The sequence below is a fragment of the Haloarcula sp. HT12 genome (assembly GCF_055271655.1).
This window is the reverse complement of sequence record NZ_JBUXKW010000003.1, coordinates 666141-709340: the sequence shown is the minus strand read 5'-3', so window position 1 is coordinate 709340 and position 43200 is coordinate 666141. Positions and strand designations below refer to the sequence as shown.

43 protein-coding genes (1 of these 43 cut by a window edge) are annotated in these 43200 nt (G+C 63.2%); 19 read left to right on the top strand and 24 right to left on the bottom strand.

Going from position 1 to position 43200, the window contains the following annotated elements; translation table 11 throughout:
- The coding region (locus tag ACY9XZ_RS13220; RefSeq protein ID WP_463457479.1) for an NAD(P)/FAD-dependent oxidoreductase at positions 1 to 513 on the top strand (513 nt) is incomplete at its 5' end.
- Positions 514 to 719: 206 nt separating this feature from the next.
- Here the strand turns inward: ACY9XZ_RS13220 and ACY9XZ_RS13215 are convergent.
- From ACY9XZ_RS13215 to ACY9XZ_RS13195, 5 genes are all read right to left on the bottom strand, one after another.
- Positions 720 to 1544, bottom strand: coding sequence for a nucleoside phosphorylase (locus ACY9XZ_RS13215; protein WP_463457478.1), 825 nt, complete (start codon positions 1542 to 1544; stop codon positions 720 to 722).
- The gene (gene cdd / locus ACY9XZ_RS13210) at positions 1541 to 1927 is read right to left on the bottom strand and encodes a cytidine deaminase (protein ID WP_463457477.1); all 387 of its coding nucleotides are present in this window, start codon (positions 1925 to 1927) and stop codon (positions 1541 to 1543) included. Before cdd ends, ACY9XZ_RS13215 begins: the two co-directional genes overlap by 4 nt.
- Positions 1928 to 1992: 65 nt before the next feature.
- Positions 1993 to 3360, bottom strand: coding sequence for a phosphopentomutase/phosphoglucosamine mutase (locus ACY9XZ_RS13205; RefSeq protein WP_463457476.1), 1368 nt, complete (start codon positions 3358 to 3360; stop codon positions 1993 to 1995).
- Between the two features lie 133 nt (positions 3361 to 3493).
- The gene (gene psmB, locus ACY9XZ_RS13200) at positions 3494 to 4207 is read right to left on the bottom strand and encodes an archaeal proteasome endopeptidase complex subunit beta (protein WP_463457489.1); all 714 of its coding nucleotides are present in this window, start codon (positions 4205 to 4207) and stop codon (positions 3494 to 3496) included.
- Between the two features lie 103 nt (positions 4208 to 4310).
- Complete coding sequence (locus ACY9XZ_RS13195) at positions 4311 to 4481, bottom strand: hypothetical protein (RefSeq protein ID WP_463457475.1); 171 nt, start codon at positions 4479 to 4481, stop codon at positions 4311 to 4313.
- A gap of 273 nt (positions 4482 to 4754) precedes the next feature.
- Between ACY9XZ_RS13195 and ACY9XZ_RS13190 the strand changes: the two genes are divergently transcribed.
- The 3 genes from ACY9XZ_RS13190 (at position 4755) to ACY9XZ_RS13180 (ending at position 6006) form a co-directional block, all read left to right on the top strand.
- Positions 4755 to 5126, top strand: coding sequence for a DUF555 domain-containing protein (locus tag ACY9XZ_RS13190; protein ID WP_137682236.1), 372 nt, complete (start codon positions 4755 to 4757; stop codon positions 5124 to 5126).
- Between the two features lie 71 nt (positions 5127 to 5197).
- Entirely contained in the window at positions 5198 to 5740 is a 543-nt protein-coding gene (locus ACY9XZ_RS13185; RefSeq protein WP_008309731.1) for a CBS domain-containing protein, read from the top strand.
- 119 nt (positions 5741 to 5859) lie between these two features.
- Positions 5860 to 6006, top strand: a complete 147-nt coding sequence (locus tag ACY9XZ_RS13180; RefSeq protein WP_463457474.1) for a hypothetical protein — start codon at positions 5860 to 5862, stop codon at positions 6004 to 6006.
- Positions 6007 to 6033: 27 nt separating this feature from the next.
- Here ACY9XZ_RS13180 and purM read toward each other — a convergent pair whose 3' ends face one another.
- From purM to ACY9XZ_RS13165, 3 genes are read right to left on the bottom strand one after another with little or no spacing between them, the layout of a single operon-like run.
- On the bottom strand, positions 6034 to 7050 hold the full coding sequence (purM, locus tag ACY9XZ_RS13175) for a phosphoribosylformylglycinamidine cyclo-ligase (RefSeq protein ID WP_463457473.1): 1017 nt from the start codon (positions 7048 to 7050) through the stop codon (positions 6034 to 6036).
- A 60-nt stretch (positions 7051 to 7110) separates the two neighbouring features.
- Entirely contained in the window at positions 7111 to 7785 is a 675-nt protein-coding gene (locus ACY9XZ_RS13170; RefSeq protein ID WP_463457472.1) for a zinc metalloprotease, read from the bottom strand.
- Positions 7785 to 9314: a TraB/GumN family protein gene (locus tag ACY9XZ_RS13165; protein WP_463457471.1), complete on the bottom strand. Its 1530-nt coding sequence runs from the start codon at positions 9312 to 9314 to the stop codon at positions 7785 to 7787. Before ACY9XZ_RS13165 ends, ACY9XZ_RS13170 begins: the two co-directional genes overlap by 1 nt.
- Before the next feature lie 246 nt (positions 9315 to 9560).
- Here ACY9XZ_RS13165 and ACY9XZ_RS13160 point away from each other — a divergent pair, with 246 nt between their 5' ends.
- The 4 genes from ACY9XZ_RS13160 (at position 9561) to ACY9XZ_RS13145 (ending at position 11127) form a co-directional block, all read left to right on the top strand.
- Positions 9561 to 9836, top strand: a complete 276-nt coding sequence (locus ACY9XZ_RS13160) for a PadR family transcriptional regulator (protein ID WP_004515723.1) — start codon at positions 9561 to 9563, stop codon at positions 9834 to 9836.
- A gap of 56 nt (positions 9837 to 9892) precedes the next feature.
- On the top strand, positions 9893 to 10336 hold the full coding sequence (locus ACY9XZ_RS13155) for an acyl-CoA thioesterase (RefSeq protein ID WP_463457470.1): 444 nt from the start codon (positions 9893 to 9895) through the stop codon (positions 10334 to 10336).
- Between the two features lie 66 nt (positions 10337 to 10402).
- Positions 10403 to 10858 carry a hypothetical protein gene (locus ACY9XZ_RS13150; protein ID WP_463457469.1) on the top strand — a complete coding sequence of 152 codons (456 nt, stop codon included), beginning with the start codon at positions 10403 to 10405 and terminating at the stop codon, positions 10856 to 10858.
- Between the two features lie 89 nt (positions 10859 to 10947).
- Positions 10948 to 11127, top strand: a complete 180-nt coding sequence (locus tag ACY9XZ_RS13145; RefSeq protein ID WP_424329508.1) for an HEWD family protein — start codon at positions 10948 to 10950, stop codon at positions 11125 to 11127.
- 136 nt (positions 11128 to 11263) lie between these two features.
- On the opposite strand, the gene ACY9XZ_RS13140 is transcribed toward ACY9XZ_RS13145, so the two are convergent.
- Positions 11264 to 14077 (bottom strand): oligosaccharyl transferase, archaeosortase A system-associated, encoded by a 2814-nt coding sequence (locus ACY9XZ_RS13140; RefSeq protein ID WP_463457468.1) that lies wholly within the window; start codon positions 14075 to 14077, stop codon positions 11264 to 11266.
- 96 nt (positions 14078 to 14173) lie between these two features.
- Here ACY9XZ_RS13140 and aglG point away from each other — a divergent pair, with 96 nt between their 5' ends.
- Positions 14174 to 15109 (top strand): glucosyl-dolichyl phosphate glucuronosyltransferase, encoded by a 936-nt coding sequence (gene aglG / locus ACY9XZ_RS13135; RefSeq protein ID WP_463457467.1) that lies wholly within the window; start codon positions 14174 to 14176, stop codon positions 15107 to 15109.
- Between the two features lie 40 nt (positions 15110 to 15149).
- On the opposite strand, the gene ACY9XZ_RS13130 is transcribed toward aglG, so the two are convergent.
- The 4 genes from ACY9XZ_RS13130 to ACY9XZ_RS13115 are packed head-to-tail and all read right to left on the bottom strand — an operon-like array spanning position 15150 to position 20046.
- Complete coding sequence (locus ACY9XZ_RS13130) at positions 15150 to 16601, bottom strand: lipopolysaccharide biosynthesis protein (protein WP_463457466.1); 1452 nt, start codon at positions 16599 to 16601, stop codon at positions 15150 to 15152.
- The gene (locus ACY9XZ_RS13125; protein WP_463457465.1) at positions 16601 to 17704 is read right to left on the bottom strand and encodes a sulfatase-like hydrolase/transferase; all 1104 of its coding nucleotides are present in this window, start codon (positions 17702 to 17704) and stop codon (positions 16601 to 16603) included. The genes ACY9XZ_RS13130 and ACY9XZ_RS13125 overlap by 1 nt, the downstream gene beginning before the upstream one ends.
- Before the next feature lie 39 nt (positions 17705 to 17743).
- Positions 17744 to 19039, bottom strand: coding sequence for a sulfatase (locus ACY9XZ_RS13120; protein ID WP_463457464.1), 1296 nt, complete (start codon positions 19037 to 19039; stop codon positions 17744 to 17746).
- 2 nt (positions 19040 to 19041) lie between these two features.
- On the bottom strand, positions 19042 to 20046 hold the full coding sequence (locus ACY9XZ_RS13115; RefSeq protein WP_463457463.1) for a glycosyltransferase family 2 protein: 1005 nt from the start codon (positions 20044 to 20046) through the stop codon (positions 19042 to 19044).
- Between the two features lie 285 nt (positions 20047 to 20331).
- On the opposite strand from ACY9XZ_RS13115, the gene ACY9XZ_RS13110 reads away from it, so the two are divergent.
- The 3 genes from ACY9XZ_RS13110 to ACY9XZ_RS13100 all read left to right on the top strand — a co-directional run bounded on the left by ACY9XZ_RS13110 (position 20332) and on the right by ACY9XZ_RS13100 (position 24838).
- Complete coding sequence (locus ACY9XZ_RS13110) at positions 20332 to 21975, top strand: ArnT family glycosyltransferase (protein WP_463457462.1); 1644 nt, start codon at positions 20332 to 20334, stop codon at positions 21973 to 21975.
- A gap of 100 nt (positions 21976 to 22075) precedes the next feature.
- A complete protein-coding gene (locus tag ACY9XZ_RS13105) occupies positions 22076 to 23215 on the top strand; it encodes a glycosyltransferase family 4 protein (RefSeq protein ID WP_463457461.1) in 1140 nt (379 codons plus the stop codon).
- A 186-nt stretch (positions 23216 to 23401) separates the two neighbouring features.
- Complete coding sequence (locus tag ACY9XZ_RS13100) at positions 23402 to 24838, top strand: flippase (protein WP_463457460.1); 1437 nt, start codon at positions 23402 to 23404, stop codon at positions 24836 to 24838.
- Between the two features lie 13 nt (positions 24839 to 24851).
- Here the strand turns inward: ACY9XZ_RS13100 and ACY9XZ_RS13095 are convergent, their stop codons facing one another.
- A complete protein-coding gene (locus ACY9XZ_RS13095; RefSeq protein ID WP_463457459.1) occupies positions 24852 to 26276 on the bottom strand; it encodes a sulfatase-like hydrolase/transferase in 1425 nt (474 codons plus the stop codon).
- A 125-nt stretch (positions 26277 to 26401) separates the two neighbouring features.
- Here ACY9XZ_RS13095 and ACY9XZ_RS13090 point away from each other — a divergent pair, with 125 nt between their 5' ends.
- The 3 genes from ACY9XZ_RS13090 (at position 26402) to ACY9XZ_RS13080 (ending at position 30089) form a co-directional block, all read left to right on the top strand.
- Positions 26402 to 27583, top strand: a complete 1182-nt coding sequence (locus tag ACY9XZ_RS13090; RefSeq protein WP_463457458.1) for a glycosyltransferase — start codon at positions 26402 to 26404, stop codon at positions 27581 to 27583.
- 68 nt (positions 27584 to 27651) lie between these two features.
- Positions 27652 to 28632, top strand: coding sequence for an alkaline phosphatase family protein (locus tag ACY9XZ_RS13085; protein ID WP_463457457.1), 981 nt, complete (start codon positions 27652 to 27654; stop codon positions 28630 to 28632).
- A gap of 2 nt (positions 28633 to 28634) precedes the next feature.
- A complete protein-coding gene (locus tag ACY9XZ_RS13080) occupies positions 28635 to 30089 on the top strand; it encodes a sulfatase (protein WP_463457456.1) in 1455 nt (484 codons plus the stop codon).
- Here ACY9XZ_RS13080 and ACY9XZ_RS13075 read toward each other — a convergent pair.
- Positions 30080 to 30928: a TrmB family transcriptional regulator gene (locus ACY9XZ_RS13075; RefSeq protein WP_463457455.1), complete on the bottom strand. Its 849-nt coding sequence runs from the start codon at positions 30926 to 30928 to the stop codon at positions 30080 to 30082. The two genes, ACY9XZ_RS13080 and ACY9XZ_RS13075, sit on opposite strands and share 10 nt — an antisense overlap.
- Before the next feature lie 86 nt (positions 30929 to 31014).
- On the opposite strand from ACY9XZ_RS13075, the gene ACY9XZ_RS13070 reads away from it, so the two are divergent.
- Positions 31015 to 31155 carry a hypothetical protein gene (locus ACY9XZ_RS13070; protein WP_463457490.1) on the top strand — a complete coding sequence of 47 codons (141 nt, stop codon included), beginning with the start codon at positions 31015 to 31017 and terminating at the stop codon, positions 31153 to 31155.
- 127 nt (positions 31156 to 31282) lie between these two features.
- Positions 31283 to 32353, top strand: a complete 1071-nt coding sequence (gene aglJ, locus ACY9XZ_RS13065) for an S-layer glycoprotein N-glycosyltransferase AglJ (RefSeq protein ID WP_463457454.1) — start codon at positions 31283 to 31285, stop codon at positions 32351 to 32353.
- 1 nt (position 32354) lies between these two features.
- On the opposite strand, the gene ACY9XZ_RS13060 is transcribed toward aglJ, so the two are convergent.
- Together ACY9XZ_RS13060 and ACY9XZ_RS13055 are read right to left on the bottom strand one after the other, a co-directional pair.
- The gene (locus tag ACY9XZ_RS13060; protein ID WP_463457453.1) at positions 32355 to 32681 is read right to left on the bottom strand and encodes a DUF5789 family protein; all 327 of its coding nucleotides are present in this window, start codon (positions 32679 to 32681) and stop codon (positions 32355 to 32357) included.
- A 46-nt stretch (positions 32682 to 32727) separates the two neighbouring features.
- Positions 32728 to 33078: a winged helix-turn-helix transcriptional regulator gene (locus ACY9XZ_RS13055; RefSeq protein WP_463457452.1), complete on the bottom strand. Its 351-nt coding sequence runs from the start codon at positions 33076 to 33078 to the stop codon at positions 32728 to 32730.
- Positions 33079 to 33214: 136 nt separating this feature from the next.
- On the opposite strand from ACY9XZ_RS13055, the gene ACY9XZ_RS13050 reads away from it, so the two are divergent.
- Both ACY9XZ_RS13050 and ACY9XZ_RS13045 read left to right on the top strand, forming a co-directional pair.
- Positions 33215 to 33634, top strand: coding sequence for a DoxX family membrane protein (locus ACY9XZ_RS13050; protein ID WP_463457451.1), 420 nt, complete (start codon positions 33215 to 33217; stop codon positions 33632 to 33634).
- 116 nt (positions 33635 to 33750) lie between these two features.
- Positions 33751 to 35409, top strand: a complete 1659-nt coding sequence (locus tag ACY9XZ_RS13045; protein ID WP_463457450.1) for a rhomboid family intramembrane serine protease — start codon at positions 33751 to 33753, stop codon at positions 35407 to 35409.
- Here ACY9XZ_RS13045 and ACY9XZ_RS13040 read toward each other — a convergent pair.
- The 7 genes from ACY9XZ_RS13040 to ACY9XZ_RS13010 all read right to left on the bottom strand — a co-directional run.
- Positions 35406 to 36032, bottom strand: a complete 627-nt coding sequence (locus ACY9XZ_RS13040; RefSeq protein ID WP_463457449.1) for an METTL5 family protein — start codon at positions 36030 to 36032, stop codon at positions 35406 to 35408. The genes ACY9XZ_RS13045 and ACY9XZ_RS13040 overlap by 4 nt on opposite strands.
- Before the next feature lie 50 nt (positions 36033 to 36082).
- Complete coding sequence (locus ACY9XZ_RS13035; protein WP_463457448.1) at positions 36083 to 37639, bottom strand: sensor histidine kinase; 1557 nt, start codon at positions 37637 to 37639, stop codon at positions 36083 to 36085.
- A 95-nt stretch (positions 37640 to 37734) separates the two neighbouring features.
- Entirely contained in the window at positions 37735 to 38808 is a 1074-nt protein-coding gene (locus ACY9XZ_RS13030) for a sensor histidine kinase (RefSeq protein WP_463457447.1), read from the bottom strand.
- Between the two features lie 2 nt (positions 38809 to 38810).
- A complete protein-coding gene (locus ACY9XZ_RS13025) occupies positions 38811 to 39257 on the bottom strand; it encodes a response regulator (RefSeq protein WP_463457446.1) in 447 nt (148 codons plus the stop codon).
- Positions 39250 to 41181, bottom strand: coding sequence for a PAS domain-containing sensor histidine kinase (locus tag ACY9XZ_RS13020; RefSeq protein WP_463457445.1), 1932 nt, complete (start codon positions 41179 to 41181; stop codon positions 39250 to 39252). Before ACY9XZ_RS13020 ends, ACY9XZ_RS13025 begins: the two co-directional genes overlap by 8 nt.
- A 64-nt stretch (positions 41182 to 41245) precedes the next feature.
- Positions 41246 to 42292 (bottom strand): diphthamide biosynthesis enzyme Dph2, encoded by a 1047-nt coding sequence (gene dph2 / locus ACY9XZ_RS13015; RefSeq protein ID WP_463457444.1) that lies wholly within the window; start codon positions 42290 to 42292, stop codon positions 41246 to 41248.
- Positions 42293 to 42346: 54 nt separating this feature from the next.
- Positions 42347 to 43200, bottom strand: partial view of a methyl-accepting chemotaxis protein gene (locus ACY9XZ_RS13010; RefSeq protein WP_463457443.1) — the 3' portion only. The gene runs 463 nt beyond the window's last position; only the last 854 of its 1317 coding nucleotides appear in the window; its start codon lies beyond the right edge, outside the window; its stop codon occupies positions 42347 to 42349.

The following is a 43200-nucleotide window of genomic DNA, read 5'->3' as shown; positions in this document are numbered from 1 at the left end:
TTCATCGGCGAAGTCGACGAGGAAACCGTCTACATCGGCGACGAGGACGAACTCGATTACGACGTATTGGTCTGGACGGGCGGTATCACCGGCCGCGATTGCATGCACGACGTGGATCTGGACAAGGACGAGCGCAACCACCGCGTCCACGCTGAAGGGAACTTCCAGACCGACGACGAGCGCGTGTTTGCTATCGGCGACTCTGCGCTGATCGACCAGCCGGGCGACCAGCCCGCGCCGCCGACGGCCCAGGCCGCCTGGCAAGCCGCCGAAGTCGCCGGCGAGAACCTCGCTCGCGCCGTTCGGGGCCAGCCACTCAAGACCTGGACCCACAAGGACAAGGGGACGGTCGTCTCGGTCGGCGAGAAGGCCGTTGCCCACGACGTGGTGAACGTCCCGATAGAGACGTTCGGCGGCGTGCCCGCGAAACTGCTGAAGAAAGCCATCGCCGCCCGCTGGATCAACGACGTGACCGGCGTCGGTCGGGCCGCCAAGGCCTGGCCCGACATGTAGTACCTTTTTACTTCGTCGGGTGTCCTCGCACGCTCTTCGAGCGTGCTGCGGGCACCACTCCTCGTAAAAATCTACGCTAAAAACGACCTCCGAATCGCGGCCGAGGCCGCGCTCGGAGTGAAACCGCGCCTTCGGCGCGGTATGCTACTTCTTCCACCACCGCACTGAACCGCCGCTGCTTCCACTAGCGCAAGACGAAAATCGGACTAGCGGTCGATAGACAGACCGGCGTGCCAGCCGTCGGCGTCGGATTCCTCGACAGCGGCGTCCATCTCGGCCAGATACGACACGGCGAGGCTGGCACACTTAGCCGCTTTGCGCTCGCCTTCGGTGCGAAACTCACCCGTGACGCGGTTGGCGTACACCGTACAGACAGCGCCGGCCCGCAGGCCGTACAGGTTCGCGAGCGTGAGGATCGTGGCGGCCTCCATCTCGAAGTTGAGCACGCCGGCCTCTTGCAGCGCCGCGATCCGTTCGTCGCTACCGCTGGCCTCGAACCCCTCGAACCCGGCGCGTGACTGGCCGGCGTAGAAACTGTCCGTCGAGCAGGTGACGCCGAGGTGGTAGTCATAGCCCAGTTCCTCCGCGGCGGCGACGAGCGCCGAGACGACGCGGTGGTCGGCGCTGGCGGGGTAGTCCTCGCGGACGTACTCCTTGCTGGTGCCCTCCTGTCGCACCGCGCCGGTCGTGATGACGAGGTCGCCGATGCTGGCTTCCTCCTGGATGGCCCCGCAGGAGCCGACCCGGATGAACGAATCAGCGCCGACGCGGGCCAGTTCCTCCAGCGCGATTGCAGCTGACGGGCCGCCGATACCGGTAGAGGTCACAGAGATTGGGGTCCCGTCGTGGGTGCCCGTCGCCGTGCGGTACTCCCGGTGTTCGGCGACGATGTCGTGGTCGTCCCAGTAGTCGACGACCTTCTCGACGCGCTCGGGGTTCCCCGGTAGCAGGACGCTGTCGGCCACGTCGTCCGCGCTCACTTCCAGATGGTACTGTACGTCGTCGTTCGGGTCTTCACTGTCGCCTGTCATTTGTCGAGGTGGTCGCTGGTGATGGTGTTGGGCAGGAGTTCGCCGAGTTCGTACACAGTCGGCTCGTCGCCGTCGGTGATGATCTCGAACGATTCGTCACAGAACTCGGCGAACGTCTGGCGGCACATCCCACAGGGGGTGACGCCGTCGCGCTTGCCCGAGGTGACGGCGACGCGCTCGAAGGACTGATGGCCGTCGCTGACGGCCGCGCCGATAGCCACTTCTTCGGCGTGTAAGCTGTTGCTGTAGTTCGCGTTCTCGATGTTACAGCCGGTGTAGACGCTGCCGTCGCTCGTTTCCAGCGCCGCGCCGACGGTGTACTCCGAGTATGGCGTGTAGGCCGCATCCATAGCGTCTCTCGCTGCGTCGAGGAGGTCTTCCATGCTCTGGGCGTCGGCGGGCCGCGTAGAAATTCTGTCGGTCTTGGTAGCGGTCGGGCGCTCGGGGATCAGGCGTCGGCGGCGCTGACCGCGGCGACGGCGTCGCGGACCGCCTGTGTGGTGTCCGCCACCAGCGCGTCGATGTCGTCGCTCTCAGCGTACACCCGGACGTACGGCTCGGTCCCGCTCGGGCGCACGAGCGTCCACGATCCGTCGTCGAAGGAGAGCCGGACGCCGTACTCCGTGGAGACGTCGGCCTCGGGGAACGTCTCGGGCAGACTGGATTCGAGCCGGGCCATCGTCTCCGCCTTGGCGTCGTCGGGGCACTCGACGCTCACCTTCTCGTAGGGCCGCTCGGAGATGACGGCCCGCCTGTCGGCGACGCCGTCCGCGGCGAACAGGCGCGTCAGCACGGCCGCGCTGGCGACGCCGTCGATCCAGCCGCCGAAGGCGGTGTGGATGTGCTTCCAGGGTTCGGCGGCGAAGACGACCTCGGTTTCGTCGGTCGCATTCGCACGAACGTCAGCGATACCCACGTGCAGCGAGCCCAGATGGATGCGCTCGACGCGGCCGCCGGCGGCTTCGACCCGCTCGTCGATGCGCCCGGAGGCGTTGGGTGTGGTCACGACTACCGGGTCCGAGACCGCCGCGGCGCGCGTGTAGTGCTCGGCGAGCATGGCGAGTATCGTGTCCTCGTGAATCACGTCGCCGTCGGCGTCGACGACGACGATGCGGTCGGCGTCGCCGTCGTGGCCGAACCCGAAGTCGGCGTCCGTCTCTGCGACGAACCGCCGGAAGTCCGCCAGCGTCTCCGGCGTCGGCTTGCTCTCGCGGCCGGGGAAGGTCCCGTCGACGTTGGCCTCCGTCGCCAGTACGTCGGCCCCGAGTTCCCGCAAGACCTGCGGCGTCGCCACGCTGGCCATCCCGTTGCCGCAGTCGACCGCAACTGTCAGTCCCGACGGGTCTGCGCCGAGCGATCCCGCGTAGTCGGCGACAGCGCCTCGGTACTGATCGAGGAAGTCGACCGATTCCGTATCGCCCCAGTCGCGCCAGGCCGTCGGCGTCGACCCCTCTTCGATCCGCTGCTCGATGCGGGTTTCGTCGTCGTCGCCGTACTCGGTGCCGTCGGCGAACACCTTGACACCGTTGTCCGTCGGCGGGTTGTGGCTCGCGGTGATCATCACGCCGTGCCGTCCCTGCGAGGCGTACGCCAGCGTCGGCGTCGGCACGCGGCCGATTCTGAAGACGCGCGCGCCGGCGCTTTGCAGCCCCGCGGCCATCGCATCGGCGAGGGCCGGCGAGGTCACGCGCCCGTCGTACCCCAGCACGAACGTCTCGCCGTCCCGGCCGGTGGCCTGCCCGACGCGCAACGCGAGGTCCGGCGTCACCTTCGATACGACATCACCGCGGATACCCGCGGTTCCGAACAGTTCCATACCGGCGATGCGGAAGCCGACCGTATAATTCTCTCGTTCGCACGTCAGTCTATAGTTGCCGTGTCCACGGCCCGCCGAGAACTGGAGTTGACGTCCGACACAAACGGCACAAAAGAGACCGCGAAGAGCCCGATTACAGCAGTTCGTCGAAGTCGTAGCCGTTGATGTCGACACCTTCGGCGGTGACGTCGGCGAGATAGATGCCGTTGCCGGAGCCGGTGTCGCGCTCGGCGGCGGCCTTGATCGAGGCGGCGGCGACCTCTTTGGCTTCTTCGTTGGTCATGTCGTCCTCGTAGCGGTCTTCGAGGGTCCCGTACGCGACGGTGAGCCCGGAACCGGTGACGGTGTAGTCGTCTTTCATGACGCCGCCGGCCGGGTCGATGGAGTAGACGTGATGGCCGTCGTCGTCGACCCCGCCGAGAATGGGGTTGATAGCGAAGAAGGGGCCGCCGCGGGCGAAGTTGCCGGCCAGCGTCGAGAGCCCCTTCATCGTGATGTCCTCGCCGCGTCGGGCTTCGTAGAGGTTGACCTCGGCGCGGAGTGTCCGGATGAACGACTGTGCGCCGCCGACGCTGCCGACGAGGGTTAGCGCCGCCGTCGGGTGGATCTGCTCGACCTTCTGGACGTTCTTGTTCGAGACGAAGCGGCCGCCCAGCGAGGCGCGCATGTCCGTCGCGATAACGACGCCCTCGGACGTGCTAATCCCGATGGTGGTCGTCCCGGTCTTGTTCACCTTCTCCGAATCCTGTGCGGACTGTTCGGGGAGTTCGCCGACCTCGGGCGCGTACGGGTCGCTCTGGAACTCCGCAGCAGCCTGGGGTCCAGAAAGCTCCGGCCCCGGAGTCATATCTCGCATTACTGTGCGATACTAGTCGGGCGCTGATAAAACCTCTTTTCCTGATGAACCTGACCGCCATCACTACGGTCAGACCCCAGTCGGCTGTCCCGTCTTACGCGCTCGCTTGCTCGTACGCCTCGTTGAGTCCCGACACGGCCCGGTCCATCGGCAGTCGGAGGCCGAACCGTTCCGTGATCATCGCTACCGGCAGCAGCATGATACCCAGCAGCAGGGTGAGTTGGTACAGTGCGAACAGCGTTGCGGTGTACAGTCGAGCTACCATCTTCCTCGGTCCATCCAGAGTGAGTGTAGTATATAAGCCTTGTTGCCGATTTCGAGTCCAGTATTATCGATAGTGAGGAAATAATGCGCCGCAGTCTTGCGGTTTGATTCTGACCATGAAATACCCAACCGTCGCCGGAACGAAGCCCCGAACTGACATAATGGGAGCGTGGGTCAGGCGGCTGGTTCGCATAAGTTATGGAGATAGTAACGGTGACGTGCGCACCACGGGCGAATCAAAACTATCGAATAGTCGGGCCACGAGAGCTAGTGTATGAACTACCTCGTGGCGATGGAAGCAGCCTGGCTGGTTCGTGACGTAGACGACATCGACGACGCTATCGGTGTAGCAGTGAGCGAAGCGGGGAAGCGGCTCAACGAGGCCGAGATGGACTACGTGGAGGTCGAGGTCGGCGCGACCGGCTGCCCGGCCTGTGGCGAACCGTTCGACTCGGCGTTCATCGCGGCCGACACGGCACTCGTCGGACTGGTGCTCGAGATGGACGTGTTCAACGCCGAATCCCCGGAACACGCTCAGCGGATCGCAAAGAGCGAGATCGGCGGCGCGCTCCGAGACGTCCCGCTGAAAGTCATCGAGGTGTTCGAGACCGAAGCTGACGAGGACGAAGCCGAAGCCGAAGCGTAGTCCGTTCTCCGTTTGATTCGCCCGCCTCGCTAGCCGTGGGCTTTTTATATTACCACGGGTAATCACCGGACATGGACTTACCGACGCCGCAGGACCTGCGGGAGCGCCGCAACGAACTCGGACTGACCCAGAGCGAACTCGCGGAGCGGGCCGACGTCTCTCAACCACTCATCGCCCGTATCGAAGGCGGCGACGTGGACCCGCGGCTGTCGACGCTACGCCGGATCGTGACCGCACTGGAAGAAGCCGAGGGCGGCATCATCAAGGCCCGCGACCTGATGAACTCCCCAGTCGTTGGCGTCGCGCCCGACGATTCCGTCCACCAGGCCAAGGAGCTGATGGACGAGAAGGGGTACTCGCAGGTCCCCGTTATCCGGGACGGGGCACCGCAGGGACTCATCGGCAACTCCGACATCCGCCAGCGCCCCGAAGAGAATGTCGGCGAACTTCCCGTCGCCGAGGTGATGAACGAGTCCATCGCGACCGTCGAACCCGACGCTCCCATCGACGAAGTCGATGCTTACCTGAACCACAATGCCGCCGTGATGGTCGTCGAAGGCGGGGAAACTATCGGTGTCATAACCGAAGCAGACATCGCCCGTACGGTCAGCTAACTCCGATTCTCAGATGCGCGAACCGCGATAGTGGCTCCGTAATGCCCGTAGGAGAGGCTTAACACCGAAAACGGTGTCAGGGGTATATGTCTATTCTCACTAACGAGAGATATAGCGATATGCCTGATCCCAGCGATCCGCTGTATGCCGAACTCGAACAAGCTCTCGAACACGCCGAAACCGAGGCCGCCAGATACCACATCCGGCAGGCGCTCCAGATACGGATCGCGGAGGAGACCGCCGGTAAAGACATCCTGTCCGCCTGACCGGATTCCGTCAGATCTTCAAACCACTCAGTCGGTGAGTTCCAGGCCGCGAATCGCGACCGCCTCGTCTCCGTCGGCCACTGTCCCAATCACGCGAGCGTCCTCGCTTTCGGCGACAATCTCGTCGGCGTCGGCTTCGGGGACCGCGGCGACGAACCCGGTGCCCATGTTGAACGTTCGGTGCATCTCTTCGTCGGTTACGTCCCCTTCCGCTTGAACGAACTCGAAGACGTCCTGGGCCTCGAAGGGATCCGTGATCTCGTACCGGTAGCTTCCCATCCGCGTGAGGTTGGTCCAGCCGCCGCCGGTGACGTGGGCCGCCGCGTGTGTCTCGTTGGCCCGGAGGGGGGCAAGCACCTCGCTGTAGATCCGCGTCGGCGTCAGCAGCTCCTCGGCGATGGTCCTGTCGGGCTTCGGCGGGAACGGGTCAGTGTACTCGTGGTCGCGCGTGACCGCTTCGCGTGCGAGCGTGAGGCCGTTCGAGTGAATCCCGGAGGAGGGCCAGCCGACGATTGCGTCACCCGGTTCGGCCTCGCCGGGGAAGACGGCGTCTTTCGGCGCCAGCCCGGCGCAGGTGCCGGCGATGTCCAGCCCCTTGATCACGTCCGGCATCACGGCGGTTTCGCCGCCGACCAGCGCCACGCCAGCCCGCTCGGCCCCCGTCCGGAGCCCTGCACCGATGTCCTCGCTCGTCCCCTCGTCGGGCGTCTCAACCGCGAGGTAGTCGACGAAGGCCACCGGCTCGACGCCGGTCGCGATGAGGTCGTTTGCGTTCATCGCGATGCAGTCGATGCCGATGGTCGAGTAGTCGTCGACGGCCTCCGCGACGAGGAGCTTTGTCCCGACGCCGTCCGTCGCGAGCGCGAGGTACTGGTCGCCGATGTCGACGAGCCCGGCGTAGTCGCCCTCGAACTCGCCGGCCGCGCCGATGAGCGCCTTCGTCGCCGCCTCGCTGGCGTCGATGTCCACGCCCGTCTCCGCGTAGGTCAGCCCCTCCGCGTCTTCCTCGTCCGTGTCGTCGGTCTCGGGTTCACCGTCGGTCATACCCGAGAGCGTGCGTGGCGCGGGCAAAAGAGCGTCGTTCCGGCGGAGCGATTGAGCCGCTCAGAGAACGAACAACGCACCGACTCCGAGCAAAATAGAGGGGATCGCCACGACCAGAAACACAGGCGTGCTCCATTCTCGTACCGTTCGGCCGTCGAGCGGGCCAAAGGGCAGCATGTTGAAGCCGGCGAGCAGGAGATTGATCTGCAGGCCCATTTCGGAGACTTCTTTGAGGAATCCTCCGACTCCTATAGATTCGGTTACGATGAACGGGACGAGGAAGACGACGGCGAGCGCGAGGTTCGTCACCGGGCCAGCGACGGCGATGAGGCCGTGTTGTTTCGCCGTGAGGCGGCCGCGGTGGACGACCGCGCCCGGCGCGGCGAACAGGAAGCCGACGAGGCCGCCCAGAACAGCGAACCCGAGCATCCGGTAATCGGCTTGGAACGCGGCGATCTGGCCGAACCGGACAGCGACGACTTTGTGAGCCAGTTCGTGCAACAGGAAGCCGACGCCGACGGTCAGCAGGCTGACCGCGAACGTACTGAGGATCTCGCCCGTCGACAGCCCGCCGAACTGGCCGAAGACAATGCGTCGGAACTCCCGTTCGAGGAAGAAGGTAAAGGCCAGCCCGAGCGCGAGCCAGGCGATAAGGAGGTCCCGGAGTTCGCGCTGACTGAAACTGAGGCCGCCGACGGTCCGGCCCTCGGTGGCGCGCTGTCGTCGGCCAGCCATCAGAGCACCCCCACGAGTATCTGCGTCCCTTCGCGGACGCCCTGCCAGAGCAGGCGTGAGACGCCCTGCATCCCGCCGATGTCCGACGAGATATACGGAATAAGGATCGGGAAGACGACGTACGAGGCAATCGCGCTGCCGACGTTCGTCAGCGCGACGACGAGGATCAACCGAAACAGCGGCACGCCGCGCATCCGACTGACGAGGTCACGCACCGGGGACTCCTGGTCGTTGAGTATCTCGTTGAGCGTCGCGATGTCGCTGATGTTGACGGAGATGTATCGCAGTTCGACGTAGCCCGCGAACCAGCCAGCGGCCAGCAGCGGAAACAGGCTCGTCAGCCAGCCGAAGGCCCCGGCGGCAGCGGCACTCGACCAGTGTGCGCCGGCCACCTTCGCCAGCCCGCCGGCCAGCACGGCGTTGACTACCACCAGCGCGATGAACAGCTCTAACAGCACTGCCTGGCTCGCGCCACCGAGGATGAGGAGGCCGAAGAAAACGAGGAAGACGACGCCGAAACCGTAGCCGACGAGTTTGTACAGTGAGAAGCGTCGACCGCCTTCGGTGCCGATGAGCGACTCCATCGGCGGGAGCGACTCCGGGTTGTCAAGGTAGTTCTCGATGCCCTCACGGTGGCCGGCGCCGACGACAGCGAGGACGTGATAGCCGGCCTCGCGGAGGGCGATCAGACGGTGGGCGATGAACGCGTCGCGCTCGTCGATGAGCGCCTCGGCTCCGCCGGGGGAGAACTGCCGGAACTCCTCCATCATCGCGGTGACCACGTCGGTGTCCGTCAGTTTCTCCATGTCGAACTCCTCGACGTCAGCCTCGCCGCGGAACCGGACCAGCAGCGCGGCGATGGGAATCCCGATACCGGCCGCGACGACACAGATGAGCAACAGCGTGTCGAGCAGGCCCTCGACTGTGCCGCCGAGGCCGCCCGGCAAAACCGACAGGGAGCCACTTGGGACGATGAACGGGCCACCGAAGGCCCCGGCGACGACCGCAACCAGCCCGCCGAAGACGGCACCGACGGTCAGCCCGACGGTCAACGGCGGCCCCATCTCGGCCGCGAGGCTGCCGACGAGCTTGAGTTTCTCGACGGCCGTCAGCCGCGCCCAGAACCGCTGGACGGTCGTCTGAATGTCCCGGTCGACGAGCGCGACGCCGAGGCCGAGCCGTTCGGCGGCGTCGATGCCCGCCTTCATGTCCGCGCCCGGCTCGATGTCGAATCGGTCCCCCAGCCGGGTCTGGATGTACGACAGCATCCAGTACGCGAGGAACTGGAAGACGGTGTTTCCGCGCAGGAGATCGCTCGCATCCAGGTCGTCGGGGGTCTCGCCCTTGATCTGGCGATACCGGCCCTCGTCGAGTTCGACGGCGACGATATCGGGCTCGGACTCCTCTATCGCTGCTTCCACTTCCTTGACGCTGTGCTCGGAAACGTGGGCGGTTCCGACGACGTCGACGCGCCCCGTCCCTGACGGCTCCGGGAACGCGTCTGCCGCCGACTCCGCGTGTTCGGTCATCATCCGCGTTACACATTCGTATCCTTTACCCTTGTCGGGTCCGGCTGACTGCCGAAACCGGTTTCGGAAATTATGTTGGTGGCTTTGTATGTTTTCGTCACGTGGCGAAGGTATTACCGACTCTCGTGTTAATACAGCCACAAATGCAGTGGTAACTACGGGACGGTGTCGGTATTCGTTGAGACCTGGATATTCCACCGATTCAAAAGACTGATATGTATGGGGTCAAACTGTGTCGGATATACGATGTATGATCTGACTGGATTCCAGCGGGACCTGCTGTATGTCATCGCAGGCCTTGACGAGCCCCACGGGTTAGCGATCAAGGAAGAGCTCGAAAACTACTACGAGAGCGAGGTCAACCACGGCCGACTGTATCCGAATCTTGATACGCTCGTCGAGAAGGCCCTTATCGAGAAGGGCGAACGCGACCGTCGAACGAACTTCTACACGCTGACCAAGCGCGGCCAGCGCGAACTCGACGCCCGGAAAGAGTGGGAAGCGCAGTACGTTTCCGCGTAGCTGGTTTTTGCGACCCGTTCGACAGACTCAACCGGGGTGCTGGCCAACCTCTCGCCGTGCCAACGGTACTGGAAACCTATATCGAGAACCGCTGGATGGTCCAGCCCAACCACTCGAACCACCTGGGTGCGACCCACGGGGGAAACGTCCTGAAATGGATGGACGAACTCGGTGCGATGTCGGCGATGCGCTTTGCCGGCGAAACCTGTGTCACCGTCCGGATGGATCAGGTGAATTTCAAGCGCCCGATACCCGTCGGCGACACCGCGCTCATCGAGGCGTTCGTCTACGACACCGGTGAAACGAGCGTCAAGGTTCGGCTCCGGGCCGCCAGAGAGGACCCCAAAACCGGCGAATCCGAATCGACGACGGAGTCGTACTCGGTGTACGTCGCCGTCGACGAGGACCGGAATCCGGTTCCAGTCCCCGACGTGACTACGGAAACGGACCGGGGTGAGCGGCTGCGACAGCGCGCCCTCGATGGGGAGGCGAAGCGCTGAAACTGTCGGTTGCAATCAGGTACCGAATATTGTGACCTTTATTCCGCTCCCCCGCCTACCACGACTATGACACTCGATGTCGAGACGCCGAAGCGACCGGAACTGTCCACCGGCGTCGCTGCCGACGAGTACGACGATGCGGACGTGCAGGGCGACGAATACCGGCGAGACGAGCTCGCGGAGGCCCTCGACGACGGGGCGTGGGAAGATGCCTTCGAGGAATGGGCCGCGGACGCGTCGCTCGATGCCGATCAGTGGGCAATCGTCACCGATCTGGGGCTCATCGAGGAGTTCGATTTCTTCTGGGACTCCTTCGCGGGCCGCGTCGGTTACCACGCCCCGGGCCTGCCCGAGGACTGGCGCGAGCGGGAGATCCACCCCGACATCGAATCCTGGGGAACCGTTTCGGGCATCAACGCCGGGCTGACCGAGTTCGGACAGGTCGTCTGTGAGGTGCTTGCCGACGAGTACATCGACTGGGAAGCGGAGGAAGTCGGTGCGGACGACCTCCCGGACTTTTGAACTCCGTGCACGTCGTCGGTTGCGAATCGCTTCGGTCAGGGTCGTCAGGGACCGGCAGCCTGATAACCACCCACGCGCTTGCACCAGATATGGCTGAAATCGTCACCCCACGCAAACGCGAATGCGAGCGGTGTGGGCGGGTCGACGAGTGGGACCCGGAACGACACAGTTGGCGTATCGTCACCGACGACGGCACCAAACAGTCCGGCGACCCACACTGTCTCCACGAGTGGGACATCAACGGCACGTTCAATCCGCTGGCCGAGTGAGTTCGCGGCACCGCTACTGTCGATTTCTCGCGGAGAGGTGCGTCACTGATAGAACGCAGTCCGTCGACGAAATCCCGTAAAAAACCTGGGTTGAGTCGAACAGTTGTCCGGGCAGTGCCCGGCTACCGTTAACCCGCTACGCTCCTGCTTTAGCCGTGTTCTCGGTCGTCGGGATGCGCGATTCGTCGCTGTTCCCGTCGCCCTGCTGAACCGATATCGGCTCCAGTTCGACGGTCGCGGCAGAACCGTCCTCACCGATGACCTGTCCTTCCGTGACCTCAGTCGTGCCAGTGAATCCAGTTCGCTCCCCGTTGTTGGTCCCGACGGCGGTGAACTGGTACTGGGTCTCGGCGCGGACGCTCACGTTCGTATACCCTTCGTCAGTACCCCAGTCTTCGTACCCAGTCGTCGAGTAGGGGACGGTCATCTCGAAGTTCCCGTTCTGATCGGTCTGGGTCCGCTGGCGGTAGACGAATGTCTTGTTCGTGGCCGGGTTGCGCATCTGGACGGCGGCCTGCACTGTCGTGTTCGCCGGGCCGGTGCCTTCGACAGTTGCCCCGGGCACGCGTTCGAATATCTTCGTCCAGGCGGAGTGCCGGTATTGCGGATTGTTCGGGAACGCCTCTGTCTCACTGGAACCGACGAGGCGGTAGTGCTCCATTGCCGGCACCCGCTCGCTGGGGTTGTCGCCGTAGCCACCGAGTTGCGATGTCGCGTCCTCTTCGACGTACTGACGTGCCTGCTCCATCGACTCGAACTGCCGGATGACCTGCCCTTGCTGTTGGCCCTCCGGTTCCTGTTCGTTGGTCGGTGCACCGCGGTACTGGGCACCCTGCTGTGTCTGCTTGTTCTCCCAGTCGACGACGATCGGCTGTGGCTCCGCGGCGCTGCCGTGGAACCGATACAGCCGGGTGACCATGGTCTCGTAGTAGGCCTGCCGCTGGAACGTTACCTGCTGGACGCCACCCTGGGACTGGAGGTACAGCCGGCTGTAGTAATCACTGGACTGAACCCCGTCGACGAAGGCCGGTGGGGCGAAGAACTTCCCACCGAGGTTTCCGTTGGTCTCGGCCATCTTCCAGTCGACAGCGACGTACCGCGTTTTCGCGTCATCCTCGTCTGTGCTGTCGAGGATATCGTTCGCCCGCGTTTCGTTCTGTGCAACGAGGAATGGTGCGGCCGTGTCCGTTCCCTGCTGGAAGGGGTTCGCGTTCGGCACGCGCTCGGCCCGCGTCGTAATCCAGTGCCCGTAGTCCCACCACGACAGGACGCCGTACTGGCCTTCCTGGTAGTCGAAGTCGTCCTGTTGTGGGTAGGTGCCGTAGTAATCTAGCGTCGCTTCACCGCCAGATCCGTACGCGCCTTCCGCGGGCGTGTTGGCTTCCATCCACTGCATGCTCTCGTCCCAGTTCTGGATCGCCGGTCCGGGACCTGTCGATCCGGCCTCGACCGGCGTCGCACCGAAGGCGAACAGCGGGACGACAATGACGAGAAGGACCGTGAGAACGGTCAAGACCTGATAGTATTCGATGCCGTCGTCGGCGCTGAAATCGAACCAGACGATGAACCGGCCGACGAGCATCCCCGACAGCACTGCGATCGGCGCGACGAGGTAGTACGCGAACCGCCGCTGGGTGAACGTGGCGAATAGGATGAACAGTGCCCAGACGACGACGAGTAGCTCTTCCGCAGGCGCGTCGTCGGAGAGGAACTGTTTCCCGAGCAGAATGAGGCCACCGATCGCCGCAACGATGACGGCGAACCCGTGTCGGTCGAACAGGATGCCGGCGTTTTGCAGCGGCGAAGCCTCACCGACGGTGCCGGCTGTTTCGCTGATCGTGAACCCGACGACCCGCATCACGTTTCGGGTCAGGAAATTCCACAGGTTCGGCGCCAACACTGCCAGCAGAACGGCCCCGAACGCGAGAATCCCGAACACGGCTGCCGGATACACGTACCGGCCGTACTCGCGCTGTTCCATGAACCGGGCCAGCCATGCCATGAACACGCAGCCGAAACCGACGGCCAATGCCAGACTCGGCTGGAGCAGCGACTGAGACGTTGCTGTGACTTCCAGGGCGGTGATCCGAGACGCACTGAGCACGGCGACAGTCGTCATCGTGATCGCGCCCGCAATGGCCGTGTGTTCCGGGCTGCTATCCTTAACGTACTCTAAGCTCAATCGGAGCAAGAAGAAGACACCGAGTATCCCGAGCAGCAGGACACCGGGCGGCCAGGTCCAGAGATACAGCGAGATGGCGACGCCAGCCAGGACGGACCAGGCAATCGTGTCCCGGAGTGCCGCGACGTCCCGTTCGAGAAACTGCTCGTAGATCGGCTTGTCCCGTGCGGCGACGCTGACTGCTACCATGACGCCGAGGACGCCGAGTACCTGGAAGAGCGCTTCCGCGACGTGGTGATCCGAGAACCCGACGAGGCTCCGCTGGAGAAGCGACCCCGTCGAGAACGCGAGCACGGTGACCGCGGTCACCCCGCCGATTCGGCCGCCGAGTCGCCGACCGATGAGGTACGTCGGAATCGCAACGAGCGTCCCGAACACGGCCGGTGCGAACAGGAGGGTCATCGCGACCGTCTGATCGCTGGGGGAACCCAGACCGATTATCAGGGCGGCCGTCGCGATGAGCTGGTCGAACAGCGTCCCGAACTGGCCGTTACTGGTCCCGTAGGGGAACGCCGTCCAGGGGTCAAACGGCATCGTCGAGGGCCAGTTGTTAACGACGTACTGCGTCGAGCGGTAGTGATACCAGGCGTCGTTCCCGCTGAAGAGCACCTCGCCGTCGACGATGAAGTTCTGCCAACTCCGGACGCGATTCCACAGCATGAACCCGAGCAGTACCAGGAGGACCGGGACGTGGTACCAGCGCTCGGCCCACTCCAGGGCGGACTCGAGTTCGGGGTTGTCGTCAAGATAGCCCCGTGATTGACTCATTGCACGGAAAAACTGCCAAGGCGCGCATAAGCCTTTTGACCTCTGTGCGAGCGCAGGATGGAAACGCCTAACAGCACCGGTGGCACACCACCGACCATGCGAGTCTCGGTCGTGCTCTGTACGCACACGATGGAGCGATACGATGACTGCCGAGCGGCGGCCGAGAGCGTCTTAGCCCAGACCTACGACGACGTGGAGCTTGTACTGGTTTCGGATGGGGACCGGGCTGTGTACGAACAGTACGAATCTGATTTCGGGGATCTGGACGGCGTTCTGATCCACTGTAACGACGAAAACGTCGGCCTGCTGGAGAGCCGGAACAACGGGGCCGAAGTCGCTACGGGTGACGTGGTCGCGTTCATCGACGACGATGCTATCGCTGACGAGGAATGGGTCGAAGAGTTAGTCGATGCCTACGAACGACACGACGCGCTCGCGGTGGGTGGCCGAATGACCCCAGCCTGGGTCGCCGGCAAACCCAGCTTTCTGCCCGCGGAGTTCTACTGGCTCATCGGCGTCACCCACCGCGGGTTCGGACCGAACGGCGACCCTGACGAAGCCGGCGTCGTGCGCAACACCTTCGGCTCGAACATCTCCTTCGATCGGGACGTGTTCCTCGAACTGGGTGGGTTCGAGGACGACATCGGTGGCCGCCAGGGCGAGAAGAACCTCCAGGGCGGCGAGACTGAGCTCTGTGCGCGCCTGCGAACCGAGTACGACGAAGGGGTGTACTACACCCCGGACGCGCTCGTCGCCCACAAGATATTCGACTACCGTACTGACCCCGGCTGGCTCGTCGACCGCGCGTTCTGGCAGGGGTACTCCAAGCGCGGGATGGAAGTGTTCGTTCCCGAGTCGACCGGCGAGGAGTCCGACTTCCTCGGTGACCTCCTGTTTCGATTCGTTCCGGCACGTCTCCGTGGACTCGCCGAATCCCCATCGTTCGGAGCGGTACTGCAACTCATCTTCCTGTTTCTTCTCACCGGCAGCGTCGGCGTCGGATACCTCTACGGGATGTACGTCTGGCGGTAGCCGCGGTCCGTCCGTCAGGCCTCAGTACCGTAGCGGCGTCTCAGTTCAGTACCGAATCTAGCACGTCTGTGGCTTCGCCAATAGTCAGGACACCGGAAACGTGACTCCCGAACGCGTAGACCCCCAGCCCGACGAGTGGGAGAACGGTCAGATCGACGAACCACGGTCCGTACGGTTCCAGTGCGAGCAACAGCAGCGTCGTGCCGAGACCGAGAGCGAGAACCCGACCCGCCGGGAACCCGGTGAGTGGCTTGAGCCCGACGTTACGTGCGGCTGCAACGTGGGTCACTGCCATAAGCCCATATGCAGCAGAGGTGCCGATAGCCGCGCCGATGATCCCGACACGCGGTATCAACAGCAGGTTCAGTACGACGTTGACGACCACCGACGCCCCCGTCGCGAGCAGTAACTGTCGCAGGTGCCCTCCGGCCTGTAGCACGGGCCAGATGACCCGTGCGACAGCAAACCCGAGCACGCCCGGGAGGAGGACCTGGAGCGGGCGGACGCTTGCCTCGTACGGTGCGCCGAAATACACGGTGAGGAACTGCTCGCCCAAGACGAACACGCCGGCGACGAGCAACACCGTGAGGACGACGACGTACCGGAGGAGCCGCGACAGCAGCGAGGTGAGTTGACCTAGCTTCCCGTCCGCCCAGAGGTCCGCCGTCGACTGAATCATTACCATCTCCATCGCTACTGAAACGACCCACATGAACTCAGAGACCTGTAGTGCCGCCCGGTAGTGCCCGGTTTTCGTCGCGTCCCAGAAATGGCTGACCAGGAGGACATCCACCTTGTACATGCTCGTCAGCAGAAGCGTCAGCGCCATCGACTGGACTCCGAACCGTACCAGTGGCTGAGTGTACGTTCGGAGGGCCAGGCTGCCTATCGACGGGAATACTCCGGCCTCACGGAACGCCAGTCCCGTCGAAACAAGTCCAGTAAGCAGAAACCCGGTCGCGAACCCGGCGAAGACACCCGGGACACCGTACCCGGAACCAGCTAAGGTGAGCCCCACGACAGCGAGGATGACTGACCGGGCGGGAACGAGCGGTTCAGCGAGCTCCTCCCGTTTGTACGCGTGGAGGACGCCACGCCCGAAGTAGTACAGTTGCTCGCCGACGACCGCGCCGAGCATCAGGTACAGCGCCAACTGCAGTGTTCCGTCGGTAAACCAAGTGATGAGCAGAGCTAGCGTCGGAATCCCGATGAGAAGGCTCCCGAGATGGAGTGCAAACGATGTGGTGACGACGCTGGTGCGGTCGTCGCCACTTTCCCGCGACGCGTACGTCTTGGTCGCTTCGAACAGCCCGAGATTCAGTATCTTCCGGCTTGGGAGAAAAATCGCCATCACCAGCGCGTAAGTCCCGAACCCGTCCTCGCCAACGGTACGAACTAGTAGCGGGATGAAAACGGCGAACGTCAGGAGCCGACCGAGGTCGCCGGTGAATACCGAGAGGTACCCTTTCAGAATGCTGCCGTCATCGGCCATCACTCGACGTAGCCGAGGTCGCGCATCTGTTGTTTGAGGTCGTCGTCCACGTCGTCCCGTTCGACGTCGACCGTTTCACCGTTCCGAACCATCGATACGTCGGCGTCACGGCTCACGATCTTCGTCTCGAAGTCCTGCCACGCGACGGTCGTGGTCCCGTGCCACGGGGCGATGGTGAGCGTCTGGTCGCGTGGCGTCTCGCGGACGTCTTTCCCGTGCCACTCGTCGGGAATCTCACCACCGACTTCGCCCAGCAGCGAGGGCGCGATGTCGAGGACGCTGAGTGGCTCACACAGCGAGAGGTCGTTCGTCGCCACGGGAACGGTCGTCAGCGTGTCAGCCACCCGTCGCCGCTGTGGCTGGTGGAAGTAGTGGCCGTCTTCGCCGAACTCGTCGCCGTGGTCCGAACTGAACACCACGAGCGGGTCCGACGAGTCGACGGCGTCGATCAGTCGCTCGATCTCGGCGTCCGCCCGGGCGAGGGACTGGCGGTACTTCCCCGTGATCGTCTCTTTTTCGTCCGCGTCGATCGTCTCTGGAGCGAACAGCGCTTTCCGGTCTATCTCTTTGGGGACGGCGTCGTCACCGAGGCCGTACGGGCGGTGCGTCCCCATCATGTGGAGCCACATGAACCGCGGCCCCGACTCGTCGTTGAACGCCGCTATCGCGTTGTCGATGAGTTCGTCGTCGGGTAGCCGGTTCGACAACTTCGCATGGGGTGGCCGGAAGCGGTGGTAGACCTTCCGGATGAGGTCGAACTGTGACGCGAACTGCCTGAGTGGATTGCCGCGGTTGCCCGCCTCGCAGTAGTTGTTGTACACGTCGAACCCGGCGTCGAACCCGAACCGCGGGTCAGTGTGGGGGGACGAGGAGAGACCGATCGTCGTGTACCCGGTCTGAGAGAACGCCTCGGCGACCGTCGGGGACATCGCGCGGGATTCGATAGCCCCCTGGTACGACGCGGTCAGAATACTGGCGAGGCTCGGTCGCGTGTAGTGGGCTCCGGTCACGCCCCGGTGGTTCGAGAACGTAGAAACGAACTCCATTGCGTCCAAGAAATCGTAGCGGACGGAGTCTGCAGTAACGAAGATGATGTCCCTCATTGCTACCAGCACCGATTGAGAAACACTTGAGTCCTGCGGTCAGTCCACGTAGCCGAGGTCTTTCAGCATCTCCTGGGTGTCGGCATCGACGTCCTGGTCGCTGACGTCGCTCCCGGCGCTGTCCCACGCTTCCAGCTTCTCCCGGAGGTCGTCGTACGGCGTCCCGTCTGTCGCGCCAGCGGCGACGAGGTCGTTCGTCTCGTCGGGGTCCGCCGAGAGGTCGTACAGCTCGTGCTCGGCCCCCTCACGGATTAGTTTCCACCCGGGCGTGCGGAGGCCGATCGACTCCGCGAACTCCGGATAAGCAGTCAGGAAGGCGTCGCGGTCACCCGGCGGCGTGCCGTCGTCGTTCGTGCGGATGCTCCACCCCTCGAACTCGTCCGGGACTTCGACGTCCAGCAGGTCAAGCACCGTCGGCGCGATGTCGATCGTTCGGATCTGCTCGGAGACGGTCTCCGGGTCGATGTCCGGGTGATGGAACGCGAGCGGGACGTGGAGCTCCTCGTCGTAGAGCTGTCGGCCGTGGCCCGTGTAGCCGTGGTCGTCCAGCGCCTCGCCGTGGTCGGCGGTGAGAATTACGAGCGTATCCTCACGGAGGTTTCGTGCTTCGAGTTCATCGAGTAACTGTTGTACGTACCCGTCAACGAGTTTCATCGCGGCCGTGTACTCGTCGTGTTCGTCGAGATCGCTCCGGTCGTAGTTCCGCGGCTCGTGCATGTCGAAGTAGTGGACCCAGCCGAAGAAGGGGCCGTCGACGCGGTCGAGCTGGTCGACAGCGTCCTGTGTCACGCTCTTGGCCGTTCGGCAGTGCAGCCTGATGAGGCCTGTCTGGCGCAGGAGCGACTTCAGGTTCCACTGTTCCGTTCCGATATCCTTCACCGCGCCGAACACCGTGTTGAACGTCTTCGTGTCGTATATTCGACTCAGAATCGGGTACAGCGTATCGTAGGAGCCGCCTCCGTCACAGTACTCGTCGAACCCGCGTCCGAGCCCCGAGTGCTCATCGCTGAGGTGGTCGACACTGACGACGCCGAACGTGTCGTGCCCTTCCTCCTGTATCTCCTCTGCGAGTACAGGAACAGATTCATCCAGCCCCCAGCCGTTCTCCTGCACGCCGTGCGTGTGGGGGTACGAGGCGGTCATGAACGACGTGAGGCTCGGGTCGGTGGTGTTCGCCACGGTGAACGCCTGATCGAAGTACAGACCGTCAGTCGCCAGTCGTTCGAGCGTCGGGACGATGCCCTCCGAGATTCCCCGCTGAAGCCAGTCTTCACGGAGACAGTCGATGCTGACGAGCAGTACGTTCTCGATGGCGGGTGATTTGAAATCTTGCATTGTCAGTCTTCACCGATAATAGCGCTCACGCGGTACGGTTCCTCGTCCCGATATTGCTGTTTCACGATCATCTCCGCGAGGAAGCCGAACATCACCAACTGAACGCCGAATATGACGAGGGCGACGGTCAGTATGAGCCGCGGTACGTGCGGCTCCAGCGAGCGTCCGAAGGCGTATTTAAGAAAGACCATGTGGGAGCCGATGAGGGTACCGATCATCATCAGGACCAGCCCGATACCACCGAAGAAATGCGACGGCCGGGTGGAAAACCGGTTCCAGAAGACGTGAAACAGGAGGTCGACGAATCCTTTGACCAGCCGTTTCATGCCGTACTTCGTCTCCCCGGCGGTTCGTGGTCGGTGGTCGACGGGTAGCTCCGTTATCTTGTACCCGCGCTTGTGTAACTTCGCCGGGATGTAGCGGTGGCCCTCCCCGTAGAGGTCTATCTCTTTCAGTCCCGTGGCCCGATAGGCGGTCAGTGTACACCCGAAGTCGTGGATGTCAGGGCCGGTCAGCTTCGCTAACCGCGTCTGTATCGCCGACGGGATGGTCTTCGAGAGCGGATCGTCGCGGTCACGCCGCCACCCGCTGACACAGTCGTACCCCTCTTCGAGCTTCGTGAGCAGTTTCGGGATGTCTGCCGGGTTGTTTTGCCGGTCAGCATCCATCGTCACGATGTAAGTGCCCGTAGCGTAGTCGATTCCGGCAGCCAGTGCGGCGCTCTGTCCGAAATTGCGTCGGAGGAGGACGCCGGTCACTTCGTCACGGTCCGTCGCGATCTGTCGTATCGCCTCGGCCGTCCCGTCCGTGCTTCCGTCGTCAACGATAACTATTTCGTACGGCCCGTACGCCGTATCGTCACGGAACGTAGACTGGATCTCATCGATCAGCGGCTCCAGGTTCTCGGATTCGTTATAGGCAGGAAGCACAATAGAGGTCTGGACGTCACTGTCGGTCGATGTCGCTGCCACGACCGATCCATCCGGTATGCTCCCTGTCTTTGCCATCTTAAGGCTCTGTATGTGCTACAAGATGCGCATTTATTAACAGTTGCCATTTGCTACCTGTCCGAGTCAGGCGGATAACCCGTATATCAACCGTATTGGAGTATCAGAGCACTGTTCAAGTAATATCTTTGGAGCAATACACCGGCCGGCAACTACCGCCAGGTGACGGGATTTAGTTGCCGTTCCCCGGAACCGTACAGACTATTACGATCAGTAGTCAATCACGAGGAAATGCCCTCTAGTTTGTGGGACAGAATCAGCAAATTTGTTCGACGCGAGCCGTATGTGCTACTCGTCGCGTTCGTTGCGTTCCTGCTGATGTTTTACGGAACCTGGCGGCTGCGCCCGCATCTGACGTTTCCCGACGAAACCGGCGCTATCGAACTCGCACTCAGGATGGGCTACGAGCAGAACCCCTTCATAGACAGCTTCCGGAAAGGAGGGAACCTCCACCTCTATTTGCTCGCGCTCTCGTTCGTCCCGGTCGCGCTGTACTGGCTCGTGACCGGACAGCTCGGTGATATCATGTCGGGAGCGGCTAGTGTCGGGAGTTCGCCCAGCTGGGGCGTGTCTCCGGACCTCCTCACAGCGTTCTACGACGTGCTGTTCGCCGGTCGGCTTGTCTCTGTCCTGTTCGGCGTTGGTACTGTCGTCGTCGTGTACTATCTGGGACGGGAGCTACTGGATCGCCGGGCCGGAATCCTCTCGTCGGTGTTTCTCACGTTCACTGTCGGGTACGTCCTGACGGCCCATTACGCCACTGAAGACGTCCCGATGACGTTTTTCCTGATGCTCGGGTTCCTGCTCACGGTTCGCGCGTTTCACACACCGGAAACCAGAACGCTTCTCGCTGCCGCGCTGGTGGCCGGTCTGGCAACGTCGACGAAGGCGACTGCCGGGCTCCTCGTCCTGCCCATCGCTGTCGTCATCATCGAACGCCACTGGGGCGAGTCGGCGACCGTCGCCGACTTTATCGGAACGGTCTGGAGGTACCCGGCGCTAACGATACTCGGATACGTCACCACGACGCCGTCGTTATTCGTTCATCCGGGTTCGTGGGCCGACGAGATATCCCGGTACGTCGTCCGGAGTACAAGTGATGTTTCGTACAGCTGGTCGGACCCCGGATGGCTCATCCAACTCGCACATCTCGCCGAAGGACAGGGGATAGCGCTGTTCCTGTTCTCGCTACTCTCCGTAGTGCTTGTCGTCGCGTTCCTCTTGCGTGGTGCGGTCGATAACGCGGGCTGGCTGTTGTTCCTCTATGCCGTTCCGTACTTTACGGTCCTCATACAGGGGAACATGACACAGTTCCCCCGGGTAATGCCGCTGTTCCCGATTCTCGCAGTCCTGGCTGGCATCGCCGGATCCGAGCTGACCCAGTCGGCCCGCTCGGTCCGCGTGGCCGGTCTCGGGCTCCTGACGCTGGTTGTGGTATTCTCGGGCGTACACACCGTCGCCGGTGTTACCGATATCAGCCAGTCACGCCAGGACGCAACCGAGTGGACGCACAACAACCTAGATAGCTCCGATACCGTCGACGTATACTCACAGCGAGTGTACCTCCCGGAATTCCCCGAGGAAACGACGGTGAACCGATACGAGATACACTCTTCTTTCCCCCGCGAAGAGTGGCAACCCGGACTTGATCGGCTGGACTGTAACGCGCCCGAGTACGTTGTCCTCTCCAGCTACCACTACTTCCGATTTTTCAAGGACCCATCGGTGTATCCCGAGGTGACCGACCGCATGTCGGCGCTGTTCGCCGAGGAAGAGTACGAGATCGTCCGGACGTTCGGTCCGCCGATTGATACCGAACTCAGTGCGGAGCGGAAATTCAAAGACAGCGCCGGACTATCGTCGTTCCCCGAGGACGGGAACCCGACTATCGTTGTGCTGAAGCGGATAGACGATGAACCGACCTGCTGATGACAACTGTGTGTCGACGCCACTCCCCGCCGCCTGCCCGCGTTATACAAGTATACAACATGATAGCTAACGCAACCGTGTCTCACAACTGGGGTCGACCGTGACCGACGAGTCTCTTCCGAGCGTCTGTGTCGTAACCCATCCCCTCGCCGCCGCTGGCGAGAACGCGACCCGGAGCCTGCTCGACATCCTGTCAGCTGTGACGGCTGTCTCGCTCGTGACGGCTGATCTGCCGGCTGACTCCGAGATTCGTGATCGGCACGAACTCGTCGAGCTCACGCAGAAAGGCGCGGGTGAGTCCGTTATCACCGCAGCCGTTCGGTTCCTGCTGAACCAACTTCGGATGTGCCGAGTCATCGCCGGCCGAGAGGAGGACGTGGTCCTATTTTTCGGCGCGACCTCGTACCTGTTGCCCATTGTCGCGGCACGACTGCTCGGCAAAACGGTTCTCGTCGAACCCCGCGGCGACGTCCCGCTGACGCTCCGACTGAACTGGGAACAACAGTTGCCCGAACAGGTGGCTGCCGGACTCGCCGGCGCAGTCCGCGCACTCGAACGGGTCGGCTTCGCCGCGGCCCACGGGGTCATCACCTACACGCCGGAGATGGCTCGCCAACTGGACCTCCATCCGGAAGCCCCGACAGTGTATCCGACGGGTGCGCGGTACGTTCGAACAGACGAGTTCCGCGTCGGGCAGCCCTACGCCGACCGCGACCGAATCGTCGGGTTCCTCGGACGGCTCGACGAGGAGAAAGGGATCCGCGAACTCGCGACTGTCGCCGCGGAACTGCCCGAGGACGTGACCTTCCGGTTCATCGGCGACGGCGACCTGCGGGAGTGGCTGGAAACCGAACTCGCGGCGGAAATCGAAAGCGGCGGGGTCGAACTCACCGGCTGGGTGGATCACGACGACGTGCCCGACCAACTCAACGACCTCTCGCTGCTCGTGCTGCCGTCACAGCCGACGGAGGGGCTTCCGACGACGATTCTGGAAGCGCTGGCCTGTGGGACGCCAGTGCTTGCTTCACCGGTTTCAGGTGTCCCAGACGTGGTTCGAGAGGGAGAGACTGGTTTTCTCCTCGATTCGCGGGAGCCGGCTGCGCTCCGAGCGACCATCATCGATATTCTGGACCGGGACGACCTGGACTGTATCAGCGAAGCCGGGCGGGACCTGATCGAAAGCGAGTACAGTTTCGACGCCGCCTGTGAACGGTACAGCACCATTCTCTCTCGACTATAGCAGGTACTGCACGCATCGGCAAATCCGGGTGGTTAGTAGCCTGTCTTCCTTCCGACCGGGGAGCAACGAGAGATGAACCCGACTGATCGACGACCGCCTCAGCGCGCGTGAGTCGGGCCGGGGGCTAGCAGTTACGGCGATATCAATAGTTCTTATACGGTCTTGTTCGTTGCATGACCCATACTGATGCGCATCGGACAAACGTCGTTCATCTCTTTCGTTTCGAAGGGGCTCTCTTCTGCGGCCGGCTTTATCGCGACGATCCTGTTTGCGCGGCTGCTGGGTGCGGAAGTCCTCGGCAGGTATTACTTGCTACTCTCTCTCGTCGCGTGGCTCTCGCTCCTGGGCTCTATCGGAATCGGCAGCGCAATCACGAAACGGGTCAGCGAGGGAGCGGACATCGGGGAGTACAAGCTTGCGGGAGGGCTCACTATTGGGTTCATCGGTGCTGTCATCATCGTCGGCTTACTGCTCTTTCAGGACAGTATTACCAGCAGCTTTGAGGTCGACCGGATCGGGTTCGTGATCGTCCTCCTTGCGGTCGGTCTGCTCGGGTCGTACGTTGATGCGATGCTCAACGGAGCCCACATGGTCCACATCGCGGCGGTGCTCAAAGTCGCTCGGCGAATTGCCAGAACGGTGTTACAGGTCGGCGGCGTCCTCCTAGGCTTTGGGCTGACTGCGCTCGTAATGGGGTACGCGCTGGGCGGGCTCGTGCTCGTGATCGCCGGGCTCTACGTTCTCGGCGGACCGTACCACCTGCCCCGGAAGAACCACTTCGAGCGGCTCGTCGACTACGCGAAGTACGCTTGGATGGGGCGACTCGAAGGAAAGACGTTCCAGCAGGCCGACGTTATCGTTCTCGGACTGTTCGTGCCGAGTTCGCTCGTCGGCGTCTACGGTATCACCTGGAACATCGCGAACTTCCTCATCATCTTCAGTACGTCGATCAGCGGTGCGCTGTTTCCTGAACTGAGTAAGCTGTCGGTAGACGACCGGGACCAACAGGTCGCCTCCCTCGTCGAGGACGCGTTATCCTACACCGGATTGGTGACCATACCCGGTCTCGTCGGCGGGCTATTATTGTCAAACCGTATCCTTCGAATCTACGGTGATGAGTTCGTGCAGGGCGCTCAAGTCCTCGGGCTCCTCATCCTCTCGGTGTTGTTCTACGGCTACCAAAAGCAGTTCACGAACGCGCTCGGTGGGATTGACCGGCCGAAGGCGGCGTTCAAGGTAAACGGGATACTGATCGCCTCGAACGTGACGCTGAACGTTGTCTTGGTCTACTCCATCGGCATGATCGGAGCGGCGCTGGCGTCCGCGCTGTCCTCGTTCCTGAGTCTGATCGGCGGGTACTACATCCTTGGCAGACATCTCGATTTCGGCGTTCCCGTCGCCGAGATCGCCCGGCAGATCGGGGCGACGGTGGCGATGGGAGCACTCATCACCGTTCTCAGCGGCGCGCTGGCCCGGGCGAACGAGCCGTTCCCGAACGAAATCACCACGACCGCGCTCATCGTCCTCGGGGCGGCCACCTATTTTTTGGTTCTCGTGTCCATCTCGTCCCAGTTCCGAACCGTGGTTCTCGACAACGTCCCGCAGGTCGCCTCACTGCGATGATCGACAGCACCAGTTACCGGAGATAGCCCAACTCCTCTAACTGCTGTTCGACCTCGTCGTCGAGCGCCGCTCCGCCCCCCTGGTCCTTCCGAACGCCCCTGTTTTCGAAGCTGTCGTAAACCCTTCCGAGAGACGGCTCTTCCCCGTCCCGCGGGTAGGACACCTGAGCGTTCTCTACCAGTATCGTTCGTGCTCGGGACCCGTGGTCGGCGTCCTTTCGAACGTAGTCCCCGTCCTGTCGATAGACCGCTCGCCACGGGCCGCCGTATTTCTCCCTGTCCGGACACGCCGCTGGCAGTACACGCTCGGGGTGTTCGAGTCTGTGTGTCATAGCTATCGCGTAGTCGTCTACAGTGAACGACCCGCGCTCGCCGGCCACTTCGGCCCTGACCACGTCGGGGAACCGAGTGAGGCTCGCGAGACGATTTTCGACGACGCCGTCCGAGTCGCCCGGTCGCTTAACGATGAGCGGCACGTGCGTTTGCACCTCGTTGATGCCCCAGCTATGATCCGCGACCTGAACATCGGGATCGATTCGGCTCCGCTCGCCGAATCCCTCACCGTGATCGCTTGTAATGACCAGCAGCGTCTCGTCCAGATCACCCCGTTCCCTGAGCGCCGCGGTGAGATATTCTATCGCGGCGTCGAGTTGCCTGATACACCCGTCGTAGAGACTCTCGACCGCTCGGAGCTTCCACCAGTCTCCGTCCGTAGCGATCTCTCGCGACGGCGGAGCCGGTAGGGAGTCGTGGAGGTCCTGTAACTCGTCGCCACCCCAGTAGTCGTGCTCCTCGTCCGGTTCGTATGGGTAGTGTGCGTCCATCAGGTTGAGACACGCCGCCCACGGCCCGTCTCGAGCGCCGGACCAGTCGAGAAAGGAATCGATGTATTCAGTGGCCGATTCGTCTTCGGTGTCGGTCCCGCCGTCGTAATACTGGAAGTACAGACCGTTGATGACCGACCGCAGTGGCGCATCGCTGTTGAAACACCGGGTGAGGTAATCGCGGTTCGTCTGGTGACCTTCGATATCTGAGGGTGCGATTCCCGACTCGAAGTATCGATGCCCGGGATCCTGTCGCGGCCCGTCGACAGTCTGAAACGGTTCGACCAGGTTCGAAGATACACTGACGACGACGTTCGGGGTGAAAATACCCGTTTCATACTCGTAGTCGTTCGCGAGCTCATGCCAGATCGTGCTCTTCGGATCGAGCTCCGATTCGTGCTTGGTCACGACGTGCTCAGGGACGTGATAGCCGGTGAAGATGCTCGCGTGACTCGAAACGCTGTGAATGCTCGGCGCGCGCGCCTGTTCGTAAACCTCAGCCTCGTCGGCGAACCGTTCGAGAAACGGTGTCGTCCGGGCACCGTACTCATGAAGACTCATATTTTTCGCTCGGACGCTATCAAGAATGACGAGGAGAACGTTCGGCGAATTCATTGTATTGAGTGACCGGAGTGGCAATAATATGTCTTTCGTGAAGTACAGCGCGTAAAATACCGAGTGCAATCAATGCCGAAACGCCAGACACAACGGTTAACTCTCCCACTACTCCATCACCACCCATGCCGCGGGTTCTCGTCGGGCCGACCAAAGCGGATATGCACAACGACGAATACGGGAAGAGCTACAATCTCTTGAACAACCTCCGGGACGATCAGTTCACTTTCGATACGTACACGAGAACGGTTTCCGATCCACTCGACCCCGAAAACGTCACCGTGCACCCGCTTGGCGGCTCTAACAGGATCGCGTTCTACGCGAAATTATACCGGACGCTTTTGCGGGAACTGCGTCACGAGCCCGTGGACATCTACCACCACATGAACCTCAGCTACCGGTGGTTCAATCCGCTCCTGGTCTCTGGTCTGCAGGGCGATGTCCCGGTCGTTGTCGGGCCCTGCCAGGCGGGACACGCCATCATGGCCGAGGAGTTCAACCGTATGCTTTCCTCGTGGATCGGGAGGGATCTTTCGCGGTCGCTCACGGACCCGCTACATGCAGCCGTGGATGCGACGCGCGACGTCGTTCTGGATCCGCCGAGGGTGGAGCTATTCGAGCGAACACTCGAAGCCGCGGATCGGGTCGTCGTCGTCCACGAGGAAGCCCGAGAGGAGTACGCCGAGTTCGTCGACCAGTCGAAGCTCCGGACGATACCGCTCGGCGTCGATCCGGATTTCTTCGAGTACAGCGAGCCTGCCGACTCAAAGGAACTCGTGGCTATCGGCAGCCTCCGGGAACGGAAGGGGTACGATATCCTGTTCGAGGCGCTCAATGTAATCCGGCAGGCGCATCCGGACGTCCACCTCAACGTCTTCGGTGATGGGCCACTGGAAGACGAACTGCACGCCCAGGTCGAGCGTCTGGATCTGGAGGGAAACGTCACGTTCCACGGGTACGTCGACCAGTCTATCGTCCGGGAACACCTCTCACGGGCGCGTGCCTTCGTCCACCCGTCCCGGTCGGAGAGTTTCTCGCTGGTCCGTCTGGAGGCGATGTCGACCGGCTGTCCGGTGGTCGTCACCGACATCTCCGGAGCGCGCGAGATGGTCCGCGACGGGGAAGAGGGATTTGTCGTCCCGATAGAGTCACCGGAACCAATCGCGGACGCCGTCACCACTTTGCTTTCCGATTACGAACTCACCAAGCAGATCTCCAGACAGGCGCGAGAGCGCGTGGAGGAGAAGTACGACTGGCGGAAAATCGCGGAAGAGTACCTCGATCTGTATCGTTCGCTGTCCAGGTGAGGTCGTGCTGTCACACATCACGTGCATCGAAAGGTCTTAAGCCGTCGACTGAGAGGTTCGTGGTAGATATGGTCCTCGTAGTGCTGGGTATCGATGCACTCGACCCTGAGCTAGTTGATTCGACGGCGCATCCGAACTTGACGCTCGCTGACCACCACGCTATCGAGACGATCAGGAGTGTCGAGGGCGGACCCAGCACGCACGAACTCTGGCCGACGATCATTACCGGCCTCACGCCACCGGAACACGGGATCACGCTCGATGACGGCGTCGCCTGGGAGAACCCGCTCCTCCGCTTTGGAAGCGCCGCCGCGGACTATCTGCTCCCGTCGGGACTACAGACGCGACTTGGCGCGTGGCTACTGAACAACACCGAACAGGACGCGTTCCGAATTCCGGCAACATACTACGAGGACAACGACTTGACGACGGTCTTTGACGGTCGGCGGGCGGCACCCATCGGTATTCCCAACTACGTGGTCGACCCGGACTCGGAGGACCGCGAACACAGCCTCCGGCGGAACCTCGGGGACCTCTTCGAACGCGACCTCGAAGCGAAGGGCGGTCACTCGTCGGCGGACCCGGCGCTGTTCTACGAGCAGTGCCTCGAAATGTCGATGGTTCGCCTCGCCCGCGCACGCCGAGCGCTCAGAGGGGGGCGACACGAGCTGGTGTTTGCATACACGAGCGGGCTCGACCTCATCGGCCACGTCGCGTACGAACAGCCGTCGCTGCAGGACCGCGCCTACGAGGAACTCGACGAGTTCGTCGGTGAAGTCCGGGACGACCTCGGTGACAACGACGAGCTACTGCTGGTCAGCGACCACGGCCTGCAGGACGGCGTCCACACAGATGAGGCGATGGTTGCGGGGACCGACGCGGCCATGGTCGACTCCATCGAGAGCGTCGTCGATGTGCGGGCGGCTATCGAAGCCGAACTCGACAAAACCGATCACACGTCGACGCCGCAGGTGACAGCGTCGGACGGCGACAGCGACCAGACGGGGGAAGAAGTCAGAGAGCACCTCGAAGACCTCGGGTACATGTAGCCATGTCTGGCGATCCAAACGTCCTGCTGGTTATCCTCGACAGCGTCCGTGCACAGAACCTCAGCGCTTACGGCCACGTCAACGAGACGACGCCGTTTCTGGACTCGTTCGCCGCCGAGCGGGCGACGCTGTACGAGCAGGCGCGGGCACCCGGTGCGAGGAGCGTCACAAGCCATGCGAGCATCTTCTCCGGGCTGCACGTCGAGGAGCACGGTATCGTCTCGGCTGGGCATCGACTGGACCCCTCTGCATCGGTCTTCACACAGTTACGAGAAGACGGATACAGTACCGGCGTGTTCACCGAGAACGACTGGCTGACGGCCGTCGACGTCGGGCTCCGGGACGGGTTCGACGAAATCGTCGGAGCGCGGAACGTCCCGTTTCCGGGCGCGGTCAATCCCCACGAGTTCGTCTCGAACGAGGGACGGGGACAGTACGCGGAGTTCGTCAAGCTCGCGCTGACAGACGATGCACCGCTCCGGTCGCTGGCAAACGGCGTGGCGACGAAACTCCAGTCAGATTACAAGCGATTCCTCCCGGACAGCGTCAGAGCGTCGACGCCGGCAGACGTCTACGTCGATTCGCTGCTGGACTGGAGCGACCGACAGGACGGGCCGTGGGCGGCGTGTCTCAATCTGATGGATGCCCACATCCCGTACGAGCCGATGCCGGAATACGACCACTGGGGCGGTTCGAAGGCGTCGTCACTCCAGTCGTCCTTCGAGGACCAGAAGTGGGATTTCAACGGCGGGCACCGACCGTGGTGGCAGAAGAAGGCGGTCGAGTCGTTGTACGACGGGGCGATTCGACAGATGGACGCGGAACTCGAACGGCTCGTCTCGACGCTCGAACGGCGGGGTAAACTCGACGACACCCTCCTCGTCGTCACGAGCGACCACGGCGAGGGCTTCGGCGAGCGGAGCGACGTTCGCCCGGGGGTTCGGGTCGCAGAACACGGCGTCGCGATTCACGACTGCCTGCTCCACGTCCCGCTCATCGTGCACTATCCGGGCCAGACAGAATCCCATCGGGTCGACCGTCCCGCGTCACTGGTCGAATTTCCGCGGGTCGTGAACCGACTGCGCGAGGGCGACCAACAGACGGACGGCTTCTGTCCGGACGGGCCGGCCCTTGCTACTGCAGTCGGTCTCGACGAACCGCTTCAGGAACGTGCCGGTGCGTACGTCGACGACCTGTCGCCCTGGACCGCAACATCGCGCGCGGTGTTCGAAGACGACGGCGAAGACGTGATAAAGTACTGTACCAACCGCGACCGCGCCGCTACGGTCGTCAGCCGTGACGCCCAGACATCGTACAAAGTAGCTGACGACGGTGCCGAGCACGTCGACCGCGCGTTCGAATCGATAGCGGAACGCGACGTCAAGACGGCGGGCGAGGACTTCGACGACCTCGACGACGGGACGTACCAGCGGCTGGAGGACCTCGGCTACGTCTGACGGACCGTTTCGACGCTCTCGTACTCCCAGATCAGATCGAAGTACCGTTTCATCCCGGCGACGAACGAGCCGTTGTCGGTAATCGCGGCCTGACGCATGTGGTTCGGAACCTCGGGCTCCTCGACCAGTAGAATCGCTTCGCCGCTGTCGTAGTCCATACTTGGGTCGACGAGCGTGCCGCGCCAGGGGAGTTTCTCCGTGCTGAACCGCAGGTCGACGGCGGGGTACTCAGCGGTCAGTCGGTCGACGATGTCGGCCTGGACAGCGGCCTTCTCCGCCGGGAGTGCGTCGGGGTGCAAGAAGAGAACGCTGACGTCGACCCCGCGGTCGAGCGTCTCGGCCAATGCGCGCTCGACGCTGTCGAGGTAGGCGAAGCTGTTAGTGATGACTCGGAGCGTCTCGACGGCGTCGTCGTACAGCCGCCTCGTCTCGCGTTCGCTCGGTTCGCCCACGTCGACGACGTGGAACAGTTCGGCGGTCGGCGAGATGTCCTCGCTGGCGCGTTCGAACCGCGGTTCGTACTCGGCGAGGAAGGCGTCGCGGTGGGAGTCGATATCGGCGGCGAAGGAGTCGTAGGACTGCCTGCGGTTCTCGACGGCCCGGTCCAGGATTTCGCCGGGGGATTTCGGCTGATACTCTTTGGGGCGGCCGGGTATCACTTTGATGAAGCCGCGGTCGGACAGCGACTCCAGCACGCCGTAGACGCGGGCCTTCGGGATGCCGCTCGCCTCCGCGAGATTCGGGGCCGTCGTTCGGCCGAGCGAGAGCAACTGTTCCAGCGCCGTCGCCTCGTATTCGGTCAGCCCGACCAGGTCGAACACGTCCGCGGGGTCGCTCATACACGCTCATGTGTGGCAAGGGATGTAAAACGTCTCGCAAACTGCCCGAATCTATTAGTGGGTGGCGGCAAGTAGTTACTCGCAGAGTGAGTAACACGATGGAGCAGTCACAGAGCGCGGAACGGGACCAGTCGCAGACCGAGGGAGACGATCACCTAGCGGACATCGAAGACGGCTGTGGCTGTACGGAGGTCTGGGAGCACATGAGCGAGCAGCGCGAGGACTGAGACGGCCCTGTGGCCGTCAGTTTCGGCTGCCGCTGCTTCCGGGCTAACGATCTTCGGGTGACAGATACAAAATCCGGACGCGGCCAGACCCGCATTTATTTGCCTCCGCGTGGCCGACGTTGGGTCGATGGCCGACCGAGACGACGTCTGTATACTGTTGCCGACATTCAACGAGGCCGAGACTATCGAATCGGTCGTGTCCGGGTTCCGCGAGCAGGGCTTCGACAACGTCCTCGTCATCGACGGCGGGTCGACTGACGGGACACAGGACATCGCCGAATCAGCCGGCGCGCGGGTCGTCGAACAGTCCGGCTCGGGGAAGGGACAGGCTGTCAGAGAGGCGGTGGCGCGCCACATCGAGCAGCCGTACGTGCTGATGGCCGACGGCGACGCGACCTATCGACCCGATGAAGCGGACAGGCTCCTCGAACCGCTGCTGTCGGGCCAGGCCGCGCACGTCATCGGCAACCGGTTTGCGGACATGCAACCCGGCGCGATGACGAAACTCAACCAGATCGGTAACCGTATCATCAACAGCGCCTTCGCAACGATTCACGGACGGGACCTCACCGATATCCTCTCCGGCTATCGGGCGTTCACGCGGCAGTCCTTCCAGCGGAGCTCGCTGACGGCGTCGGGCTTCGGTATCGAGACGGAGATGGCCGTCGAGTGTGTCAAACACAACGTCTCGACGGCGGTGGTGCCGATCACCTACCAGCCCCGGCCCGACGAATCCGACACGAACCTCCGGCCGTTCCGGGACGGCGCGACGATCATCCTGACGCTGTACCAGATGGCAAAGACCAACAATCCGCTGTTTTACTTCGGAAGCGTCGGCCTCGGGAGCACTGTCATCGGGTTCGGGCTCGGCGCGTACGTGGCCTACGACTGGGTCGTCAACAGTATCTCACACGAGGTGATTGCAGTTATCGGCTCGTTCGCCATTCTGCTGGGAATTCAGCTCCTTATGTTCGGCGTCTTATCGGACATGCTCGTGGCGGTGAACCGCGAACAGACGCGCCGGTTAGAGGACATCGCCGTTCAACTCACCCAGGAGAGCCCCACCGCATCGGCGGACGTGTTCGACGACCAGCAAGTCGGCGGGACGGACCGGAGCGAGAATAGCGGCGCGGACCACGCCGAAGACGGCGACGCGGGGGCGGAACCGGCGGTTCCCCCGCACCAGCCCGACGAGTAACTCAGAACGGGACCAGCGCGCGCAGCTGAGAGAGAATACTGTTTCTGGTGGCTTCGCGCTTGCGCTCGAAAATCGGATGGAGATCGTTGAGCAGCTCCTGCTCGTTGTCGAACTCCGTGGCGCTCGTCTCGTCGAGCGCCTCGGCGACGGTCATCGAGTGGCCCGACGCGTCGAACGGAACCGTGATGTGGCCGGCCGCGTCCCGGACCTCCGCCGCGGTCGCGGGATACTCGATCTCCACGTCCGTCAGGCGGGCGTCGAGGGCCGCGATACCGAACTCGATGACGTCTGGCTCGTCGCTGTTATCGGCTGGTGGCCGTACTCCCATTGGTAGAGCGATGGGGCCGGGGGATAGAAAAGTCTGTGTTGTCGGGTCAGCTCTCGCAGCCGGCTAACCACTCCTGGGCCCACTCCTCGATTTCGTCGAACACCGGACAGAGCGATTCGCCCTTGGGCGTGAGCTGGTAGTACGTGGCGACGGGCGCGTCCTCTTCGAGCCGCCGGTCGACAAAGTCCATCTCCTGCAGGTCGTCGAGGACCCGCGAGAGGGTGCGCGAACTGGCGTCGGTGGCGCGTTTGAGTTCGTTGAATCGCTGTTCGCCGTTCTGGAGCTCGTGAAGGACGACCAGCCGCCAGCGCGATCCGATCTGTTCCAGCGACTCGATGACGGCACACGGCCCGCTCTCCTCTTTTTCGTCCGCTGCGGGGAATACTTCAGATGACATCGGTGCTACCTGGTATCTTCTTTGTCCGGGAACGTACAAATAGGTTCGGATACGAACCAAGTAACGTAATGAAACTACTAATCGCGGTTCGACAGTCTCACAGCGAAACCATCCCTACTCCGGCGGTGAGCGCCTGATGGCGTTCGAGTCCGCCGGGGCGGCCGAACTGTTCCTGCTGGGCCGGCTCCTGTTCGGCGGGGTCCTCGCCTTCATGGGCCTGAACCACTTCCAGAACGCCGGGCAGATGACTCCCTACGCGGAGGCGAAGGGACTCCCGGCACCCGCGGCGTCGGTCTACGGGAGCGGCGGGCTGCTCCTCGTCAGTGGTGTGCTCCTCATCCTCGGTGCGTACCCCGTCATCGCGGCCGGGGCGCTGGCGACGTTCCTCGTCGCATCCGCCGTCCTGATGCACAACTTCTGGGCGGTTCCGGACGACCAGGTGCAAGACGAGATGACGCAGTTCCTCAAGAACATCGCTCTCGCCGGGGGCGCACTGGCGCTGCTTGCAGTGGCCGGCACGTCGTGGCCGTACAGCGTCGGCATGACTCTCTTCTGAGGTCCCGAGTCTATCACAGTCGGGTTGTCTGCGGCCGGCCCGCGTTCCGCCCGTCACTGTTCGAGAGTGACACCTGCCGCCATCCATAAGCCGTCCCGTACCCGAACTGTGCGTGAATGATGCAGTCGCTGCCGACGCCGACCGTGCCGGGCTGGCTCCCGTGGCAGGAAGCGGTTGTCCTCGTCGTGGTTCTCGGGGTTCTCGCTGCCGTCCGCCGCTTCTCGGATGCGCGACCGGGGGCTGTCTTACGCGAACGCTTCTTCCTCGGCGTTCCGTGGGGAACGCTGCTGACGATTGCCGGCGTGCTGTCGGTGTATCTGTTCCTGCAGGGCGCGTGGTGGCACCCGCGGAACCCGCTTGTCACGCCGTTCCGGACGTGGTCGTACTTCTACCCGTTCGGGATGCTCACCGGCGCGTTCACCCACGGCAGCCAGGGACACATCACGGGCAACCTCATGGGAACGCTGGTGTACGGGACGGTCGCGGAGTACGTCTGGGGGCACTACCCCCGCAAGCGGGGCATCCAGACGTTCACGTCGCTGCGGACGAACCCCTTCGCTCGGATTCTGGCCGTTCCCGTCGTCATGTTCGTCGTCGGCGTGTTCTCCGCGGTGTTCGCCATCGGGCCGGTCGTGGGCTTTTCCGGCGTCGTGTTCGCCGTTGCGGGGTTCGCGCTCGTGACGCGGCCGACGCTGTTTCTCGGCGCGTTGCTCGGGAACCGCGTGCTCGACCTCCTGTATTCGGCGCTTCGCTACCCGGTGTCGACGGCTTCGGGCCAGACCCGCTTCGTGACGCCGTGGTGGTCCAACATCGCCATCCAGGGGCATGCAATCGGCATTCTGGCCGGCGTCATCATCGCCCTCGCGCTGCTGTGGTACCGAGACGAACGGCCCAACACGCTTCTGGTGTTCTTTGCGGCGCTCGTGTTCGCCGTTGCGCAGGGACTCTGGGCAGTGTATCTGCCGCTCGGCGGCGGCCGGTTTCGGCTGTTCCGCTGGGTCGGGACGGCACTGGTGTTCGTCCTCGCGCTCGTCGTCGCCGCGGCGACCGTCGGATCCGACCGGGAGTTCCGGCCGGGATTCGACCGCCGGCCGGCCTCGGTAGCCGTGCTGGTCCTGCTCGTCGTCCTGAGCGCGCTGAGCCTCGCGGCGGTTCCGACAAACGTCGTCGACCTGCAGGAGGACCAGCTCCCCGAAAACGGCGTCGAGGTGAGAGATTACGTGGTGACCTACGACGAAGACGTGCCCAACGCGTACTTTGAGAACATCTGGGTCCCCACACAGCGAGGTGGGACGAGCGTCAACGCCAGCGGCGTCATCGTCGCCAGCGCACAGCGGGAGGTCTGGATCGCCGCCGTCCAGCCGGGCCGGCTCGCTGTCAACGGCCAGGCGCGGGTCACCGTCGGCGGCCCGACCTGGCGCGAGTCGGTGTACGCGAACCGAACGGACTGGTCGGTGCTTGGCAACGATAGCGTCTACCGGGTCCGGCTCAGACGCGACGCCGGACAGTCCCGGACAGTTTACACCTCGGAGCCGTCGACGGCGGACGTGATCCTCGACGGGCGGAACGTGACAGTAGCGGCCCGTGACAACGGGTTCGACGTGGTCGTGACCCGGGGGAACGACACGGTCGGCCAGGCACCGCTCCCGGCGAACATGACGCGGACGCGAATCGGCGGGCTGACCTTCGAGCGGAACCGTTCGCGGCTCTACGCACGGACCGACGGTACTCGCGTCAAGATCGCGGAACGCCGCCAGAAAGTCTCGGAGAATTAGGTCCAGTCGATGCGGTACACTTCCGCGGTAATCGCCTGCCGGTCCGATTCGTGGAACTCGAACTGTCGCGGCAGGTCGAACTCCGTCTCGAAGGCGTGGGTCACCTCGCCGCCGTTGTCGGCGGCGAAGGACTCGACGAACGACTGGCTCCCCTCGTTGTGAATCGAGTACGAGACCCCCGCGATGGCCGCGGCGGTTTCGAGGAACCGACGGTCGGCGTGTTCGTTGTCCGACTGGGCACCGAAGGGTGGGTTCATGACGACAGTCGTCTCGTCGACAGGGGGACACAACGGAGCCGCAGTGGCGTCGGCCCGGACCCACGACACCGATGTCGTCGACCCGACCTTCCGCTCGTTCTTCCGCGCCGTCGACAGCGGCGCGGGGTCGATATCCAGTCCGACGACACGGGCCGGTGACCGCAGTGCCGCACCCAGCGCCAGCATCCCGGTCCCACAGCCGAGGTCGACGACCGTCCGCCCCTGGATGTCGCCCTGGAGGTCCGCGGTATGGACCAGATGCGCCGCCAGATCCGGTGGTGTCCGGTACTGTTCGAGACTGGCCCGTGGGTTGTCGAACCCGGCGACAACAGCGAGTTGCTGGGCGAGTGCACTCTTTGTGGGCATTATCAGAGATACACTGGATTCATTCAAAAACGTTTGGAAATGCCCAGTAGTTATTTCTCCGGGAGTTCGACGACGAACTCGCTGCCGCCGAGATCGCTCTCCTCGACCCAGATATCGCCGCCGTAGCTCTCGACCATCACAGAGACGAAGTAGAGCCCGAATCCGGTCCCCGTTGATTCGGTTCCGCGCTCACCCTTCTCGAAGATCGCGTCGCGCTCCGCGGGCGGTATCCCGGGTCCGTCGTCCGCGATGTGCAGGCGAACCATCGGGCCGACGAGTTCCGTTGTCACCTCGATTGTGGGGCCCGGGCCGCCGTGCTCGACGGCGTTCGTCAAGATGTTCCCGACAACATCGTCGAGGAGGTCGTCGGCCACGACCGCGATGTCGTCGTGGATGGCTGTCTCGATTGTACAGTCCGCATCCATCGAAGCTGCCTTGTTCACCGCCCCTTCGATGACTGGAGCCAGTTCAATCGTCTCCGGCTCGGTCAATCCGTCGCCCGACATCGTGCTCAGGACGCTCCGGACCTTCTGTGTGAGGTCGACGATATCCCGACTCCAGTCCAGGATCGTCTCGGCGTAGGTCGCCTGTGTCTCGTCGAGTGTGTCTGCAAGCGTCTCTGCGCGCGCTTCGATGACTGTCATCCCGTTGAGGATGTCGTGTCTGAGAATGCTGTTGAAGAACTCTATCTGCTCTTCGCGGCGTTTAAGGTCCGTGACGTCCGTCCCTTCGACGATTATTTTCTCAACGGTGCCATCGCTCACCACTGGCCTTGCGACGACTGACGTAGCGATGCGCTTGCCGTTTGCACCGATGTGTTCGGCCTCGAACCGGACCATCTCGCCGGTTCCCGCTCGCTCGACGGCATCCTGACAGCGGCGTGCGACCGTCTCGTCGTGGTTCCACCAGGGCGTTTCCCAGAACGGTTCTCCGAGGACGGCCTCATCAGCATCGATGAACCCGAGTGCTGTTTCGTTTGCTTTGATGAGGTTCCCCTCGGCGTCGAGGATGCCGATGAACGTCTCCGGTGAGTTGAACGTCGCTTCCAGCAGCCGCTGGCTCTGCTTGCGCGTATCCACCGCTTGCTCGCGTTCGATCTCCGCCTCGACCCACTGGGTGAGATGCTCGAACAGCGTCTGTTGCCAGTCCGAGAACTCCGCAATCGCCTCGTCGTCGTTGACGAAACACAGCGTGCCGTATTCCGACCCGTCCGCCCGCAGTGTCGTGCCGACGTACGCCTGTAGCCCGAACCGTTCGTAGGCGGGGTCAGTGGCCATCGACTCGCTCGCGTCGGTGACGACGTGAATCCCGGGTTCGTCGAGGGTGTGCCTACAGTACGTCTCGGAAAGCGGTGTCTCCGAGCCGGGGACGATCGTCGATTCCAGGCCGCTGCTGGCGACGATTCTGTGTTCCTCACCCGTGACGATAGCGATGTGGCCGTTCGGAAACCCCAGATGCTCCCGACCGACGGCCAGGACCGGCTCGACGCGCTCCCGAAACGAGTCTCCGCTGGCCGCCATCGCCGCAGTGAGTTCCCGCATAGCCGCGAGATAGCGATCCTGTTCTGTCGAACCGCTACCCTCGGTGTCGTCCAGCGGATCATCCATAGCAGGTCACTCGCTCCCCCGAAGATTGAATATTTGGTCTCTTTCTCAGGAATTGAAACGCAACGGACTACCGCTTGGCGGACAGCCGACTGCGCCTAGAGCGTTGCCTGTGGGAGTTCAATATAGAAGGCAGCACCGCCGAGGTCGCTGTCCTCGACCCAGATGTCGCCGCCGTAACTCCGGACCATCGTGTCCACGAAGTAGAGCCCGAAACCAGTCCCCCCGGACTCGGAACCCTTCTCGCCACGCTCGAAGATGCGCCGGGCCTCGCTGTCCTGAATCCCATCCCCGTCGTCCGCCAAGCAGACGGTCACGGTGCCCTCCTCAACCGTCGTCGACACCTCGATCGTTACGTCCGCTCCAGCGTGTTCGACGGCGTTGAGAAAGAGGTTCCCGAACACGTCATCGAGCAACTCGTCAGCGACGACAGTGACCGCCTGTGGCTCGATGGAAATGGTACAGTCGTCGCTGACCGACCGGGCGCGGTCCGCCGCGGCGGCGAGGACGGTCTGTAGCTCGCGGTGCTCGTGGTCCCGCCCGCCCTCGTCAGTGACCGTCTCGAGTACCGACCGGACCTTCTCGGTAAGGTCGATGAGGTCGTCGCTCCACTTGACGATGGTCGAAGCGTACTCGCGTTCCTCGCTGTCGAGCGTGTCTTCGAGGAGTTCGCCCCGCGCACGGATGACGTTCATTCCGTTGAGGATGTCGTGCTGCAGGATGCTGTTGAAGAAGTCCATCTGGTCGGTCTGGCGCTGAATAGCACGCTGCTGGCGGCTCCTGACGACGGCGTACCGGAGCGCTCTCACGAGCCGGTCACCATCCAAGTCCTCTTTCGGCAGGTAGTCCTGTGCGCCCCGGTTGATCGCTTCGATAGCTACCTCCCGGTCCTGCATCCCCGTGAGGACGATAATCGGCACGCCGTCAACCATCTCGGTCGCCCGGTCCAGCGTCGCAAGCCCCGTGGACTCTGGGAGCCCGAGGTCCAGCAACACCACGTCGTACGCCGCCCCGGAATGATCGGCGACCGGGGCCAGCGACTCGACGTGGGAAACCGTCACGTCGTCGACGAAATGCGCCACAGCCGGCGAGTTCAGGTGGTGCTCGACGAGGCGGGCGTCGCCCGGGTTGTCCTCGATGAGGAGCACATCGAGATGTACCGTCTCGGTCATCGTTATTTCGGCGGCCGCTTGACCACCGTGAGGAAGAACTCCTCGACGCTACTCACGATGTCGACGAACCCGTCGAAGTCGACTGGCTTCGTCAGGTAGGCGTTCGCGTGGAGGTCGTACGATTCGATGATATCCTCTTCCGCTTCGGAACTGGTCAGAACAACGACCGGAATCCGTCGGAGCGACTCGTCGCCTTTCATCGCTTCGAGCACCTCCTGACCCCCTTTGCGCGGCATGTTGAGGTCGAGCAACAACAGATCGGGCCGCGGTACGTCGGCGTACTCGCCTTCCTGACGGAGGAACGCCAGTGCCTCGACGCCGTCGTTGACGACGTGAAGGTTGTTCAGCACCTTTCCTTTCTCCAGGGCCTTCTCTGTCAGTTTGACATCCCCGGGGTTATCCTCCGCCAGCAGAATCTCGACCGGCCGGCCCTCCTCTGAGTCAGTCATCGCCGCTCACCTCCGTCACCGCGGGCAGCGTAAACTTGAACGTCGCGCCGTCGTCGGACGGTTCCACCCAGATGCGCCCGTCGTGGCGCAGGACGATCCGCTGGCAGACGGCCAGCCCGATGCCGGTGCCCGCCGTGTCGTGGGCCCCGGCGCGGTGGAAGATGTCGAACACCTCGTCGTGATCTGCCGCCGGAATCCCCGGCCCGTTGTCCGAGACAGTGAACGTCACCACGTCGTCGTCTTCCGCCGCGCTGACCTCGATACGGGGTTCGATACCGGCCTCCGCGGCGTACTCGATGGCGTTTTCCAGCAGGTTCTGGAACACCTGCCCGACCTGGTTCGGGTCGGCCTCGACGGGTGGCAGTGACTCCGCCGTGACGGTCGCGTCGACCTCCTCGATACGCATCTGCAAGGCGTCCAGCGTCCGGTCGAGGACCGCGTCCGCGTCCGTCTCCTCGAAGGCGCCCGCGTTCGTCTCGACACGGGAGTACCGCAGCAAGGCATTGACCATCTCCTGCATCCGGTGGGCACCGTCGACCGCGAAGGCCATGTACTCGGCGGCCTCCTCGTCGAGTTCGTCGCCGTACTCGCTGTCGAGCAGGTCGACGTAGCTCGAGACCATCCGGAGCGGTTCCTGCAGGTCGTGGGAGGCGATGTAGGCGAACTGCTGGAGCGCCTCGTTCGAGCGCTCCAGTTCCGTCTGTTTGGACTTGAGCCGCGTCTCCCGCTCGATCCGCTCCAGCGCGGCGGCCGCCGTGCTCGCGAGAATCTCCAGCAGGAACCGCTCGTCGCCGTCGAACGACGACACAGTTTCGGACCCGATACACAGCATCCCATGGCCGTCGAGGGGGAGACACAGGAGCGTCCGTATCGGCATCGACGGCGCTGACGGGTTCGACAGTGCTTGATAGTCCTCGATAACGGTCGGATCGCCGTCGTGGAAGAGACGGTTCTCGTCGCTGTCCGGTCCCATCGGCGGCAGGTCCGCCGGCGTGTTCACTCCGGCCAAGTCGGCCGCCATCGCCGTCGCACCGATGGGATAGAGCGTGTCGTCGCCGCTGTCGTAGGACCAGATCGCAGCGAGTGGCTGGTCGACAATGCGCTGTGCGATCTGTACGACTGTGTCCGCGGCCGCGGTCTCCGTGCGACTGTACAGTAGTTCGTTCGTCGCGTCGCTGAGTGCCTTGACGCGTTCCTCGCGGCGCTTGAGGTCGGTGATATCCCTGGCCACGCTGACGACCTGTTTGAGCTGGCCGCTGTCGTCGAACACTGGCCGATACCACGTCTCGAAGACGAGGTCGTCTATCTCCTGGGTCACGCGGACCTCCTCGCCGTCGAGGGCCAGTTCCACGGCGCTGATGATGTCCGGATACTCGCTGTAGGCCTCGAACACCGACGCGCCTTCGAGTTCGCCGGGTTCCAGCCCGAGCCCGTCGAGGCCTTTCCCGGCCGAGTACGTGAACGTGCCGTCGGGATCGAGCGTAAACACCACGACAGGGAGATTCCCCATTAGGGTGTGGAGCTGTTCGCTTTGCTCCGCGTGCTTCCGTTCCCGCTCGCGGATGCCGGTCACATCGTGAACGAACGCCACGACACGAAGCTCGTCACCGAGCGTCGCTCGCTTGAGTGTTACCTCGACCAGTTGGTCCGTCCCATCGGGTCTCTCTGTCGCCCATTCGACCTGTACCGACCCCGAGGTGGCCGCCTCGGCTATCAGGTCGTTTGCGTCCGCTGTGGAGAACCCCGGCGGACTGAACTCGCCGACGTGCATCCCGACGATGTCGTCCGGGGCACACCCCAGGAGCGCGCCCGCGGCCTGGTTGGCCTGGACGACGGTTCCGGTGTCGGCGTCGTGGATCATAATCGGGTCCGGACTCGCCGCAAAAACGTCCTGATAGATAGCGGCGTCCTCTGTAGAAGCCATAGCCCGTATCGGCGCCCGCGCTACAAGACAGTACGCCCCTTGTTATCAGCGGTGAAAACTGGCGCTACCAGGTGCCGTGGAAGGTGTCGAACTCCAGGGAGTCGAGGGGCTTCTCGCCGATGGCGATCTCGTACTCGCCGGGCGTGAGCATCGGCTTCTTGAACTGCGGGCCGTCGTCGGTGGTGATCCGGGGACAGCCGGTGTTGACGTAGGCGTCCATCCCGAAGTTCGTCAGCCGGTCCGGCGTCACCTCGTCCATCGTGATGAGGTATGCGTTCTCGTTGTTGTCGACGATCTCCTGGGCCTTGTCCCAGCGGCCCTGGCCGATCTTGGTACAGAAGATGACGCCCCAGCTTTCGGCGTCCATCGCGCGGTGGACCGCGCCGTAGCGCTGCTTCATGAACTTCTCCGTGTCCGCGACGGTGACGACGTTGTTCACCGGATCCGCGATGACGACGTGTTTCTCGGGGTGTTCCATCGCCAGGCCGAGGGGGTGGAACTTCCCGCCGCCGACGTACAGCATCTGGTCGGCGTCCACGTCGGCGCTGGCGTAGTTGCAGCCGAGCACCTGCCCCTCGTGGGTGAGTCGCTCGTCGCCCCGGCGCGTGTGGACGGTGTAGCCACGCTCTTCGAGCCACTCGCGCATCTCCTCGAACTTGTTCATGTGCTGGGCCGTCGTCACCAGCCCCACGTCGGGGTCCTCCTCGGGGTCCGCGAGCTGTTCCTCGCGGGCCTGCTCCATGATGGGGAAGACGTCGACGTTCGAGAACAGCGGCACGTAGATGATCTTGTCGGACTCCTTCATCGGCGAGTGGCCGAAGTGGACGAAGACGTCTGTCCGGCGCATCATGTAGGTGTCGAGGTCACACGCGCCGTAACACGGCTGGCCCGAGAGCAGCACCGTTACGTCGTCAGGGAGGTTCTCTCGGAGGTCGTCAGCAACGGCTGGGCCGCGGCGTTTCAGTCCCTCGGGGAACTGCAGCCCCACCTTCTCTGCATCGCGTTCCTCGACGGCCTCGATGATTCTGTCGAGTTCGTAGTCCCACTCGCGGTCGTGTTTGAGCGACAGTCCGGTGTTCCGGAGGTCGCCCTCGGTCCGCTCTTGACTCATTGCAACCCTGTATCCGTTCGAGCGGCATAACCCCCGTGTTTCCCCGAGCGGGAGTTACTCCATAATCTCGGCGAGCCGACGTTCGACTCGCTCGACGTTCTCCTCTAAGTCCCGGGCCATCTGGTGCTGTGTCTCGTTTGCCTCCGCGAGTTCGTCGATGGATTCGGACACCTCGGCGGCACGCTGGGCGATTTCGTCGATCATACTGGCGATCTCCTCGGCGCTTGCGGCCTGGTCGTCCGTCGCCTCCGCCACCTCGCCGATGCCCTGTTCGGTCTCGGACGCGGCATCGAGAATGGCCTGTTGATTGTCCAGCACCGTCTCCAGGTCCGAGAGGGCCTGCTGGATCGCGTCCGTCGTCTCCTCGACGTTTTCGGCGGTGTCGTCGGCCATCTCGCGGACCTCGCCGACGATGCGCTCGACCTCGTCGGCGTGCTGTTTGGACTCGTCTGCCAGTTCCTTGATCTCGTCGGCAACGACCGCGAACCCGTCGCTGTCGCTGTTGCTCCGGGCGGCCTCGATGTTGGCGTTCAGTGCCAGCATGTTCGTCTGGTCCGCGATGTCGTTGATGACCTCGACGAACTCGTCGATCTCCTCGATGTGGCCCCGGAGTTCCGTCGAGTCTGCCGCGACCTGCTGGGCGGACTCCGTCGCGTCCTCGACGCGTTCGATTGTTTCCGTCGCTGTCTCGACCGATTCCTCGGCGAGTTCTCTGGCGTCACCGCTCTGACTGCTCACTTCCTCGGCGCTGGAGGCGATCTCCTCGACGGTCGCGCTGAATCCGGACACCTCGGACTGGACTTCATCGAGACTCTCGGCTTGCTCATCGGTCATCTCCTTGATCTCGTCGGACTGTTCGGTGACGGACGCCGCGGATTCGCCGAGTTCGCCGACCGCCGATTCCACGT

What these genes read in the sequence shown, in the direction of transcription:
- ACY9XZ_RS13040 (WP_463457449.1), bottom strand. Translation starts at nt 36,032, where the DNA reads ATGCCCACAAAGAGTGCACTCGCCCAGCAACTCGCTGTTGTCGCCGGG.
- ACY9XZ_RS13205 (WP_463457476.1), bottom strand. Translation starts at nt 3,360, where the DNA reads ATGGAACTGTTCGGAACCGCGGGTATCCGCGGTGATGTCGTATCGAAG.
- ACY9XZ_RS13030 (WP_463457447.1), bottom strand. Translation starts at nt 38,808, where the DNA reads ATGACCGAGACGGTACATCTCGATGTGCTCCTCATCGAGGACAACCCG.
- ACY9XZ_RS13140 (WP_463457468.1), bottom strand. Translation starts at nt 14,077, where the DNA reads ATGAGTCAATCACGGGGCTATCTTGACGACAACCCCGAACTCGAGTCC.
- psmB (WP_463457489.1), bottom strand. Translation starts at nt 4,207, where the DNA reads ATGACTCCGGGGCCGGAGCTTTCTGGACCCCAGGCTGCTGCGGAGTTC.
- ACY9XZ_RS13180 (WP_463457474.1), top strand. Translation starts at nt 5,860, where the DNA reads ATGCCTGATCCCAGCGATCCGCTGTATGCCGAACTCGAACAAGCTCTC.
- ACY9XZ_RS13075 (WP_463457455.1), bottom strand. Translation starts at nt 30,928, where the DNA reads ATGAGCGACCCCGCGGACGTGTTCGACCTGGTCGGGCTGACCGAATAC.
- ACY9XZ_RS13095 (WP_463457459.1), bottom strand. Translation starts at nt 26,276, where the DNA reads ATGAATTCGCCGAACGTTCTCCTCGTCATTCTTGATAGCGTCCGAGCG.
- ACY9XZ_RS13165 (WP_463457471.1), bottom strand. Translation starts at nt 9,314, where the DNA reads ATGACCGAACACGCGGAGTCGGCGGCAGACGCGTTCCCGGAGCCGTCA.
- ACY9XZ_RS13045 (WP_463457450.1), top strand. Translation starts at nt 33,751, where the DNA reads ATGATGCAGTCGCTGCCGACGCCGACCGTGCCGGGCTGGCTCCCGTGG.
- ACY9XZ_RS13185 (WP_008309731.1), top strand. Translation starts at nt 5,198, where the DNA reads ATGGACTTACCGACGCCGCAGGACCTGCGGGAGCGCCGCAACGAACTC.
- ACY9XZ_RS13215 (WP_463457478.1), bottom strand. Translation starts at nt 1,544, where the DNA reads ATGACAGGCGACAGTGAAGACCCGAACGACGACGTACAGTACCATCTG.
- ACY9XZ_RS13145 (WP_424329508.1), top strand. Translation starts at nt 10,948, where the DNA reads ATGGCTGAAATCGTCACCCCACGCAAACGCGAATGCGAGCGGTGTGGG.
- ACY9XZ_RS13090 (WP_463457458.1), top strand. Translation starts at nt 26,402, where the DNA reads ATGCCGCGGGTTCTCGTCGGGCCGACCAAAGCGGATATGCACAACGAC.
- ACY9XZ_RS13050 (WP_463457451.1), top strand. Translation starts at nt 33,215, where the DNA reads ATGGCGTTCGAGTCCGCCGGGGCGGCCGAACTGTTCCTGCTGGGCCGG.
- ACY9XZ_RS13035 (WP_463457448.1), bottom strand. Translation starts at nt 37,639, where the DNA reads ATGGATGATCCGCTGGACGACACCGAGGGTAGCGGTTCGACAGAACAG.
- ACY9XZ_RS13100 (WP_463457460.1), top strand. Translation starts at nt 23,402, where the DNA reads ATGCGCATCGGACAAACGTCGTTCATCTCTTTCGTTTCGAAGGGGCTC.
- ACY9XZ_RS13150 (WP_463457469.1), top strand. Translation starts at nt 10,403, where the DNA reads ATGACACTCGATGTCGAGACGCCGAAGCGACCGGAACTGTCCACCGGC.
- dph2 (WP_463457444.1), bottom strand. Translation starts at nt 42,292, where the DNA reads ATGAGTCAAGAGCGGACCGAGGGCGACCTCCGGAACACCGGACTGTCG.
- ACY9XZ_RS13055 (WP_463457452.1), bottom strand. Translation starts at nt 33,078, where the DNA reads ATGTCATCTGAAGTATTCCCCGCAGCGGACGAAAAAGAGGAGAGCGGG.
- ACY9XZ_RS13130 (WP_463457466.1), bottom strand. Translation starts at nt 16,601, where the DNA reads ATGGCCGATGACGGCAGCATTCTGAAAGGGTACCTCTCGGTATTCACC.
- cdd (WP_463457477.1), bottom strand. Translation starts at nt 1,927, where the DNA reads ATGGAAGACCTCCTCGACGCAGCGAGAGACGCTATGGATGCGGCCTAC.
- ACY9XZ_RS13025 (WP_463457446.1), bottom strand. Translation starts at nt 39,257, where the DNA reads ATGACTGACTCAGAGGAGGGCCGGCCGGTCGAGATTCTGCTGGCGGAG.
- ACY9XZ_RS13195 (WP_463457475.1), bottom strand. Translation starts at nt 4,481, where the DNA reads ATGGTAGCTCGACTGTACACCGCAACGCTGTTCGCACTGTACCAACTC.
- ACY9XZ_RS13170 (WP_463457472.1), bottom strand. Translation starts at nt 7,785, where the DNA reads ATGGCTGGCCGACGACAGCGCGCCACCGAGGGCCGGACCGTCGGCGGC.
- ACY9XZ_RS13190 (WP_137682236.1), top strand. Translation starts at nt 4,755, where the DNA reads ATGAACTACCTCGTGGCGATGGAAGCAGCCTGGCTGGTTCGTGACGTA.
- ACY9XZ_RS13160 (WP_004515723.1), top strand. Translation starts at nt 9,561, where the DNA reads ATGTATGATCTGACTGGATTCCAGCGGGACCTGCTGTATGTCATCGCA.
- ACY9XZ_RS13020 (WP_463457445.1), bottom strand. Translation starts at nt 41,181, where the DNA reads ATGGCTTCTACAGAGGACGCCGCTATCTATCAGGACGTTTTTGCGGCG.
- ACY9XZ_RS13085 (WP_463457457.1), top strand. Translation starts at nt 27,652, where the DNA reads ATGGTCCTCGTAGTGCTGGGTATCGATGCACTCGACCCTGAGCTAGTT.
- ACY9XZ_RS13125 (WP_463457465.1), bottom strand. Translation starts at nt 17,704, where the DNA reads ATGAGGGACATCATCTTCGTTACTGCAGACTCCGTCCGCTACGATTTC.
- ACY9XZ_RS13060 (WP_463457453.1), bottom strand. Translation starts at nt 32,681, where the DNA reads ATGGGAGTACGGCCACCAGCCGATAACAGCGACGAGCCAGACGTCATC.
- aglJ (WP_463457454.1), top strand. Translation starts at nt 31,283, where the DNA reads ATGGCCGACCGAGACGACGTCTGTATACTGTTGCCGACATTCAACGAG.
- aglG (WP_463457467.1), top strand. Translation starts at nt 14,174, where the DNA reads ATGCGAGTCTCGGTCGTGCTCTGTACGCACACGATGGAGCGATACGAT.
- ACY9XZ_RS13120 (WP_463457464.1), bottom strand. Translation starts at nt 19,039, where the DNA reads ATGCAAGATTTCAAATCACCCGCCATCGAGAACGTACTGCTCGTCAGC.
- ACY9XZ_RS13115 (WP_463457463.1), bottom strand. Translation starts at nt 20,046, where the DNA reads ATGGCAAAGACAGGGAGCATACCGGATGGATCGGTCGTGGCAGCGACA.
- purM (WP_463457473.1), bottom strand. Translation starts at nt 7,050, where the DNA reads ATGACCGACGGTGAACCCGAGACCGACGACACGGACGAGGAAGACGCG.
- ACY9XZ_RS13080 (WP_463457456.1), top strand. Translation starts at nt 28,635, where the DNA reads ATGTCTGGCGATCCAAACGTCCTGCTGGTTATCCTCGACAGCGTCCGT.